Source organism: Bradyrhizobium sp. NBAIM18 (assembly GCF_020193825.1).
In the GTDB taxonomy this organism is placed as follows: domain Bacteria; phylum Pseudomonadota; class Alphaproteobacteria; order Rhizobiales; family Xanthobacteraceae; genus Bradyrhizobium; species Bradyrhizobium yuanmingense.
In genome coordinates this window covers 55,939-112,776 of sequence record NZ_JADYVO010000015.1, presented here as the reverse complement: position 1 = coordinate 112,776, position 56,838 = coordinate 55,939, and the positions used below count along the sequence as shown (strand labels likewise).

At 65.1% G+C, this 56,838-nt stretch carries 49 protein-coding genes, 1 tRNA gene and 1 riboswitch (2 of these 51 cut by a window edge); of the genes, 18 read left to right on the top strand and 32 right to left on the bottom strand.

Annotation, left to right across the window (positions count from 1 at the left end; all coding sequences use genetic code 11):
- Positions 1-825: the 3' portion of a ParA family protein gene (locus I6F17_RS27115; protein WP_036044952.1), read on the top strand. 42 nt of this gene lie to the left of the window's left edge; the window shows 825 of its 867 coding nt (coding positions 43-867); the start codon falls outside the window, past its left edge; its stop codon occupies positions 823-825.
- 148 nt (positions 826-973) lie between these two features.
- Positions 974-1,861 (top strand): ParB/RepB/Spo0J family partition protein, encoded by an 888-nt coding sequence (locus I6F17_RS27110; RefSeq protein WP_225127378.1) that lies wholly within the window; start codon positions 974-976, stop codon positions 1,859-1,861.
- Between the two features lie 131 nt (positions 1,862-1,992).
- Here I6F17_RS27110 and holA read toward each other — a convergent pair whose 3' ends face one another.
- The 3 genes from holA to leuS form a co-directional block, all read right to left on the bottom strand.
- Positions 1,993-3,021, bottom strand: coding sequence for a DNA polymerase III subunit delta (holA, locus tag I6F17_RS27105; protein WP_225127380.1), 1,029 nt, complete (start codon positions 3,019-3,021; stop codon positions 1,993-1,995).
- Between the two features lie 65 nt (positions 3,022-3,086).
- Entirely contained in the window at positions 3,087-3,638 is a 552-nt protein-coding gene (lptE, locus tag I6F17_RS27100; RefSeq protein ID WP_036003091.1) for an LPS assembly lipoprotein LptE, read from the bottom strand.
- Positions 3,625-6,276 (bottom strand): leucine--tRNA ligase, encoded by a 2,652-nt coding sequence (leuS, locus tag I6F17_RS27095; protein WP_225127382.1) that lies wholly within the window; start codon positions 6,274-6,276, stop codon positions 3,625-3,627. Before leuS ends, lptE begins: the two co-directional genes overlap by 14 nt.
- 259 nt (positions 6,277-6,535) lie before the next feature.
- On the opposite strand from leuS, the gene I6F17_RS27090 reads away from it, so the two are divergent.
- Entirely contained in the window at positions 6,536-7,513 is a 978-nt protein-coding gene (locus I6F17_RS27090) for a GGDEF domain-containing protein (RefSeq protein WP_225127525.1), read from the top strand.
- Between the two features lie 157 nt (positions 7,514-7,670).
- Here I6F17_RS27090 and I6F17_RS27085 read toward each other — a convergent pair whose 3' ends face one another.
- On the bottom strand, positions 7,671-9,374 hold the full coding sequence (locus tag I6F17_RS27085) for a diguanylate cyclase (RefSeq protein WP_036044945.1): 1,704 nt from the start codon (positions 9,372-9,374) through the stop codon (positions 7,671-7,673).
- 109 nt (positions 9,375-9,483) lie between these two features.
- Between I6F17_RS27085 and I6F17_RS27080 the strand changes: the two genes are divergently transcribed.
- On the top strand, positions 9,484-10,173 hold the full coding sequence (locus I6F17_RS27080) for a YggS family pyridoxal phosphate-dependent enzyme (protein WP_225127395.1): 690 nt from the start codon (positions 9,484-9,486) through the stop codon (positions 10,171-10,173).
- Between the two features lie 75 nt (positions 10,174-10,248).
- Here the strand turns inward: I6F17_RS27080 and I6F17_RS27075 are convergent, their stop codons facing one another.
- Positions 10,249-10,818, bottom strand: a complete 570-nt coding sequence (locus I6F17_RS27075; RefSeq protein ID WP_225127397.1) for a L,D-transpeptidase family protein — start codon at positions 10,816-10,818, stop codon at positions 10,249-10,251.
- Between the two features lie 203 nt (positions 10,819-11,021).
- On the opposite strand from I6F17_RS27075, the gene I6F17_RS27070 reads away from it, so the two are divergent.
- Together I6F17_RS27070 and I6F17_RS27065 are read left to right on the top strand one after the other, a co-directional pair.
- A complete protein-coding gene (locus tag I6F17_RS27070) occupies positions 11,022-11,708 on the top strand; it encodes a response regulator (RefSeq protein ID WP_008142830.1) in 687 nt (228 codons plus the stop codon).
- Between the two features lie 58 nt (positions 11,709-11,766).
- On the top strand, positions 11,767-12,210 hold the full coding sequence (locus I6F17_RS27065) for a cyclic nucleotide-binding domain-containing protein (protein WP_025033074.1): 444 nt from the start codon (positions 11,767-11,769) through the stop codon (positions 12,208-12,210).
- A gap of 121 nt (positions 12,211-12,331) precedes the next feature.
- On the opposite strand, the gene xth is transcribed toward I6F17_RS27065, so the two are convergent.
- From xth to I6F17_RS27025, 8 genes are all read right to left on the bottom strand, one after another.
- Positions 12,332-13,147 (bottom strand): exodeoxyribonuclease III, encoded by an 816-nt coding sequence (gene xth / locus I6F17_RS27060; RefSeq protein WP_225127400.1) that lies wholly within the window; start codon positions 13,145-13,147, stop codon positions 12,332-12,334.
- A 154-nt stretch (positions 13,148-13,301) separates the two neighbouring features.
- Positions 13,302-14,060 carry an outer membrane lipoprotein carrier protein LolA gene (locus I6F17_RS27055; protein WP_225127402.1) on the bottom strand — a complete coding sequence of 253 codons (759 nt, stop codon included), beginning with the start codon at positions 14,058-14,060 and terminating at the stop codon, positions 13,302-13,304.
- A 152-nt stretch (positions 14,061-14,212) separates the two neighbouring features.
- Entirely contained in the window at positions 14,213-16,693 is a 2,481-nt protein-coding gene (locus I6F17_RS27050) for a DNA translocase FtsK (RefSeq protein ID WP_225127404.1), read from the bottom strand.
- A gap of 9 nt (positions 16,694-16,702) precedes the next feature.
- Positions 16,703-17,917 carry an aminotransferase class I/II-fold pyridoxal phosphate-dependent enzyme gene (locus I6F17_RS27045; protein WP_225127415.1) on the bottom strand — a complete coding sequence of 405 codons (1,215 nt, stop codon included), beginning with the start codon at positions 17,915-17,917 and terminating at the stop codon, positions 16,703-16,705.
- A gap of 325 nt (positions 17,918-18,242) precedes the next feature.
- A complete protein-coding gene (locus tag I6F17_RS27040; RefSeq protein ID WP_225127417.1) occupies positions 18,243-19,691 on the bottom strand; it encodes an ammonium transporter in 1,449 nt (482 codons plus the stop codon).
- Between the two features lie 37 nt (positions 19,692-19,728).
- Positions 19,729-20,067 carry a P-II family nitrogen regulator gene (locus tag I6F17_RS27035; RefSeq protein WP_008142813.1) on the bottom strand — a complete coding sequence of 113 codons (339 nt, stop codon included), beginning with the start codon at positions 20,065-20,067 and terminating at the stop codon, positions 19,729-19,731.
- 309 nt (positions 20,068-20,376) lie between these two features.
- Positions 20,377-21,678: an ammonium transporter gene (locus I6F17_RS27030; RefSeq protein WP_036038880.1), complete on the bottom strand. Its 1,302-nt coding sequence runs from the start codon at positions 21,676-21,678 to the stop codon at positions 20,377-20,379.
- 134 nt (positions 21,679-21,812) lie between these two features.
- Positions 21,813-22,151, bottom strand: a complete 339-nt coding sequence (locus I6F17_RS27025) for a P-II family nitrogen regulator (protein WP_008142802.1) — start codon at positions 22,149-22,151, stop codon at positions 21,813-21,815.
- 261 nt (positions 22,152-22,412) lie between these two features.
- Between I6F17_RS27025 and I6F17_RS27020 the strand changes: the two genes are divergently transcribed.
- On the top strand, positions 22,413-23,291 hold the full coding sequence (locus I6F17_RS27020; RefSeq protein WP_225127419.1) for a DUF4339 domain-containing protein: 879 nt from the start codon (positions 22,413-22,415) through the stop codon (positions 23,289-23,291).
- Between the two features lie 30 nt (positions 23,292-23,321).
- On the opposite strand, the gene tesB is transcribed toward I6F17_RS27020, so the two are convergent.
- A complete protein-coding gene (gene tesB, locus I6F17_RS27015) occupies positions 23,322-24,185 on the bottom strand; it encodes an acyl-CoA thioesterase II (RefSeq protein WP_225127422.1) in 864 nt (287 codons plus the stop codon).
- A gap of 205 nt (positions 24,186-24,390) precedes the next feature.
- On the opposite strand from tesB, the gene I6F17_RS27010 reads away from it, so the two are divergent.
- Positions 24,391-25,611: a ubiquinone biosynthesis hydroxylase gene (locus I6F17_RS27010; RefSeq protein ID WP_109141978.1), complete on the top strand. Its 1,221-nt coding sequence runs from the start codon at positions 24,391-24,393 to the stop codon at positions 25,609-25,611.
- Between the two features lie 61 nt (positions 25,612-25,672).
- On the opposite strand, the gene I6F17_RS27005 is transcribed toward I6F17_RS27010, so the two are convergent.
- Together I6F17_RS27005 and I6F17_RS27000 are read right to left on the bottom strand one after the other, a co-directional pair.
- Complete coding sequence (locus I6F17_RS27005; protein WP_036003042.1) at positions 25,673-25,870, bottom strand: Trm112 family protein; 198 nt, start codon at positions 25,868-25,870, stop codon at positions 25,673-25,675.
- A gap of 57 nt (positions 25,871-25,927) precedes the next feature.
- The gene (locus I6F17_RS27000; protein ID WP_225127424.1) at positions 25,928-26,458 is read right to left on the bottom strand and encodes a TetR/AcrR family transcriptional regulator; all 531 of its coding nucleotides are present in this window, start codon (positions 26,456-26,458) and stop codon (positions 25,928-25,930) included.
- Positions 26,459-26,548: 90 nt separating this feature from the next.
- On the opposite strand from I6F17_RS27000, the gene I6F17_RS26995 reads away from it, so the two are divergent.
- Together I6F17_RS26995 and I6F17_RS26990 are read left to right on the top strand one after the other, a co-directional pair.
- Positions 26,549-26,899, top strand: coding sequence for a hypothetical protein (locus I6F17_RS26995; RefSeq protein WP_036003036.1), 351 nt, complete (start codon positions 26,549-26,551; stop codon positions 26,897-26,899).
- Between the two features lie 353 nt (positions 26,900-27,252).
- Positions 27,253-29,754 (top strand): EAL domain-containing protein, encoded by a 2,502-nt coding sequence (locus I6F17_RS26990; protein ID WP_225127426.1) that lies wholly within the window; start codon positions 27,253-27,255, stop codon positions 29,752-29,754.
- Positions 29,755-29,890: 136 nt separating this feature from the next.
- Here I6F17_RS26990 and I6F17_RS26985 read toward each other — a convergent pair whose 3' ends face one another.
- On the bottom strand, positions 29,891-30,568 hold the full coding sequence (locus tag I6F17_RS26985; protein WP_036003016.1) for an LON peptidase substrate-binding domain-containing protein: 678 nt from the start codon (positions 30,566-30,568) through the stop codon (positions 29,891-29,893).
- Positions 30,569-30,673: 105 nt separating this feature from the next.
- The gene (gene trxA, locus I6F17_RS26980; RefSeq protein WP_025033093.1) at positions 30,674-31,597 is read right to left on the bottom strand and encodes a thioredoxin; all 924 of its coding nucleotides are present in this window, start codon (positions 31,595-31,597) and stop codon (positions 30,674-30,676) included.
- 272 nt (positions 31,598-31,869) lie between these two features.
- On the opposite strand from trxA, the gene I6F17_RS26975 reads away from it, so the two are divergent.
- The 4 genes from I6F17_RS26975 (at position 31,870) to I6F17_RS26960 (ending at position 35,445) form a co-directional block, all read left to right on the top strand.
- Positions 31,870-31,944, top strand: a tRNA-Gly gene (locus tag I6F17_RS26975).
- Positions 31,945-32,020: 76 nt separating this feature from the next.
- Entirely contained in the window at positions 32,021-33,007 is a 987-nt protein-coding gene (locus I6F17_RS26970; RefSeq protein WP_225127428.1) for an NAD(P)-dependent oxidoreductase, read from the top strand.
- A 378-nt stretch (positions 33,008-33,385) separates the two neighbouring features.
- Complete coding sequence (locus I6F17_RS26965) at positions 33,386-34,660, top strand: PQQ-dependent sugar dehydrogenase (RefSeq protein ID WP_225127431.1); 1,275 nt, start codon at positions 33,386-33,388, stop codon at positions 34,658-34,660.
- Between the two features lie 191 nt (positions 34,661-34,851).
- On the top strand, positions 34,852-35,445 hold the full coding sequence (locus tag I6F17_RS26960; RefSeq protein ID WP_225127434.1) for a c-type cytochrome: 594 nt from the start codon (positions 34,852-34,854) through the stop codon (positions 35,443-35,445).
- A 195-nt stretch (positions 35,446-35,640) separates the two neighbouring features.
- Here I6F17_RS26960 and panE read toward each other — a convergent pair whose 3' ends face one another.
- The 4 genes from panE to I6F17_RS26940 form a co-directional block, all read right to left on the bottom strand.
- Positions 35,641-36,564, bottom strand: coding sequence for a 2-dehydropantoate 2-reductase (gene panE / locus I6F17_RS26955; protein WP_225127435.1), 924 nt, complete (start codon positions 36,562-36,564; stop codon positions 35,641-35,643).
- A gap of 99 nt (positions 36,565-36,663) precedes the next feature.
- On the bottom strand, positions 36,664-37,272 hold the full coding sequence (locus I6F17_RS26950) for a 2-hydroxychromene-2-carboxylate isomerase (protein WP_225127437.1): 609 nt from the start codon (positions 37,270-37,272) through the stop codon (positions 36,664-36,666).
- Between the two features lie 101 nt (positions 37,273-37,373).
- Entirely contained in the window at positions 37,374-38,723 is a 1,350-nt protein-coding gene (locus I6F17_RS26945) for an MATE family efflux transporter (RefSeq protein WP_225127439.1), read from the bottom strand.
- An 88-nt stretch (positions 38,724-38,811) separates the two neighbouring features.
- Positions 38,812-39,408 carry a DUF2239 family protein gene (locus I6F17_RS26940; protein ID WP_085974529.1) on the bottom strand — a complete coding sequence of 199 codons (597 nt, stop codon included), beginning with the start codon at positions 39,406-39,408 and terminating at the stop codon, positions 38,812-38,814.
- Positions 39,409-39,559: 151 nt separating this feature from the next.
- Between I6F17_RS26940 and I6F17_RS26935 the strand changes: the two genes are divergently transcribed.
- The gene (locus I6F17_RS26935) at positions 39,560-40,225 is read left to right on the top strand and encodes a glutathione S-transferase (protein ID WP_057025807.1); all 666 of its coding nucleotides are present in this window, start codon (positions 39,560-39,562) and stop codon (positions 40,223-40,225) included.
- A 30-nt stretch (positions 40,226-40,255) separates the two neighbouring features.
- Here the strand turns inward: I6F17_RS26935 and ggt are convergent, their stop codons facing one another.
- Entirely contained in the window at positions 40,256-42,007 is a 1,752-nt protein-coding gene (gene ggt, locus I6F17_RS26930) for a gamma-glutamyltransferase (protein ID WP_225127441.1), read from the bottom strand.
- A gap of 100 nt (positions 42,008-42,107) precedes the next feature.
- Between ggt and I6F17_RS26925 the strand changes: the two genes are divergently transcribed.
- Complete coding sequence (locus I6F17_RS26925; RefSeq protein ID WP_225127443.1) at positions 42,108-43,493, top strand: MFS transporter; 1,386 nt, start codon at positions 42,108-42,110, stop codon at positions 43,491-43,493.
- Positions 43,494-43,614: 121 nt separating this feature from the next.
- On the opposite strand, the gene purH is transcribed toward I6F17_RS26925, so the two are convergent.
- From purH to I6F17_RS26910, 3 genes are all read right to left on the bottom strand, one after another.
- On the bottom strand, positions 43,615-45,207 hold the full coding sequence (purH, locus tag I6F17_RS26920) for a bifunctional phosphoribosylaminoimidazolecarboxamide formyltransferase/IMP cyclohydrolase (protein ID WP_225127445.1): 1,593 nt from the start codon (positions 45,205-45,207) through the stop codon (positions 43,615-43,617).
- A gap of 24 nt (positions 45,208-45,231) precedes the next feature.
- A riboswitch (ZMP/ZTP riboswitch) is annotated at positions 45,232-45,313 on the bottom strand.
- Positions 45,314-45,372: 59 nt separating this feature from the next.
- Positions 45,373-47,091, bottom strand: coding sequence for a heparinase II/III family protein (locus tag I6F17_RS26915; RefSeq protein WP_036038852.1), 1,719 nt, complete (start codon positions 47,089-47,091; stop codon positions 45,373-45,375).
- 156 nt (positions 47,092-47,247) lie between these two features.
- Positions 47,248-48,594 carry a transcription antitermination factor NusB gene (locus I6F17_RS26910; protein WP_109141989.1) on the bottom strand — a complete coding sequence of 449 codons (1,347 nt, stop codon included), beginning with the start codon at positions 48,592-48,594 and terminating at the stop codon, positions 47,248-47,250.
- Positions 48,595-48,782: 188 nt separating this feature from the next.
- Between I6F17_RS26910 and I6F17_RS26905 the strand changes: the two genes are divergently transcribed.
- Complete coding sequence (locus I6F17_RS26905) at positions 48,783-48,992, top strand: DUF1674 domain-containing protein (RefSeq protein ID WP_225127447.1); 210 nt, start codon at positions 48,783-48,785, stop codon at positions 48,990-48,992.
- Positions 48,993-49,041: 49 nt separating this feature from the next.
- Here I6F17_RS26905 and cysN read toward each other — a convergent pair whose 3' ends face one another.
- From cysN to I6F17_RS26885, 4 genes are all read right to left on the bottom strand, one after another.
- Entirely contained in the window at positions 49,042-50,937 is a 1,896-nt protein-coding gene (gene cysN, locus I6F17_RS26900; RefSeq protein ID WP_225127449.1) for a sulfate adenylyltransferase subunit CysN, read from the bottom strand.
- The gene (gene cysD / locus I6F17_RS26895) at positions 50,937-51,899 is read right to left on the bottom strand and encodes a sulfate adenylyltransferase subunit CysD (protein WP_225127452.1); all 963 of its coding nucleotides are present in this window, start codon (positions 51,897-51,899) and stop codon (positions 50,937-50,939) included. Before cysD ends, cysN begins: the two co-directional genes overlap by 1 nt.
- Positions 51,900-51,904: 5 nt before the next feature.
- Positions 51,905-52,924 carry a sulfotransferase family protein gene (locus I6F17_RS26890; protein WP_225127454.1) on the bottom strand — a complete coding sequence of 340 codons (1,020 nt, stop codon included), beginning with the start codon at positions 52,922-52,924 and terminating at the stop codon, positions 51,905-51,907.
- 155 nt (positions 52,925-53,079) lie between these two features.
- Positions 53,080-54,798: a methyl-accepting chemotaxis protein gene (locus I6F17_RS26885; RefSeq protein ID WP_225127455.1), complete on the bottom strand. Its 1,719-nt coding sequence runs from the start codon at positions 54,796-54,798 to the stop codon at positions 53,080-53,082.
- Positions 54,799-54,998: 200 nt separating this feature from the next.
- Here I6F17_RS26885 and I6F17_RS26880 point away from each other — a divergent pair, with 200 nt between their 5' ends.
- The gene (locus I6F17_RS26880) at positions 54,999-55,583 is read left to right on the top strand and encodes a thermonuclease family protein (protein ID WP_225127456.1); all 585 of its coding nucleotides are present in this window, start codon (positions 54,999-55,001) and stop codon (positions 55,581-55,583) included.
- A gap of 57 nt (positions 55,584-55,640) precedes the next feature.
- On the opposite strand, the gene I6F17_RS26875 is transcribed toward I6F17_RS26880, so the two are convergent.
- Positions 55,641-56,156, bottom strand: a complete 516-nt coding sequence (locus I6F17_RS26875) for a L,D-transpeptidase (protein ID WP_036024233.1) — start codon at positions 56,154-56,156, stop codon at positions 55,641-55,643.
- 438 nt (positions 56,157-56,594) lie between these two features.
- Positions 56,595-56,838, bottom strand: the 3' end of a protein-coding gene (acs, locus tag I6F17_RS26870) for an acetate--CoA ligase (protein ID WP_225127458.1). The gene runs 1,703 nt beyond the window's last position; 244 of the gene's 1,947 nt are visible here — the last part of the coding sequence; its start codon lies off the right edge, out of view; its stop codon occupies positions 56,595-56,597.

Genomic DNA, 56,838 nt, shown 5'->3' with positions numbered 1-56,838 from the left:
AAGACCGACGAGGTCCCCCATGGCCATCCGCGCATCCTCGCGCTTGCGAATCAAAAGGGTGGCGTTGGGAAAACAACCACAGCGATCAATCTGGGCACGGCGCTCGCCGCGATCGGCGAGCGGGTCCTGATCGTCGATCTCGATCCCCAGGGCAACGCCTCGACCGGCCTCGGCATCGATCGCCGCAACCGCTCCTGCTCGACCTATGACGTGCTCGTCGGCGAAGCCGCCTTGCGCGAGGCGGTGGTCTCGACTGCGGTGCCGCGGCTCCACATCGCGCCGTCGACCATGGATCTCTCTGGCCTCGAGCTCGAGCTCGGCACCACGCCCGGCCGCGCCTTCAAGTTGCGCGACGCGATCGGCGCGCTCAACAACAACGTCTCCCCGGACGCCGACTACACCTACGTGTTGATCGACTGCCCGCCCTCGCTCAACCTGCTTACGGTCAATGCGATGGCGGCCTCGGATGCGATCCTAGTGCCGCTGCAATGCGAGTTCTTCGCGCTCGAAGGTCTGTCGCAATTGTTGCAGACGGTGGAGCAGGTGCGCTCGACGCTCAATCCGAACCTGTCGATCCATGGGATCGTGCTGACCATGTTCGACTCGCGCAACAACCTGTCGAACCAGGTCGTCGCCGACGTCCGCCAGTTCATGGGCGAGAAGGTCTACAAGACCATGATCCCGCGCAACGTGCGCATCTCGGAAGCGCCGTCCTACGGCAAGCCGGTGCTGGTCTACGACCTCAAATGCGTCGGCAGCGAAGCTTACTTGCGCCTCGCCACCGAAGTGATCCAGCGCGAGCGCGAGTTGCGCACCACGCATTGACAATGCCGTAGGGTGGGTTAGCCGAAGGCGTAACCCACCACGGTCTATCTTAATGGAAACAGAGGAGGTGGGTTACGCTTCGCTAACCCACCCTACGATTCGAAATTCAGTTCTGGAGTGCTGCACCGTGAATCCAAGGGAGCTGGCGATGGCCGACGAAGCGCGTTCGCGACTGGGCCGGGGTCTTGCAAGTCTGATCGGTGACGTCGGCGGCGAGGCTCAGCATGTCGATCGTCCGCGCGCGCAGCGCAAGGTGCCGATCGAATTCATCAAGGCCAATCCGCGCAACCCGCGCCGCACCTTTTCGGACACCGAGCTGAAGGAGCTCTCGGAGTCCATCAAGCAGCATGGCGTGATCCAGCCGATCGTGGTGCGTCCGGTGAAAGGCGCGCAGGACCGCTTCGAGATCATTGCCGGCGAACGACGCTGGCGCGCCTCGCAGATGGCCGGGCTGCACGAGGTGCCGATCGTCCCGGTCGACATCAGCGACAGCGATGCGCTGGAATTCGCGATCGTCGAGAACGTGCAGCGCGAGGACCTCAATCCGATGGAAGAGGCGCAGGGCTATCATGCGCTCGCCAACGAGTTCAAACGCAGCCAGGAGGACATCGCCAAGGTCGTCGGCAAGAGCCGCAGCCACGTCGCCAACATGATGCGGCTGACCAAGCTGCCGGCGGAAGTGCAGGCCTTCATCGCGACCGGCGAGCTGACGGCCGGCCACGCCCGCGCGCTGATCGGCGTGCCCGATCCACTCGCCGCCGCCAAGCGCATCGTCGAGGAGGGTCTCAACGTCCGCCAGGCCGAGGCGCTTGCGCATGAAGAGGGCGTGCCGGAGCGCAAGCCGCAGAAGGCGCGCGCCAGCGGGGGCAGGGAGAAGGACCCCGACACGATCGATCTGGAGAAGCGCGTCAGCGACGCGCTCGGCCTCAAGGTCACCGTCAATCACCGCGATCCCGGCGGCTCCGTGCAGATCAACTATCGCAACCTCGATCAGCTCGACGAGGTGATGAAGCGGCTGGCCAAGGGCGCGCTGTAGACATCGCGGCGACGCGCAACTCTTTCCACTCGTCAAGCGAGCGTAGCGAAGCAATCCAGAATCTTTCCGCGCAGAGATTCTGGATTGCTTCGTCGCAAGGGCTCCTCGCAATGACGAGGAGAGAGCGGGGCCTAGCCCCGCCGCTTTGCGTTCGCGGCGATCGCCATCAACGCGCGCTGGGCGATGGCGGGGGCTAGGGTGGAGTGCTTGCGCGTGTCGAGCGCGGCGGTGGCCAGCTGCTCGATGATGGCGGCGAGCCGCGCTGGGCTGAAATTGCGTAGCGCGGTTTCGACCGCGGGCTTCCGCGAGAAATGCAGGCGCGGAAAGCCGCCGTCGAGCACGGCGGAGGCAGGCGTGCCGTCGGCAATCGCCAGCGCGGATTTGTGCAGCCACGCGGCCTGGCGCTGCGCAGCCGAGATGATTACGCCGGGATAGGTCCCGGCGATCATCGCCTTCGCAAACTCGGTCTCGACGATGTCGGGCCGCCCGGCGAAGGCACCGTCGACGATCGGATCGAGCTTCAGCTCCGAGGCATCGGCGACCACGGCCATGACGTCATCCAGCGTGACCTCGCCCTTGCCATGGGCGTAGAGCGTCAGCTTGCGCAGCTCGTTGCGCGAGGCCTGGCGGTCGCCGCCGAGGAACGACATCAGCGCTGCGCGGGCGTCCTGCGCGATCCGCAAATTCGCGATACGCAGCTCGTCGTCCATCAGCTTGGCAAGATCGCGCTCGGTATCGGGATAACAGCCGATCGCCACGGCGGTCTTGGCTTTCTCGCAGGTCTTGCGCAGCGGCGATTCCGGGCGGAGCTCGCCGGCCTCGATCACGATGCGGCAATCCTTCACGTTCATCTCGGCCAAGGTCTCGATGCCGGAGGCAAAGCTGCGCGAGCCGGCGCGAACGCGGATGGCGCGGCGGCCGCCGAACAGCGGCACGGTCATGGCTTCGTCGACGAGGCGCGACGGCTCGGCGGAGAGCTCGTCGCCGTCGAGCTTGACCAGCGAGAATGGATCATTGGGATCGTCGACGCCGGAGGCGATCAGCGCGTCGGCGCGCTCGCGCACGAGGCCGGCATCGGGACCGTAGAGCAGGATGATCGGACGGCCCGCATCCGGGCGGGCAAGGAAGGCGTCGATCTCTTTTCCGCGCAGTGCGACCATATCGTCCGATACTCGTCATTCCGGAATGCCTCGTCAGAAGGCGAACCCGGAATGACGGAAGCGTATTACGTTCCCGCGGTGAAGAACGAGGCGAGCCGGGTGGTGATGTTCTCCGCGATCTCGTTCGCGGCCCGGTCTTCGGCATCGCGCACGGCGCGGGTGCGCGAGAAGCGCTGATAGGACCCCGGCATGTCATAGGACACGCGCGAGAAGGTCGAGCCAGTCATCACAGACTTGCCGGTTACGACTTCGACCAGATTGTACTGGGCGTCGATGCCGAGATTTTCGCTGGTCGGCAATCCCGTTGCGGAGCTGACGATCAGGGAGGAGCGGCTGGTGGTGAAGCGGATGTCGAGCCGGTGGGTCGGCGGCATGCCCGTCGCCGTGCCGTAAAGCTTGAAGGCCAGCGCGTTGCGGATCTCGACGCCGACGCGGGCCTCGCGGGACGCATTGGGTTTGTTGATCGGGGGCAGCTCGACCCCCATCAGCTTCTCGCGCAGGCCCGGGGTGCCGTCGCTGCGCTCGGCATACATCGGCTGGAAGCAGCCGGCCGTCAGCGCCGCCAATGCGGCAACTGCCAGCAAACGGGCTGCGATACGGGTCCTAGCCGACAACATTCACGATCCTCTTGGGGACGATGATCACCTTGCGGACGGGCTTGCCGTCCAGGGCCAGCTTTACCGCATCAAGGGCCAAAACGGCAGCCTCGATTTCCGGATTTTGGGCCGCTGTTGCAACTGTGACCTCACCTCGCTTCTTGCCGTTGACCTGCACCACCAGGGTCACGCTGTCTTCAACCAGCAAATCGCGTTCGATTTGCGGCCAATCGGCCTCCGAAACCAGCCCCTTTCGGCCCAGACCATTCTCAAAAAGCACCTGCCAGCACTCCTCGGCGAGGTGCGGCATCATCGGCGAGAACAGCTGGACCAGGATTTGGCTGGCCTCCTGGATCGCCCAAGCCAAATCTGGAGCGAGATCCGGGGCGGGCTGGCCGGGGCGCTGGAGCACCTCGGAGAATGCATTGGTGAATTCGCGGATATGGGCGAGGCAAACGTTGAAGTGCAGCCGCTCGATGCCGGCGGTGACCTTGTCCAGCGCGTCGTGGGCGGCCTTGCGCAAGGCGGTGGCGTCCGGGCCGAAGCTGGCCGGCCGGGCTGCCGGCGCAGCCTTGCCGAGGGTGGCGGCATCGTTCACCAGCCGCCACAGCCGCTGCACGAAGCGCGAGGCACCCTGGACGCGCTCGTCGCTCCAGATCACGTCGCGGTCGGGCGGGGAGTCCGACAGCATGAACCAGCGGGCGACGTCGGCGCCATAAGTCTCGATGATGTCGTCGGGGTCGACCGTGTTCTTCTTCGACTTGGACATCTTCTCGATCGGGCCGATCGCGACGTCTTCGCCCGTCGTCAGCAGCGTGGCGCGGCGTCCGTTGCCGCCGACCTCGACCTTCACCTCGGCCGGCTGCACATAGCTGCCGTCGGCCTTCTGGTAGGTCTCGTGCACCACCATGCCTTGCGTGAACATGCCGGCGAACGGCTCGTCCAGCGCGATATGCCCGGTTGCCTTCATCGCGCGGGTGAAGAAGCGGCTGTAGAGCAGATGCAGGATCGCGTGCTCGACGCCGCCGATATATTGGTCGACCGGCAGCATCCGGTTGGCGACCGCAGGCGTGGTCGGCGAAGCCTCGTTCCAGGGATCGGTGAAGCGCGCAAAATACCAGGACGAGTCCACGAAGGTGTCCATCGTGTCGGTTTCGCGTTGAGCCTTGCCGCCGCATTGCGGGCAGGTGACGTGCTTCCAGGTCGGATGATGATCGAGTGCGTTGCCCGGCTTGTCGAAGGTCGCATCGTCCGGCAGCTTCACGGGCAGGTCGGCATCCGGCACCGGCACCACGTCGCATTTCGGACAGTGAATGACGGGAATCGGGCAGCCCCAATAGCGCTGGCGAGAAATGCCCCAGTCGCGCAGGCGGAAATTCACCTGGCGCTCGCCGACCGGCGCATTGCCGCGCAGCTCCGTCTCGAGCCGCTTCGCCACCTCTTCCTTCGCCTGCTCGATGGTCATGCCGTCGAGGAAGCGCGAATTGATCATGAGGCCGTCGCCGTCATAGGCGGTGTCGGTGATGACGAAGCTCTTCGGGTCCTGGCCTTCCGGGCACACGACGGGCGTGTTGCCGAGAGCGTACTTGTTGACGAAGTCGAGGTCGCGCTGATCGTGCGCCGGGCAGCCGAAGATGGCGCCGGTGCCGTATTCCATCAGCACGAAATTGGCGACATAGACCGGCAGCTTCCAGGACGGATCGAACGGGTGCACCGCGCGGATGCCGGTGTCGAAACCCTGCTTCTCCGCGGTGTCGATGATCTCCTGCGCGGTGCCGATCTTCTTGATCTCTGCGATGAACGCCGCAAGCTCAGGGTTCTTTGCGGCGGCGGCCTGCGCCAGCGGATGATCCGCCGAGATCGCCATGAACTTCGCGCCGAACAGCGTATCCGGCCGCGTCGTGAAGATCTTCAGCTCGCTCTCGCCGGCCGGCGTCGTCGCCGCATCCAGCGCGAAGCGGATCAACAGGCCCTCGGAGCGGCCGATCCAGTTGCGCTGCATCAGGCGCACCTTGTCGGGCCAGCGGTCCAGCCCGTCGAGCGCCGACAGCAGCTCCTGCGAGTACTTCGTGATCTTGAAGACCCACTGGTTCATCTCGCGCTGCTCGACCACGGCGCCCGAGCGCCAGCCGCGGCCGTCGATCACCTGCTCGTTGGCGAGCACGGTCATGTCGACGGGGTCCCAGTTCACCTTGCGCTTCTCGCGCTCGGCAAGCCCTGCGCGCAGGAAATCCAGGAACATCTTCTGCTGGTGCTTGTAGTAGGAGGGGTCGCAGGTCGCGATCTCCCTGGACCAGTCCAGCGACAGCCCGATCGAGCGGAGCTGCTTCTTCATCGCGGCGATGTTGTCGTAGGTCCAGGCCTTCGGCGCCACCTTGCGCTCGATTGCGGCGTTCTCGGCCGGCAGGCCGAAGGCGTCCCAGCCCATCGGATGCAGCACGTTGAACCCCTTGGCGCGCATGAAGCGGGCCAGCACGTCGCCGAGCGTGTAATTCCGGACATGGCCGATATGGATGCGCCCGGACGGGTAGGGGAACATCTCGAGCACGTAATATTTCGGCCGCGGATCGTCGTTCTTGGAGACGAAGATCGCCTGCTCGTCCCAGAGGCGTTGCCAGCGCGGTTCGGCGTCGCGGGCGTTATAGCGTTCGGAGGTCATGGAATCGTTGGGTTTTCGTGGTTCGGCCGTCTCAAGACGGCGGACTAGGCCATAGAAGACCTTAAGGGGTCAATGGGTTGCCGCGTTTTGGAACTTTGACGACCCCTCCGCATAACTACGAGGGTCCGCGTTGGGGTGTGATTAAGGCGTCGATGCCAAGTTGCGGTCCGACAAGGTCGCCTTACCGCACATGGATTCCAGCTTCGACGATCCCGATTACGACTATGCCGCGTCCGTCGCCGGGCGGGCGATGCGGAGCATGGCCGAACAGCGGATTGCACCGACCCCCGCCAACTTTGCCGTCTGGTTCCAGTATTTCGCGGGCAGCCATGACGATCTGCGCAATGCGATCGATCTTCTGATCGACCACAATCGTCCCTTCGACGCCCAAACCAATCAGGATCTGTTCGAGACCTACGTCGCGCCCCAGGTGAGTGCCGTCGTGGTCGACACCTCCGAGCGGCTGCAGGCGCTGATGGGGACGGCGAAGGAGTTTCTGGCGACGGCGATCGCCGACAATCATTCGCAGATGCAGGTCATCAGCCAGGTGGCCGACCAGGGCAAGGCCGGCGTCGATCCAAAGCTGCTGGTTGCCCAGCTCATGAACGAACTGGCGCGGGCGGCCACGCGGGCGACGCAGCTGGAGGCGGGCTTTGCCGAAAAGACCCGCGAGCTCGACGTGATCCGCGATTCGCTGTCGCGGTCCGAGCAGCGCGCCCGGACCGACACGCTGACCGGGCTGGCGAATCGGCGGGCCCTCGACGAATTCCTGCGCAAGGCGCAGACGACCGCGGAATGGGGCGAGCCGCTCAGCGTGCTGATGCTCGACATCGACCACTTCAAGTCGTTCAACGACAATTTCGGCCACGGTGTCGGCGACCAGGTGCTGCGCCTGATGGCCAAGGTCCTGCGCGAGAAGGTTCGCGCGCAAGATCTGCCGGCCCGCTATGGCGGCGAGGAGCTGATCGCGGTGCTCCCGGACGCCGATCTCGCCACTTGCGCCGAGATCGCCGAACGCATCAGGCGTGCGATCGCAGATTGCACGATCACGCGTCGCTCGACCGGCGAGACCCTGCCCGGCATCAGCGTGTCGATCGGCGTTGCGCAATACCGGGTCGGCGAGGCGATCACGGATCTGATCGAACGCTGCGACCGCGCGCTCTATCTCGCCAAGGGCGGCGGCCGCAATCGTGTGGTGACGGAGATCGAGCTCGAGCGGGCCGGGGCTGCGGGCTAGCTCGGGCGAGACGATAGGCCCTCATGCCCGGGCTTGTCCCGGGCATCCACGTTCTTTGTGCTGTGGGCAAGGCGTGGATGGCCGGGACAAGCCCGGCCCGTGTCCGGCAGTGCACAGTTCAGACGTCGCAAGCGGGGCGAGGTGAAACCATAGCTGACTATGCGCTCGCCACCATCATCATCTCGGCCGTGCCGGTCGCGATCGCCTGCACGCCGTGCTCGACGACATTGTTGCGGCCACGATGCTTGGCGGCGTAGAGCGCGGCGTCGGCGGCTTCGATCAGGTCGCCTGGGCGCAGGGCCTCGTTCGGCTTGGTCGCGGCGACGCCGATCGAGACCGTGACGATCATGTGGTTCGAGGTGATGTGAGGCAGGCAGAGCCTCAGCACCGCCGAACGCACCTGCTCGCCGATCGCGACGGCGCGCGTCACGTCGGTGTTCGGCAGCAGCAGGCAGAACTCCTCGCCGCCGTAGCGGGCCGCGAAGCCCATCGTGTCGGCGGCGATGCCGGACAGTGATTCGCCGAGCCGCGTCAGGCAGGAATCGCCTTCGAGATGGCCGTAGGTGTCGTTGAACAGCTTGAAATGGTCGACGTCGATCATCAGAAGCGCCAGCTCGCTGCCATATTGCTGCGCGCGCATCCATTCGAAATCCAGCCGGCTCTGGAAGCCGCGGCGGTTGGCGAGACCGGACAGCATGTCGATCGAAGCCATCACCGTCAGGCGGTCGTTGCTTGCGATCAGCTCGCGCTCGCGCTGGCTCAGCTGCGCGGCCATCGCGTTGAACGCGCGGGCCAGCGGCACGAACTCGGCGGGCAGGCGATTGCGCGCGGCGCGCGCCGACAGGTCGCCCTCGCCGAGCCGCTTGGCCATGTCGGCGAGCATCTCGATCGGCTTGATCACGAGCTTTTCGGCGGCGATCAGCGCGCCGAGCAGGACGAACATGAGCACGAAGGCGAGCTGCAGATAGGCGGTGCGGATGTCGCGGTTGACCGCTGCGGACACCTTGTCTTCGTCGATGCTGGCGATCAGGCGGGCATTGGTGCCGGCGATGCGGATATAGCTGACCGCGCGGCGGGAGCCGTCGGCGGCGAGGAAGGACAGCGAACCCTCATCCTGATCGGAGCGCAGCGCCTTGTCGGCGATCGCGGACATCAGCGGCATGTTGTCGAGCGGACGGCCGACCGCGCTGTGCTGATCGGCCGGGGCCGCCAGCACGGTGCCCGCGCTGTCGACCAGCACCGCAGTGATGCCGGCGCGACCGCCCAGATTGTTCATGACCTTCGACATCCAGTCGAGATTGACGGTGGCGAGCACGACGGCATCGGCCACGCCGCTGAAGGCGGAGACCGGATAGACCGCCATCACCGTTGGCGACGGTACCGGTCGCGACATGATGAAGTCGCTCAGCACGAAGCGGCCGGTTTCCTGGGCCTGCTGGAAGTACGGTCGGTCGCTGAGATCGAGGCCGACATACATGTTGTTGGTGGCGCATTGGATGCGGCCGTCCTGGCCGGCGATCAGAAGCGTGCGGATCCAGGGCAGGCTCGACGGCAGGCTCGCGCGCAGCACGTCGCAGCTCTTGCTGATGCCGCCGGCGGAGGCGCGGATGAAGGCCTCCGATTTCAGAATGGTCTCGACCGACGAGATCACCTGGCGCTGCGCATCGGCGCTGTGCCTCGCCACCGTGGTGAATTCAGCCGCGGCCTGCGCGACTTGCCGCGCGCGCGTGTCTTCGAGGGAACGGATGCGCTCGATCATCAAGGGCGTCACGAGAATCACCGCGAGCAACGCAAGCCGCGCCCGGATACCGAGAACCTGCTTGAGTTTCGCGCGCTTGCGGTTGAGACTGACGCTTGCCATTTTCGCTACCCACCCCGCGGGCTAAGGTAAAGCGAAGGGTTCAAAAACTGTTTCTTGAACTCGGTAAAATTGGACCTAACTCGGGCTCAGGTCACAACCAAGAGACGTCATGACGGAAGCCAACGTCGCGCCGGTAACCGGCGATTCACCAACCGCGCTCGCCGCGGTCGAAGCCGAAATTGCACGCGCCTGCAGGGACGCGCAGCGTGATCGCGCCTCGGTCACGCTGATCGCCGTGTCCAAGACCTTCGCGGCGGATGCAATTATCCCGGTTATCGCCGCAGGACAGCGCGTATTTGGCGAGAATCGGGTGCAGGAGGCCAAAGCCAAGTGGCCGGCGTTAACGTCTGCTTACCCCGGTATCGCGCTGCATCTGATCGGGCCGCTGCAATCCAACAAGGCGAAAGAGGCGGTTGCGCTGTTCGACGCCATCCATTCGGTCGACCGTCCGAGCATTTGCCAAGCGTTAGCCAAGGAAATCGAATCCCAGAACAGGCACCCGCAGCTGTTCGTCCAGATCAACACCGGCGAGGAGCCGCAGAAGGCCGGGATTGCCCCGGGCGAGGCCGATGCCTTCATTGCAAGCTGCCGCGACACCTACGGGCTGACGATCTCCGGATTGATGTGCATCCCGCCGGTCGACGAGCCGCCCGCCGCGCACTTTGCGCTCACCGCCAAGATCGCCGCGCGCAATGGCTTGACGAATCTCTCGATGGGCATGAGCGCCGATTTCGCGACCGCCATCATGCTGGGTGCCACCCATGTGCGCGTCGGCAGCGCGATCTTCGGGCATAGGTAGTTGCCGTTGGCGAGGGCCGATGCCGCCTACCGCTGTCAATTTCGTCGCAAGGGCTCCTCGCAATGACGGCGCCCCTCACCCGATGATGATCTTTGTGCGCGGGCCCAGGCGCCGCAGCAATTGCAGCATCGCGGATTTCGTCATGGAGACGCAGCCGGCGGTCGGGCCGAAATTGTCGCGGGCAAGGTGCAGGAACACCGCGCTGCCGCGGCCGGCGATGCGGGGCCGCGTGTTGTGGTCGATCTCGATGATGAAGTCGTAGAGATGGTCGGCGCGCTGGAGCCGGTCGCCGCCCTGCCCCTCGCCGAGCCGGATGCTCTGGTTGTAACGGCGGTCCCGCGGATCCTCGCACCAGGCGTCCACGCCGGTGATCATCCGGGCCGGCAGGAACGTCCGGGGACGGCTGTGCCGGTCGCCCCGCCACCACAATTGCCTGGGCCGGAAGCTGCCCCTGGGGGTGCCGCCGTCCCCCTCGCGCTTGTTGGCGAGAATGCCGACTCGCCCCAGCGCAACCGGGATGGTCAGCGCTCCCGCCGTCAGCCAGCCCCGGCGCGGATTGCCGGCAGCAGGCCTAATGCGGATCGCCGAGAGCGGCCCGGCGCCTCGTTTTCGGAAGTAACCGACTGAAGCTGCTTTGTTTTTCATGTGAACGTGCAATGTCGAATTCATTACAGGACATTCATCAAAACGCCCTGCTATTCTGAGTTAGAGTGCTTCTGGCTTGTGAATCGGTAACAGCCCACTACTTCAACACGAACAACAATAATCACGGCGACCTTAAACTTCCCCTCGCGGCTGGGTGCGGCATGGATGTGCCGCCGAGCCGGACCCCAAAAGGATGACCCCCCATGGCCAATGCCCGCAAGATCCTGATCGTGGATGACGATACCGATCTGCGCGACACGTTGGTGGAGCAATTATCGCTACACGAAGAATTCGAAGCCTCTGCGGTCGATACCGGCGCCAAGGGCGCCAGCGCCGCGAAGGCCAATTCCCCCGATCTGGTTCTGATGGATGTCGGCCTGCCCGACACCGACGGCCGCGAGGTTGTCCGCTCGCTGCGGAAGGGCGGCTTCAAGGCCCCGATCATCATGCTGACCGGGCACGACACCGATTCCGACACGATCCTGGGCCTGGAATCCGGCGCCAACGACTATGTGGCAAAGCCCTTCCGTTTCGCCGTGCTGCTGGCGCGCATCCGCGCCCAGCTCCGCCAGCACGAAGCCAGCGAGGACGCGGTGTTCTCGGTCGGACCCTACTCCTTCCGCCCCGGCTCGAAGATGCTGACCGCGGCCAATGCCCGGAAGGTCCGCCTCACCGAGAAGGAAACCGCGATTCTCCGCTTCCTCTACCGGGCCGGCCAGATGCCGGTGTCGCGCGAGACCCTGCTCCAGGAGGTCTGGGGCTATAATTCCGGCGTCACCACGCACACGCTGGAAACCCACATCTACCGCCTCCGCCAGAAGATCGAGAAGGACGCCGCCAACCCGGAGATCCTGGTGACGGAAGCCGGTGGCTACAAGCTGGTGCCGTGATACGCTTCGATGGCGTGCGAATCGTTTTAGATCGCACGCCTTCGAGCCTCGGACCTGAATGTCAATCGACGATGATGTAGCGCTTCTCGAGCGTGTCCCGACACTGCGCCTGTTGGGAGACGCCTCGTTGCGTATGCTGGCCATCGGCTCCGAGCAGCGTGACTTCGTCCGCGGCGACGTCCTGTTCAATCTCGGTGACGACGCCGACGCCGGCTTCGTGGTCCAGCGCGGCGCCTTCCGGGTCGAGGACGGCGCGGGCGCCGAAATGATCGCCGGTCCCGGCGCGTTGATCGGCGAGCTCGCGCTGGTGGTGCCGATGAAGCGGCCGTCGAGCGCGGTCGCGCTGGAGCATTCCTCCGTCATCCGCGTCGCCCGCAGCCTGTTCCAGCGCGTGCTCGAAAGCGATCCCGCTGCGGCGGTGCGCCTGCGCGACGAGTTCGCGGTGCGCTCCAGCCAGATCGCCAGCGATATCCTGATGGCGGGTGCGAAGCTGACGAGCTGAGCCCTCGTCATTCCGCGGCGCGACGAAGTCGCGAACCCGGAATCCATTGAGCGGCAGAGTCAGTTGATGAATGGATTCCGGGCTCGCGCCAAGTGGCGCGCCCCGGAATGACGAGGGCGGCTCACACTTCCAGCGTCACCGTCACAGGCACATGATCCGATGGCCGCTCCCAGCTGCGCGCATCGCGCAGAATCCTGAAATCGCTGACTGCATCCTTCAGCGCGCGCGAGACCCAGATGTGGTCGAGCCTGCGGCCGCGATCGCCGATGGTCCAGTCGGCGGAGCGGTAGCTCCACCACGTATAGACCTTCTCCGACGTCGGGATGCGCTCGCGCGCGACGTCGACCCATTCGCCGGCCGCGAGCGCCGCCTTCAGCTTCTCCGTTTCGACAGGCGTGTGCGAGACCACTTTCAGCAGCTGCTTATGCGACCACACGTCGTTCTCGTGCGGGGCGACGTTGAGATCGCCGACCAGGATGTGGCGGTCCTCACCGCGCGGATGCAGCGGCTCGCACGCTTTCATCTCGTCGAGGAAGCGGAGCTTGTGGTCGAATTTCTCGTTCAGCGCGGGATCGGGAATGTCGCCGCCCGCGGGCACGTAGAAATTATGCAGCACCAGCGGTCTTTCGATGCCCGCCTTTTCACCGAACGACACCGAGATGTGGCGCGAATCCACCTTGTCGCAGAAGGTGCGGATGTCCTTCGATTCGAACGGGATCTTCGAGACGATGGCGACGCCGTGATAGCCCTTCTGACCGTTCAGCGCGACGTGCTCGTAGCCGAGCCGCTTGAAGCGCTTCAGCGGAAAAGCATCGTCGATGCACTTGGTCTCCTGCAGGCACAGCACTTCTGGCCGCGCGCTCTTGAGAAACTTCGCGACCAGGTCGATGCGTAGCCGCACCGAATTGATGTTCCAGGTTGTCAGGGAAAGACGCATAGGAAATGCGTCTTAGCATGGATTGGCGTGGGGAAAATACTTGTCCACAGGCGTGGAATCGGAGGGTGGGTTAGCGCAGCGTAACCCACCTCTTTGGTTTCCGCAGTGGCAGAACTGGTGGGTTACGCCTTCGGCTAACCCACCCTACGCACCATCAACCCCGCGACGGCGTGTTGTAATTGGTGAAATCGATCTTGAACATGTTGGGGTCGAGCTTCTTGCTCGAGTCCAGATTGTACACCGCAATCGTCGTATCGTAGCCCTGCGGATCGGTGACGGTCCACTGCTTGAGCTGGCCGTCCTTGGCGCCGAACATCAGCAGCAACCGGCTGGTGCCGACCAGGGCCTGCTTCTCCTCGATGGTGACGCTGACGAAGACGTCGTCGGCCGAGACGCCAACGACATTGGTGTCCCTCATCAGGTCGATGCGGTCGGACAATAGAAAGCGCAGCGGCGTCTGCGACAGCGGGTAGACGTCCTGGGTCGCGAGCTTGCGGTCGCGCACCACGAGCGAGGATCCGTCGGCGACGATGTCGATCGGGCTCGGCGCATCATATTCGAAGCGTACCTTGCCGGGTTTCTGGATGTAGAAGTCGCCCTGCGTCTTGCTGCCGTCGGGACCGACCTGGACGAAATTCCCGACCAGCGTCTGCAGCGACGATAGATAGGCGCTGACCTTGGCCGCCTGCGCTTTCTGGTTGGCGTCGAAGGTCTGGAAGATGCTGCTCGGAACGTTGCGCCGCGGATCCGGGATCACCGGATTGGGCGGCGCCTGCGTCGCGCCGGTGACGGCCGGCCCGCCGGCGGACGCGCCGCCGTCCCGCCCCTTCGGCGCGGGCTTCGGCACCGGCACGGTCTGCGCGAAAGACGCAGCGGTCACCATCGCGGCGGTGACGAGAAGCACGCCGGCCATGCGCGCGCTTCGCGCGGCGATCGTGGCAGCGAATCGAATGTCCGGATGTCTAATCAACGCGTCGTCCTGTGTGGCTGGGCGCCCTTTTACCGTGATTTCGGGCAAAAGCAGATATCGAATTTGCGTGAAATGTTGCTTAGAGGCTCCTCGCCTCACATATGGCTGTCTTCTTCCTCGACCAGAATCTCGCGCTTGCCGGCATGGTTGGCGGGACCGACGATGCCCTCCAGTTCCATGCGCTCCATCAGCGATGCGGCGCGGTTGTAGCCGATTTGCAGGCGGCGCTGGATGTAGCTGGTCGAGGCCTTGCGATCGCGTTTGACGATCGCAACCGCCTGCTGGAAGAGATCGCCGCCGCCATCGCCGCCCATGCCGGTGGCGTCGAACACGGCACCGTCCTCGTCCTCGGTCGGCTCTTCGGCGGTGACGGCTTCGAGATATTCCGGCTGTCCCTGCGTCTTGAGGTGACGCACCACCTTCTCGACTTCCTCGTCGGAGGCGAACGGTCCGTGCACGCGGCTGATGCGGCCGCCGCCCGCCATGTAGAGCATGTCGCCCTGGCCGAGCAGCTGCTCGGCGCCCATCTCGCCGAGAATGGTGCGGCTGTCGATCTTGGAGGTGACCTGGAAGGCGATACGGGTCGGGAAGTTCGCCTTGATGGTGCCGGTGATGACGTCGACCGACGGACGCTGCGTCGCCAGGATCACGTGCAGGCCTGCGGCCCGCGCCATCTGCGCCAGACGCTGCACCGCGCCTTCGATGTCCTTGCCGGCGACCATCATCAGGTCGGCCATTTCGTCGACGATGATGACGATGTAGGGCAGCGGATCGAGCGAGAGCTTCTCTTCCTCGTAGATCGCCTTGCCGGTCTCCTTGTCGAAGCCGGTATGCACCGTGCGCGTCGGCTCCTCGCCCTTGGCCTTCAATTCGAGCAGGCGCGTGTTGTAGCCGTCGATGTTGCGCACACCGAGCTTGGCCATGTTCTTGTAGCGCTCTTCCATCTCGCGCACGGCCCATTTCAGCGCGACCACCGCCTTCTTCGGGTCGGTCACGACAGGCGTGAGCAGATGGGGAATGCCGTCATAGACGGAGAGCTCGAGCATCTTCGGATCGACCATGATCAGGCGGCACTGGTCGGGCCGCAGCCGGTACACCAGGCTGAGGATCATGGTGTTGATCGCGACCGACTTGCCCGAGCCGGTGGTGCCGGCGATCAGCATGTGCGGCGTGCGCGCGAGGTCGATGATGACGGGGTCGCCGCCGATGGTCTTGCCGAGGCAGAGCGGCAGCTTCGCCACCGTATCGGTCGCCTCCTTCGCCACCAGCAATTCGCGCAAATAGACCTTCTCGCGATGCGCGTTCGGCAGCTCGATGCCGATCGCGTTGCGGCCGGGCACGACGGCGACGCGCGCCGACAGCGCGCTCATCGAGCGGGCGATATCGTCGGCAAGGCCGATCACGCGCGAGGACTTGATGCCGGGCGCCGGCTCCAGCTCGTAGAGCGTCACGACGGGACCGGGATTGGCCTTCACGATCTCGCCGCGCACGCCGAAATCCTGCAGCACGCCTTCGAGCGAACGGGAATTGTTCTCCAGCTCGGCCTTGCTGAGCGGCTGGCGATCGCCGGCCTTTGGTGCGGCCAGCATGGAGACGGACGGGAGGTCGAACTTGTCGGAGGATTTCTTGGAAGCGGGCTTCGGCGCGGCTTTCTTCTTCGGGGCGCGCGCGGCGGGCTCCTCCTCTTCCTCCTCCTCGTCCTCCAATTCGTCTTCGTGCTCGTCCTCGTAGTCCTCGTCTTGAGACTGCGGCGAGATCGACGGCGCCGAGCGGCCGCCGCCGAGATTCGGCTCCTGCCGGCTGAACTGGGCGGCCTTGGTCTTCGGTCCGCTCGAGACCAGCGAGCGGTAGGCGGCACCACACAGCCAGATCAGCCGCGCCTTGGTGCTCATCAATGCATGGAACAGCCAGCCCAGCGAGACCGAACCCTGATCGCTCTCCTCGTCTTCGTCGAGCGGCTTGTCGTCATCGGCGACCTCAGCGATCTCGTCGTCCTGCTCACGCGCGCCGAGGCCGCAGGCGATCAGGAAGGTCGCGGTCATCGCGGCGAACAGGATCGTGCCCAGCACGATGCGATAGATCGTACCGGCCGGCCCGAAGATCACCGCGGGCGCGCGCACCAGCGCATCGCCGACCACGCCGCCGAGGCCGGTCGGCAGCGGCCAGGCCCCGCCATGCTGAAAGCAACTGACGAAGCCTGCCGCGATCACCGTGCAGAGAATCCAGGAGCCGAGCCGGAGCGCCTCGCGGTCGAATGGCCGATGCGTCATCATGCGCCAGCCCCAGACCGCAACGATCAGGACCAGCATGATCGCGCCGAGCCCCAGGATCTGCATGGCGAGATCGGCGCCGATCGCGCCGGCATAGCCGAGGATGTTGCGGATCGGCCGCGAGGTCGCGTGGCTGAGGCTGGGATCCTGCACCGACCACGTCATCAGCGCCGCCGCGGCGACGCCCGCCAGCGCGATCAGGCCGAGGCCGGCGAGCTCGCGCATGCGCCGCGCCAGCCCTTCGCGGATCGAGGGCGGCAGATGGCCGACCAGAGGAATGACGCGTTCGATTGCCGACATGCTCACGGGCCCCGCCTAACCCAGAGTCTCGACCAGCCGGTGCAGCGCCTGCGCCGTGGTCTCGCCGTCCTGCACCAGCGCGAGGCGGATATAGCCTGCGCCGGGATTGAATCCGTCAGGCTGCCGTCGCGCCAGGAAGCTGCCGGGCACCACGCGCACCCCGGCTTCCTTGAACAGCTTGAGCGTCACCGACACGTCGTCGCCGATCTCGGAGGTGTTGAGCCAGACGCAGAAGCCTGCATCGGGCCGGCGATAGCCGTAACGATTGCCGATGATCTGGTCGGCGAGATCGAACTTAATCCGATACAGCCGGCGATTCTCCTCGACATGCGCCTCGTCGCCATAGGCGACCGTCGCGACATGCTGCAGCGGCATGGGCACCTGGGGCGCTGCGATGTTGCGCAGCTCGAGGAACATACCGATGAACCTCCTGTCGCCGGCGGCGAAGCCGACGCGCAAGCCCGGCAGGTTGGAGCGCTTCGACAGCGACTGGAACGCGACCACCCGCGTGAAGTCGGGGCCGGCGCATTCCAGCGCGCTGCCGGGCGCCTCGCGGGTGTAGATCTCGGAATAGCACTCGTCGCTGAGAATCACGAAGCCATGGCGATCGGCGAGCTGCTTCAAGCGCTTGAAATAGTCGGGCCTCGCGACCGAGCCCTGCGGATTGGCAGGCGAAGCCAGGTAGAACGCCACCGTGCGCGCCAGCGTCGCTTCGTCTATGGCGTCGAGATCGGGCAGGAAGCCGTTCTCGGCCGTGGTCGGCAGATGGACCGGCTCGCAAGCGGCCGCAAGCGCGCCGGCGCCGTAGACCGGATAGAACGGGTTCGGCATCAGGATCGCGGGCTTGCCCGGACGCGGGCCGACATAGCGCGCGGCCGCGATCGCGGCGAGGAACAGCCCCTCGCGGCTGCCATTGAGGACGAGAATCTCGCTCTCGGGATCGAGCGGCCGCGGCAGCTTGAACCGCGTCGACAGCCAGGCCCCGGCGGCGTTGCGGAACGGGTCGGTGCCCTTGTTCGCGGGGTAACGGCCGAAATCGGCGATATGCTTGGCCAGCACCGGGCCGACGAAGTCGGGCACGGGATGCTGGGGCTCGCCGACCGCAAGCGAAATCAAGGGCTTGCCCGGCTGATGCGGGGCCAGCAGCTCGTTCAGCCGGACGAAGGGCGAGCGTTCGGAATCGGAGCCATTACCGCCCTGCGGCGCACGGGATGAAGCGGTCAGAGCCATTCGTTGGGCGCCAGTACTCTTGGAACGGCCGGTCGCTACCATAGGCGCCGGCGGGAAGCGGTTCAGTTCACCATAGATAGGGCGAGGTTAAGACGCGATTAACCATCGGCCGCCGCCCGCGTCCAGAGCGGGAATAATGGGGCCGGAGATAGCGGCGTGCATGGACGGTCCACCCTCCCCTGGAGGTGCCTGCAGGCGGAGCTATCAAAAGAAAGGGGCTCCAGCTTGCGCTGGAGCCCCTCAACGGTCAGGGCATTGCCGGGTATGTGCCCGAACCGTAGTGGTGGACGCGGTCCCCTAGGAGACCGCGCCCGGGAGGAGAGGGTTACATGTTGTAGGCGCGCTCGGTGTGCTCGGTGATGTCGAGGCCTTCACGCTCGCTCTCGACATTGGCGCGGAGGCCAACGATCACATCGACGACCTTGAAGATGATCGCCGAACCGACGCCCGACCACACCAGCGTGGTGAGGACGGCCTTGATCTGGGCGAGCATCTGCGTGGCGAAGTCGTAATCGGCGACCTTCGGCGGGATCGCCGCGTAGTCGATGATGCCGGCGCCGCCGAGCGCGGGGTTGACGAGAATGCCGGTGCCGATGGCGCCGACGATGCCGCCGACGCAGTGCACGCCGAACACGTCGAGCGAGTCGTCGTAGCCGAGCGCGTTCTTCACGACGGTGCAGAAGAACAGGCAGACCACGCCGACCACGAGGCCGAGGACGATCGCGCCCATGACGCCGGCGAAGCCGGCCGCAGGCGTCACCGCCACGAGGCCCGCGATCGCGCCGGAGATGACGCCGAGCACGGAGGGATGGCCCTTGATGATCCACTCCGCGAACATCCACGACAGCGCAGCGGCTGCGGTGGCGACGAAGGAGTTGGTCATGGCGAGCGCAGCGCCGCCGCTGGCCTCGAGGTTGGAGCCGGCGTTGAAGCCGAACCAGCCGACCCAGAGCAGCGAGGCGCCGATCATCGACATCGTCAGCGAGTGCGGAGCCATCAGCTCTTTGCCGTAGCCGACGCGCTTGCCGATCAGGAGAGCGCCGATGAGGCCTGCGATGCCGGCGTTGATGTGCACCACGGTGCCGCCCGCGAAGTCGATGGCGCCCATCTTGAAGATCCAGCCGGCGTCGGCATTGAGCTCGTCGAGCTTGGCCTGCGCCGCGGTCTTCGCCGCCGCGTCACCCGCCGCCGCGAGAGCCTTGGCCGCATCCTGGATCAGGTCCGGACCCTGCCAGTACCAGACCATGTGCGCGATCGGAAAGTAGACCAGCGTGACCCAGAGCGGAATGAAGAGCGCGATGGCCGAGAACTTCATGCGCTCGGCGAAGGCGCCGACGATGAGGGCCGGCGTGATCGCCGCGAAGGTCATCTGGAAGCACATGTAGATGAGCTCCGAGATATTGGCGTCGACCGAGAAGGTCGCGGCCTTCGTCTCGGTGGTGACGCCCATCATGAAGGCCTTGGAGAAGCCGCCGATGAAGTCGGAGCCGCCGGTGAAGGCGAGGCTGTAGCCGTACACGGCCCAGATCACGGTGACGACGCAGACGCTGTAGAACACCTGCATCAGGACCGAGAGCATGTTCTTGGAACGGACCAGACCGCCGTAGAACAGCGCGAGGCCGGGGATCGTCATCAACAGCACCAGCACTGTCGACGTCATCATCCAGGCGTTGTCTCCCTTGTTGACCGTTGGCTCGGCGTAGGCTGCGGTCGCAGCGAACAGGCCGACTGCGAGAGCCGCCAGTCCCGCGCCATAGGGACGCTTGAACGTCATATTGTTTACTCCTGCTTGGATAAGGTTGAGCGCGAAATCAGAGGGCCGCGGCATCGGCCTCGCCGGTGCGGATGCGCACCGCGTGGTCGAGGTTGATGACGAAGATCTTGCCGTCGCCGATCTGTCCGGTTTTCGCTGCGGACGTGATGGCGTCGATGGTCTTGTCGACCTGGTCGGAGGCGACAGCGACCTCGATCTTGATCTTGGGCAGGAAGCTCACGGCATATTCGGCGCCGCGATAGATTTCCGTATGGCCCTTCTGGCGGCCATACCCCTTGACTTCCGTCACCGTGAGACCGTGAACGCCGATGGCGGTCAGGGCGTCACGGACTTCTTCAAGCTTGAATGGCTTGATGATCGCCATAACAATTTTCATGGGTCCTATCCCCGCTTGGGCCCGGTCCGGACGTGGCCGGGCGTTCTCGACTGGTTCGCCACGAGGGAGAAGTTTCACTACGCGGGCACAGCCGGACCCCTAGAATCAAATGCCGTGCCAGATCAGGCGGATTGCCTAACGGACTATGAAGACGGGGGTTTTCGCCTTTGGCGGGTGTTGCAATGCAGTGCGCTATTACGTCGCGCTCAAAACGTGGTCACGCCTGCTGAAAATAAGGGCAAGACAGGCTCCCGACACAATGTTGCTCACGCGTCGGGCAGCGAGGCGGTATTTACGTAGCGTCGGGGCCTATTGCAGGGCTTCACCGTGCTGCGAAATATCCAGACCCTCGAGCTCGTGCTCACGGGATACGCGCAAGGGTACGAACAGGCCGACCAGCTTGAGCAGGATGAAGCTGACGCCCGCCGACCAGACGAAGGTCACGGCGACCCCATAGAACTGGATCAGGAGCTGCTGCGGATGGCCCTCCAGCAGGCCGGCGGTGCCGCCGATGGCGCTGGTGGCGAACACGCCGCCGAGCAGGGTGCCGGTCAGGCCGCCGATGCCGTGGACGCCGAAGACGTCGAGCGAATCGTCGTAGTCGAAGCGGTGCTTCAGCCAGGTACAGGCCCAGTAGCAGAGCGCACCGGCAATGATGCCGATGACGATGCCGTGCCATGGCGCGACGAAGCCCGAGGCCGGCGTGATGGTGCCGAGACCTGCGACCGCGCCGGAGATCATGCCGAGCACCGAGGGCTTGCGCCGCGTCGCCCATTCGATCGCGCCCCAGGTCAGCGCGCCCGCGCAGGCGGCCAGATGGGTCGCGATGATCGCCATCACCGCGCGTGAGTTCGCTCCGAGCGCCGAGCCGCCGTTGAAGCCGAACCAGCCGACCCACAACAGGCCGGTGCCCATCACTGCGAGCGACAGATCGAACGGCGAGAGATTCTCGGTGCCGTAGCCGTGACGGCGTCCCATCACCTTGGCTGCAACGAGGCCGCCGGTGCCGGCCGATAGATGCACGACGAGACCGCCGGCGAAATCGAGCACGCCCATGCTGGCGAGGAAGCCGCCGCCCCACACCCAATGCGCCAGCGGAATGTAGACGAAGATGAACCAGGCGACCGAGAACAGCAGATAGGCCGAGAACCGCATGCGGTCGGCGACCGAGCCCGCGACCAGCGCCACCGTGATGATGGCAAACGTCATCTGGTACAGCATGAACAGCGATTCCGGGATCGTCTTCGCCGCAGGGTTGACGCTGTCCATGGTCATGCCGGCGAGAAACCAGCGATCGAGCGTGCCGATCCAGGGGCCGTCGCCGACGAAGCACAGCGAGTAGCCGAACGCCACCCAGAGGATTGAGATCAGCATCACCGCGGCCAGGCTCTGCGCCATGGTGGCGAGCACGTTCTTCTTGCGCACCATGCCGGAATAGAACAGCGCAAGCCCCGGGATCGTCATCATCAGCACCAGCGCTGTCGCGACAATCATCCAAGCGGTGTCGGCGGTGTTGATCTCGTTGGCCGCCGCGTGCGCCGGCGAAGCTATGGCGGACACAAACCCGATTGGCGCAGCCATGGCAGCTGCGCGGCGCAACAATCCCGCCATATCGTTCCCCCCGGCATCAATTGGCGTCGCACATCGTGGCGTATTTGCCCGGTGCGATCGAAGCAGTCGTGTCAAAGCGTTTTCAAGCGAGGTGGATACCGGTTCGCGTGAAGAAAACGCGTCAAAACAAAAAGTCAGAGCGCGTCGCTGTCGGTCTCGCCGGTGCGGATGCGCAGCGCGTGGTCGATCGGCGTGACGAAGATCTTGCCGTCGCCGATCTGGCCGGTGCGCGCCGTCGCGGTGATCACGGCGACCGCCTTGTCGGCGACGTCGGAAGCGACCGCGATCTCGATGCGCAGCTTCGGCAGGAAGTTCACGACATATTCGGCGCCGCGATAGATCTCTGTGTGGCCCTTCTGCCGGCCATAGCCTTTCACCTCGGTCACGGTCATGCCGTGCACGCCGATCGCCGTCAGGGCCTGGCGGACCTCATCGAGCTTGAAGGGTTTGATGATCGCGACGACGAGTTTCATGGTCAGGCCTATTCCCCGGGATGCGCCGCGCCGTATGTCCCCGGCGCTGCGTCAATCTGGCATCTTTCCGGGCAAATGGCACAAAAAAGTTGCAGATTGAAGCGGAAAAACGTTTGGCCAAGGGCGATCATGAGAACGGCCGCCTCTGTACAGGGCAGCTGTTCATCATTCACAATGCATTTTTGGCATGGATGCGGTGAACCCAGGCGTGAACCGAAGCGTCCCGGCCGGTACATACCTAAGTTCGAGGGGGGACGTTCCATGGCGAGTTGGTTCTACGCATCCGAGGGTAAGCAGCAGGGGCCCTTTCCGGAAGGGCAATTCCGCGACCTCGTTGCCCAGGGCGTCGTGCGTCCGGACACCTTGGTCTGGACCGAGGGCATGGCCGGCTGGCAGAAGGCCGCCGAAATTCCCGGCCTGATCGGCGGCGGTGCGCCGCCGATGGTCCCGATGGGCGGAAGTGGCTATGGCGGCGCTGCCGGCTATGCAAGCGGTGGATCGCTCTCGGTCGATTTCAGCATCCTTGAATTCACCTGGCGCAGCATCGTCCTGCTGATCGGAATGATCTTCGTCATCCCGGCGCCCTGGGCCTTCGTCTGGTACACCAGATGGATCGTCTCCTGCGTGAAGGTCCCTGGGCGGCCGAACCTCAGCTTCACCGGCAATGCGATGACATTGGTGCCGTGGTATTTCGGCTTCATCGTTCTCGCCATCGCGCTCGGCTTCGTCGGCAGCGAGATATTGAGCAATCTGCTGTTCATCGTGCAGATCGTGCTCTACTGGCTCCTGATCAAATGGATGGTCGCGAACCTCGCCTCCAACGAGCAGCCGCTGGGCCTCAGCTTCACCGGTTCGGTCTGGGCCTATATCGGCTGGAATCTGCTGTTTGCGATTTCCATCATCACCATCATCGGCTGGGCCTGGGTGGCCGCGGCCCAGATGCGCTGGTTCTGCCGCAACGTCGAGGGCACCCGGCGCGAGATCGTCTTCAAGGGCAGCGGCCTCGATATCCTCTGGCGCGGCATCGTGGCCGCCATCCTGATGTGCTTCATCATCCCGATCCCGTGGGTGTACCGCTGGATCATGAACTGGTTCGCCTCGCAGACCGAGCTCGCGCCGCGCGGCTCGCTCGGGGCATGATCTGAACGCTTCAGGCGCTGCTTGAAGCGATCAGGCCTTCCGTTCGCGCACCGAGCCTTCCTGCGCGACGGAGGCGACCAGCGTGCCGTCCGGCTTGAAGATCGAGCCGCGGGTCAGCCCCCGGCCCGATTGCGCGCTCGGCGAATCCTGCGCGTAGAGCAGCCATTCGTCGGCGCGGAACGGGCGATGGAACCACATCGCGTGGTCGAGACTCGCCGGCATCATGCGTTTGTCGAACAGCGTGCGGCCATAGCGCGCCATGATCGCGTCGAGCAGTGAGAAGTCCGAGGCGTAAGCGAGCGCGCACATGTGCAGCGCCGGATCGTCGGGCAGCTTGGCCGCGGTCTTGATCCAGACGTGGATGCGGCCGTCGTCGATCTTCTGGCCGAAATAACGGCCGAGCTCGACCGGGCGCAGCTCGATCGGCCGATCGGATTCGTAGTAGCGGCGGATGAAGTCCGGCATCTCCTTGAACATCGGCTGCTTCGCCACCTCCTCCGCCGTGAGCTTTTCCGGCGGCGGCACGTCCGGCATCTTGTCCTGGTGGTCGAACGCAGTCTCCTCCTCGGCGTGGAACGAGACCATGACCGAGAAGATCGCGTTGCCGTGCTGGATCGCGGTGACGCGGCGGGTCGAGTAGCTTTTGCCGTCGCGCAGGCGCTCGACCTGATAGATGATCGGGATCTGCGGATCGCCCGGCAGGATGAAATAGCAATGCAGCGAATGCGGCAGCCGGCCCTCCACGGTGCGGCAGGCCGCGACCATCGCCTGCCCGATCACCTGGCCGCCGAACACCCGCTGCCAGCTCGTCTTCGGGCTGTTGCCGCGGAACAGGTTCACCTCGAGCTGCTCGAGGTCGAGGATCCCGATGAGGTCGATCAGTCCTTTGGACATGATGGTGCTTTCCAGTGATGCCTCATTCCGGGGCGCACGCGGTGCGAACCCGAAAATCTTGAGCTGATAAACCTCCGGATTCCGGGTACGCGTGTTGCGCGCCCAGGAATGACGGAACGAAGGGCTAGCGGTCCTCGTTTCACCGCACTGTTTCGCCCAGCTCAAGTCTGCTAGCAAGACCGAGAATTGTCCGGGAAGCTTTGGTATGTCGGTACAGGGTAGCATTGTCATCGGTGGCGGCGCGTTTGCCGGCCTTGCGCTGGCCTTGGCGCTACGCCAGGGGCTCGGGCCCGAGATCCCGATCGTCGTTGCCGATCCTGCGCTCGGCACGCGGCCGAGCCGCGACCCCCGCGCCACCGCGATCGTCGCCGCCTGCCGCCGCCTGTTCGAGACGATCGGCGCCTGGGACGACGTCCGGGGCGAGGCCCAGCCGATCCTCGACATGGTCGTCACCGATTCCAAGCTCGAGGACGCCACCCGCCCGGTGTTCCTGAACTTCGCCGGCGACGTCGCGCCGGGCGAGCCCTTCGCGCATATGATCGAGAACCGCCGCCTGATCGACGCGCTGGTGGTGCGCGCCGAGGCCGACGGCATCGATCTTCGCGCCACCCCGGTCGCCTCCTACGATGCGCGCACCGACGGCATCGAGGTGACGCTCGGCGACGGCAGCGTGATCGCGGCGGGCCTCTTGGTCGCCGCCGATGGCGCGCGGTCGAAGCTGCGCGAGCGCGCCGGCATCGTCACTCATGGCTGGGAGTACGATCAGTCCGGCATCGTCGTCACCGTCGGCCACGAGCGCGATCACGAGGGCCGCGCCGAGGAACACTTCCTGCCGGCCGGCCCGTTCGCGATCCTGCCGCTCACCGGCAAACGCTCCTCGCTGGTGTGGACCGAGCGCCGCACTGAGGCCGCGCGCATCATCGCCCTCAGCGACGAGGAATTCCACGCCGAGCTCGAGCAGCGCTTCGGCCTGCATCTCGGCGAGGTCAGTGTGCTCGACAAGCCGCGGGCGTTTCCGCTGTCTTATTTCGTCGCGCGGTCCTTCATCGCCGAGCGCCTCGCGCTGGTCGGCGACGCTGCCCATGTCATCCACCCCATCGCGGGCCAGGGCCTCAACATGGGCCTGAAGGACGTCGCTGCGCTGGCGGAAGTGGTGGTCGATGCCGCGCGGCTCGGCCTGGATATCGGCGGGGCGGACGTGCTCGAACGCTACCAGCGCTGGCGCCGGTTCGACACGATGGCGATGGGCGTCGCCACCAACTCGCTGAACTTCCTGTTCTCCAACCAGTCGACGCTGTTGCGCACGGTGCGCGACATCGGCCTCGGCCTCGTCGACCGCGCCCCGCCGCTGAAGAACCTCTTCATCCGCCAGGCCGCAGGCCTCACCGGCGAGGTGCCGCGGCTGTTGAAGGGCGAGGCGTTGTAAGGGGCGAATGGTGAGTGGCGAATAGCGAGTAGGTCCATTCGCCATTCGCCACTCCCTATTATCAATCGATCTTGCGCGCCTCTTCCGGCAGCATGATCGGGATGCCGTCGCGAATGGGATAAGCGAGCTTGGCGCTGCGCGAGATCAGCTCCTGCCGCTCAGCATCGAATTCCAGCGGGCCCTTGGTCAGCGGGCAGACCAGGATCTCCAGCAATTTTGGATCGACGCTGGCTTCGGGACGTTCGGTGGGCGCGTTCATGGAAGTCTCCGGCACTTGCTTGCCTTTAGCATAGAAATTCGCGCCCGCCATCGCGCTTTAGGCGGAGACCATCGCCAGGAGCTCGTCGAGCATGGTCCGCAGCCGCGCGGCCGGGATTGACGGGCCTGACAGGGCGAAACCGAGAAATGTCCAGTACAGGATCTGCGCGCGGGCCTGCGCCGGTGCCGGGGCGAGTCCCCGCTTCTGCAGCAGCTCCTCGATATAATCGAGCCTGCGGCGATCGATGGCACGCACCGCCCCTTGCGCGCTCGCATCGAACGCCGCCCAATTGCGCACCGCGCGTTCGAGGTCGAGCCGCGCGCCGAAGGATCTCCGCAGCAGCATCTTGACCGGCTCGTCGCCGGCGGCTTCGACGTCGGCGATGATCCGCTCGGCCGCGATCTCGCGCCAGCGCTTCAGCACCGCGGCGTGAAACGCGGCGAGATCGGCGAAATGCCAATAGAAGCTGCCGCGCGATACGCCCATGGCCTTGGCGAGCGGCTCGGCCTTCAAGGCCGTGAAGCCGCTCTTGGCCAGGGCCTTGAGGCCCTGGCCAGTCCAATCGTCAGCGGAGAGCTGTTGGTTCATGTCGTTTCCCGGAAGCGCACCATACACTAGTGTATTGACAAGCGCTTGGCCAGACGCTATCGAAACATACATGAGTGTATGGAGGCGTCGATGCGGGATCTGCTGCTCCAGTGTGCGGGCGTCGTGACCATCGCCGTTGCGCTCGTTCACGGCTACCTCGGCGAAGCCAAGGTCTTCGCCCGCGCTCGCATCGAGCCGGAGCGCCTCCGCACCTTGATCCGGCTGGTGTGGCAGGCCTCGACCGTGGCCTGGATCGGCGGTGGCGTGCTGCTGATCGCGGCGCCGTGGATGCAATCGGAGCCGGCTCGTCACTGGATCGTCGCGACCATGGCCTGCGTGTTCGGCTGCTCCGCCCTCGCCAACGCATGGGCGACGCGGGGCCGGCATTTCGGCTGGATGGCGCTCAGTGCGGTCGTCGTGATGTCGGTTGCCGGGTACTAGAACTCATCTAAAGCGGACCAGATCCGTTACCGATCGACCAGGCATTCTTCGGATGCCGTCATCGTCCTGGTCGTGCTCCACGTTGCTGGTGTGGCGCTGATAGGACTCCTGCAGCGCGATGATCACCGGACGCAAGCGCATCCGCGTCCATCTCCAGTCATCCGCAAACGCGCGCAGCGGGCTTCCGGCGCGACCGGCGCGCGGAACGTGTTAGCCCCACAGATCAAATTTTACGGACGGTGTTGGCAAGCCGCTAAGCATGCGATCAGGCGCGGCACAAAATTAACGCGAAGGGCGATTAGCCGGTCCAGCATCGACAAACATCAACAATATCGACGATGGGGCGAAACTGAATGTTCCGCGTTTTCTCCTGCCTTACGGCCGAACACGATTGGCGGCTCGTCGTGCTCGCTGCTCTGGTCTGCTTCGTTGCCAGCATCGTCGCGGTCAGCATCTTCCACCGCGCGATCGCAACGCGCGGGAGAACCCGGTGGATCTGGATCGCCATTGCCGGCGCGGCCATCGGATACGGCATTTGGGCTACGCATTTCGTCGCGATGCTCGCCTACGAGCCCGGGGTCACGACGGGCTACGGCATCGTGTTAACGGCGTCCTCTCTCGCGGCGGCAATGCTGCTGACCTCGGTCGGCTTCGGCGTCGCGGTCGTCACGTCCGGCCGCTGGCGCGCGGCGGCTGGCGGCGTCATCATCGGTGGCGGCATTGCCAGCATGCACTATCTCGGAATGTGGGCGCTCGAAGTGCCGGGCCGAGTCTCCTGGTCCGTGGACCTCGTGCTCCTCTCCATCGTTCTGGGCATGTGTTTTGGCTACGCTGCGCTGGCGGCAGCGCTCACCCGTCAGGGTTATAGCGGCACGCTGGCAGCCGCCACCCTGCTGACGCTCGCCATCGTGTCGCATCACTTCACGGCCATGGGCGCCGTGCAGATCACACCGGATCCGGCGCTCGCGACCGATACGCTTTCGCTGTCTCCGGCCTTCCTCGCGCTCGCCATCGCCGGCGTCGCATTGTCCGTGCTGGGCATGAGCCTGATCGGAGTGCTGGCCGATCGTCGTCTGGCGACCAGAACCGCCAGGTTCGAGGAGATCATCAGCCAGCTCTCCATCGCCCGGCAGCAGCTCGAAGGGTCGCAGAACGAGCTCAAGGAACAGAAGCTGAGGCTGGACACGGCCATCAACCATATGGTCGAGGGCCTTTGCATGTTCGACGCCGGGAAGCGGCTCGTCATCTGCAACGAGCGTTACGCCCGTTTGTACCGGCTGCCGCCGGAATTGCTGCGTGCGGGAACTCCGCACCGCGACATCATCCGTCATCGCGTCACCAGCGGCATACTCGAAGGCGAGGCCAGCGATTTCGCCGCCGAACGGCAGATCGCCAGGCTCGAAGCACTGCCGATCCATGCCGTCTCGAGCCGCATCGATGCGTTCGCCGATGGGCGGCTGATCTGCGTGACGCGGCAGCCGATGGCCGGCGGCGGCTGGGTGGCTACGCATCTGGATGTCACCGAGCAACGCCGGTCCGAAGCGAAGATCACCTACATGGCGGAACACGATGCGCTCACCGAGTTGCCGAACCGCGTGCTGCTCAAGGCGCGTCTGGAGCCTGCACTCGCCGATACGCGTGGCGGAAATCTCCATCTGGCGGTTCTCCTGCTCGACCTCGACCGCTTCAAGGAGGTCAACGACACGCTCGGACATCCGGCGGGCGACCTGCTGCTGCGCTCAGTCGCGGCGCGCTTGCTGGATTGCATCAGGGAGACGACGTTCGTCGCCCGACTGGGCGGCGACGAATTCGCAATCGTCGACTACGTGACCAATCCGGCTGCGGACGCGGCCTCTCTCGCCGAGGCGATCCATGGCGCGCTCAGCGAGCCGTTCGATCTCGGCGATCATCAGGTCATTGTCGGCACCAGCATCGGGATCGCCCTTGCGCCCCGAGACGGCGCCGATTCCGATACGATCCTCAGGAGCGCAGATCTTGCCCTCTACTCGGCCAAGAGCGGCGGACGTGGTGCATTCCGCTTCTTCGAGCCGGAGCTGGACCGGCTCCTGCATGCGCGCCGCAACCTGGAGCGGGATCTGCGGAAGGCGCTTGCGAGGAGCGAATTCGAGCTCCACTACCAGCCGTTCGTCAATTTGAAGAGCGGCGAGACCTGTGGCTTCGAGGCGTTGCTGCGTTGGCATCACCCCGAGCGGGGTCTGGTCTCGCCCGGCGAATTCATTCCCGTCGCGGAGGAAACTGGCTTGATCCTGCCGCTGGGGGAATGGGTGTTGAGAACCGCCTGTGCCGAAGCGGCAAAATGGCGTTCCGACCTGAAGATCGCGATCAACCTGTCTCCAGCGCAATTCAGGAGCAAGGAGCTCGTGTCGACGATCGTGAGCGCACTGGCGGCGTCGGGGATTGCTGCAGACCGGCTCGAGCTCGAGGTCACCGAAACCGTCATCATGCATGACAGCGGGACCGTATTCGCAGCACTCAGCCAGCTGCGCGAGCTCGGGGTGCGGATTGCCCTCGACGATTTCGGCACCGGCTATTCGTCGCTCAGCTTTCTGCAGAAGTTTCCCTTCGACAAGATCAAGATCGATCGCAGCTTCGTCAGCGAGCTGTCCAGTCCGATGGAGGAGCCCCATCGGATCGCGCGGGCCGTGGTCCAGTTCGCCACGAGTCTCGGCAAGACGTCCACCGCCGAAGGCGTCGAAACCGCCGAGCAGCTGGACATCCTGCGCCAGGAGGGCTGCGTCGAGGCCCAGGGCTTCCACCTCAGCCCGCCGATACGGGCCTCGACGATCGCGCGGCTTGCGGATCGAAAGGCCGAGGCCGGCGAGTTTGCCGCATAAAGCATGATCCGGACCCGAAGGGCCGCGTCAGCGCAAAGTGTGTAGCGGTTTTCCGAAAAGATCATGCTCAAACCAAAAAACCCAAAGCGCGATGAGGATTCATCCTAATCGCATCGCGCTTTGGGTCGCTTGACGATCACTGCAGCGGCGGGTCGCCGCTGGTGCGCTTCTTGGCGAGGTCCATCTCGGTGACGGCGATCAGTATCTCGGCGCGGGTCTTCAGGTCGGGCGCCTCCAGCATGGCCTGCTTCTCGGCGGGGCCGTAAGGCGACATCATCGCGAGCGCATTGACGAGGGCTTCATTGGGCGCGCTCTCGACGCCCTCCCAGTCGACCTTGAGGTTGTTGGCCTTCAGGAAGTCCGCCAGCACCGCCAGCAGCGCCTCGCGGTCGACCTCCTCCTCGCCGCGGCGCGCGGTGAAATCGTCGACGTAGGCGAAGAAGTCCACCTTGCACTGCCGATAGGGGGTGAGCACCTCGAGCTCCTCGACCACCTTGAAGCGCGAAACGCCGGTGAGCTCGAGGATGTAGCGGCCGTCGCCGGACTCGGCGAGCTGGGTGATGCGGCCGACGCAGCCGACGCGGAACAGCGCCGGCTTGTCGGAATCCTTCCGCGAATGCGCGATGTCGGGCTGGATCATGCCGATCAGGCGATGGCCGTCGCGGAAGGAATCGTCGACCATCGAAAGGTAGCGCGGCTCGAAGATGTTGAGCGGCATCTGGCCGCGCGGCAGCAGCAGCGCGCCCGGCAGCGGGAAGACCGGAATGATCTCCGGGAGGTCGGCGGGCCCGCGATATTCGATGTTGATCGGCATCTGCCCGGTCCCCTGGCGTTGCTAGCGCATGATCCGGATCCGAAGGACCGCGTTAGCGCAAAGTGTGGAGCGGTTTTCCGAACAGATCATGCTCAAAAAAGGCCGTTACGAAAACAGGATCGTCGACAAACGTTTGCGGCCTTCGACGGTTGCATCATCCGTGCCGCCCCAGGCCTCGAAGAACTGCACCAGCTGCTTGCGGGCGCCGTCGTCGTTCCATTTGCGGTCGCGCTTGATGATCTCGAGCAGCTGCTCGGTCGCCGCCGCGCGGTTGCCTTGGGCGTTGAGCGCGGTGGCGAGGTCGAATCGGGCCTGATGATCGAGCGGGTTTGCGGCGACTTTCTGTTCCAGCTCGGCGACCGGTCCGAGCGATTTCGCCTGCTCGGCGAGATCGATCGCGGTTTGCACCGCCTTCACGGCCGGGTCGTTGCGCTTGGATTCCGGCACCATGGCCAGCGTCTGCTTGGCCTGCTCCATCGCGCCGGAAACGGCGTAGCACTTCGCAAGGCCCGCCAGCGCCGCGATGTTGGTGGAATCATGCTGCAGCGCCTCGGCATAGATCTGCGCCGCCGCCGCCGCGTCGCCCTCGGCGAGCACCGCGTCGGCCTCCTGCACGATCTCGGCGACGTTGACCTCGCCCGGCGCGGTGACGCCCTTGGTCAGCCGCTCGATGAAGGCGTTGACCTGGCTCTCCGGCACCGCGCCCATGAAGCCGTCGGCCGGCTGGCCGTTGACGAAGGCGATCACGGCTGGGATCGACTGGATGCCCATCTGGCCCGGGATCGCCGGATGATGGTCGATGTTCATCTTGACCAGCTTGACCTTGCCCTTGGCCGCCTTCACCGCCTTCTCCAGGACGGGGGTGAGCTGCTTGCAGGGGCCGCACCATTCCGCCCAGAAATCGATCAGCACGGGCTGGCGCTTCGATTCCTCGATGACGTCCTTCACGAAGGTCTGGGTGGTGGTGTCCTTGATCAGGTCGGCCGCAGCCGGACCCGCCGCTCCGTTACCCTGGTCGATGATCGTCACGGGATTCCCTCGTCATGTCTGGAATGGCGGCTCTTTAGCACGCCGCCGCGTCATATGCTTGTGGTCGGCTCCTAAATTGGGCCGAATGGGCCGAATTTCAATCCAGGTCCCGCGATTCGCCGGTTCCGGGGCGTTTCCGGTCGATTTGCCCCAGCTTCGGGCTCCATATGGCGCCTCAAATGCGAAATGATGCCGCCCGTAGCTGTTGCATTCCCCTCCCGCTTTTGGCATACGACAGCCGTTGTCGGCGCGTCACGCGACCGACACAGGATGCGGGTGTAGCTCAGTGGTAGAGCACGACCTTGCCAAGGTCGGGGTCGAGGGTTCGAGCCCCTTCGCCCGCTCCAATTTTCTCCAAAGCATCCAGCCAAACCGGATCGGGCCGTGGTTTTCCGCGCCGCTGGCGGCTGTTTCGGGTCTCACATGACAATTCTGGTCACAGGCAGCGCAGGTCACCTCGGTGAAGCCATTCTCCGGACCCTGCGTGGGCGTGGTGCCCCCGCGCGCGGAATCGATCTCAAGCCCTCCCCCTTCACCGATGCGGTCGGCTCCATCGTCGATCCCGGCTTCGTGCGGCGCCAGATGGACGGCGCCACTGCCGTGGTCCACACCGCGACGCTGCACAAGCCGCATGTGGCGACCCATTCCAAGCAGGATTTTGTCGACACCAACGTGTCAGGAACGCTGAACCTGCTCGAGGCGGCAGTCGCGGCCGGCGTGAAGAGCTTTGTCTTCACCAGCACCACCAGCGCATTCGGCTCGCAGCTGCGGCCCGAGGCGGGACAGGCGGCGGTGTGGGTCACCGAGGAGCTGCCATCGGTGCCGAAGAACATCTACGGCACGACCAAGCTGATGGCCGAGAACCTCTGCGAGCTGTTCTTTCGCGAGCGCGCGCTACCGATCGTGGTTCTGCGGACCTCGCGCTTCTTTCCGGAGGACGACGACGATCCGGCGATGCGATCGGCCTACACGCTGGACAACGCGCAGGCCAACGAGCTGCTCTACCGCCGGCTGGATATCGCGGACGCAGTGAGCGCGCATCTGCTCGCCGTCGAGCGTGCGCCCGGCATCGGCTTCGCCCGCTACATCGTCTCGGCGACGAGCCCGTTCGAGCAACGTCATCTCGGAGCGCTGGCGCGCGATGCCGCCGGCGTCGTGCGCGAGCTCTATCCGGAGTGCGCGCAGCTCTATGCGGCGCGCGGCTGGCGGCTCTTCCCCGCGATTGACCGGGTCTATGTCAACGAGCGCGCGCGGCGGGAGCTCGGCTGGCGACCCGAATTCGACTTCGCGCATGTGCTGCGCAGCCTGCGCGATGGCCGCGACTTCCGCAGCACGCTGGCGCGTGAGGTCGGATCGAAAGGCTACCACGACACACTGTTCGACGACGGACCCTACCCCGTCGCCCCGTGAGCGCCGCGATTATTTTACTCGACGCTTCAAATGATTGTCCGGCGTCACCGCGCGCGGATCAACTTGCGCAGTTCTATGCATGGGGTTGTTTTCGCACTTTTGTATGCCCAGCCCGGCGGAGCGCCTGACGACGTTGCGCGCGCGCTGTTGATTCCGCGTTGCAGCGCGAGGCGCGGTCGTCGCAGCGTTCATCCGTTCATTGACATTCCGTCTCAATTTTTGCTGCGCGCAGCCGCGCTGCATCCGGCGCGCTTCTCCCGATGGGCAGATGTGCTAACCTTTTTGCGCCTGTCGTCCCGACGGGCTCAAGACTTCGCCTCTCGACTAGCAAAAGAAAATAATGCGCAGCCCTGACGGCTGCCTTAGGGGAGTGATGCGATGACATCGATGTTCCATCGATCCGTGTTGGCGCTTGCGGCCGTGGCCCTTCTCGCGGGGACCGGCGCCGGCATGGCGCAGCAGCAGGACAAGAGCAAGCCGCTGAAGAAATACGACTCCAGCACCAAGGAGTTCTGGACCCATCCGCCGGATGACTGGTTCCTCGGTGACGAGACCGAGGCGCAGAAGGGCCTCGCGCCGCCGTCGGGCCCGCCGACCGGCGCCTCCGACGCCGAGCTCGCCAACATCGTCAAGAAGATCAAGCTGCCGCCGGGCTTCAAGATCGAGGTCTACGCCTCGGGCGTGCTGGCCGCGCGGCAGATGGCCTGGGGCGACAAGGGCACGTTGTTCGTCGGCTCGTTCGGCCTCGGCAACGTCTATGCCATCAAGGACAACAACGGAAAGAAGGAGGTCAAGACCGTCCTCAAGGGCCTCAACATGCCCACCGGTCTAGCCTTCCGGGACGGTGCGCTCTACGTCATCGCCGTCGACAAGCTGATCCGCTACGACAACGCCGAGGCCAATCTCGACAATCTCGGCCAGGGCAAGGTCGTCTATGACGACATGCCGTCCTATGCCGCGCATGGCTGGAAGTACATCGCGGTCGACAAGGAAGGCTGGTTCTTCCTGCCGTTCGGCCCGCCCTTTAACATCGGCATTCCGCCGACCAGTGTGTCGCAGATCCGGCGCGTCGATCCCAAGACCGGCAACGCCGAAATCTGGGCGCTCGGCGTCCGCAACTCGGTCGGCGGCGACGTCGATCCGCGCACCGGCAAGCTCTGGTTCACGGAGAATGCCCGCGACTGGATCAGCGATGATCTGCCCTCGGACAAGCTGAACATGATCAACCGGATCGGCGAGCATTTCGGCTATCCCTATTGCCATCAGGGCAATCTGCCTGACGACAAGTTCGCGATGGGCCACAAATGCTCCGAGTTCACGCCGCCCGTACTGAACCTCGGTGCCCATGTCGCGCCGCTCGGCATGAAGTTCTACACCGGCGATCAATTCCCCGCCGATTACAAGAACAACATCCTGATCGCGGAGCACGGCTCCTGGAATCGCCACAAGTACCAGGGCGCGCGCATCGTGCGCGTGATCGTCGGACCCGACGGCAAGAACCCGAAGCGAGAGGTTTTCGCCTCCGGCTGGCTCGAGGGCGACCAGGGCTATCTTGGCCGCCCGAACGACATCATCATCGCGAAGGACGGATCGATTCTCGTCGCCGACGACTGGGCCGGCGCGATCTATCGCATCAGCTATAGCAAGAAGTAGCGCGATCGGACGCAGAGGCTGCGGCGGCCGGGAGGTGCCGCAGCCTCCTTAATTTTAAAATCTCATGCTGTCGTTCCGGATTGCGCGGTAGCGCAAGTCCGGAACCCATAACCCCGGCTCGCGGTTATGGATTCCGGGCTCGTGCTCCGCACGTCCGGAATGACGAGCTCGATAGATCGGAATCCTTCCCCATGCGCCGGCAGTTCATTTCCCACGCAATCAGCGTGTTTGCGCTCCTGACGCTCGGCGCCTTCCCAGCCGAGGCCGCCGACAATGCCGCGATCAAGGAGAAGGCCACCGCCTGCTCCGGCTGCCACGGCGAGAACGGCATTTCGCAGACCGAGAACATCCCCTCGCTCGCCGGCCAGCCCGATCAATTCCTGCAATGGCAGCTCGTGTTCTTCCGCGCCGGCGCGCGCAAGAACGAACAGATGCAGCCGATCGTCGAAGGCATCACCAACGAGGACATCCGCAATTTCGGCGCTTACTTCGCCTCGCTGACGCCGCCGAAGGGACCCGAGGACGGGGATCCCGACCTGTCGAAGAAGGGCGCGCAGGTTGCCGCCGGCCGCCGCTGCGCCTCATGCCATACCGACAGCTATGCCGGCACCAAGGCGGTGGCGCGGCTCGCGGGCCAGCGTGAGGAATATCTCGTCAAGGCGCTGCACGATTACAAGGCCGGCCACCGTGTCGGCGGTGGTGTCGCCGCGATGGCCGACGTCGCCTATCACATGAGCGACGAGGAAATTACCGCCGTGTCGCACTATCTCGCGCATTTGAAATAGCGCTGAGCTGTTTCGGCAATCGCAGCTCGTCATCCCGGGGCGCGACACAGTCGCGAGCCCGGGATCCATAACCACAAGGAAGCGTTTTGCGAAGACTCGGAGTCACCACTTCGCTCCATAACCACTCCCTGTGGTTATGGGTCCCGGGCTCGCGCGGCGCGCGCCCCGGGACGACACCGAATGTGTGGTTACGCCCTACCCCGCCCGCTGCCTCTCATACGCCTTCAGATGCGTATACGCGATGCGCAGCTTCGGCACCGGCACCTTGGCGGCGTCGGCGCGCGCGATGAGATCGCCGATGACGTGATCGGCCTCGACAGGCAGGCCGGCCTTGATGTCGCGGAACATCGATGCCGTCAGCGGCGAGCCCTCGGTGGTGAGATTGCCTTTGACGCGATCGAAGAACGGGCCGCCCGGCGGATAGCCGGACGCCGTGGCAATCGCGCTGGTCTCATCCAGCATGCCGAGCAGGAAATCGCGGCCGCCGGGCGCGGCGAGGATATTGCCGACGGACGTCCGCATCAGGCTGGTGCTTGCAGCGAGCGAGGACAGGAACACCCACTTCTCCCACATGTCCTGCATGATGTTCTGGCTGGCGCTGGCGCCATGGATGCCGCTCTTGAAGGCCTCGTCGATCGCCTTCACCCGGTCCGACATCCCGCCGTCGCGCTCGCCGTAGCTGAGCGACTGCATCGGCTGGAGCTGCACCACCTCGCGCTTCTCGTTCAGCGTGGCCGCAATGGCGCAGAGGCCGCCGAGTACGCGCTCCTTGCCGAACTTCGTGTCCAGCGTGTCGAGATGCTTCATGCCGTTGAGCATCGGGATGATTGCGGTGTTCGGCCCCACCGCGGGGGCGAACGACTTGATGGCATCGTCGAGGTCGAACGCCTTGCAGCTGAGCAGAACGACGTCGAATTTGTCCTTGATCGCGTCGGCTTGAACCGTCGGCGGGTTCTTCAAGGTCACATCGCCGTTCGGGCTCTTGATGACGAGGCCAGCGCTCGCGAGCTCGCCGGCGCGGCGCGGCCTAACCAGGAAGGTGACGTCGCGGCCGGCCTGCAACAGCCTGCCACCGAAATAGCCGCCGATGGCGCCGGCGCCGACCACGAGGATGCGCATGGGAGAACTCCGCTTTTATTACTGGCGAATGGCGAATAGGGAGTAGCGAATAGTGGGCGCGATTTCCACTCGCTATTCGCTACGTGCCATTCGCGCGCTTCACTTTCCCGACACCATTTCCTCGACCTCGCGCAACTGCTCCTTGCCGAAGAACATTTCCTTGCCGACGAAGAAGGTCGGCGAGCCGAAGGCGCCGCGGGCGACCGCTTCCTCGGTGTTCTTGATCAGCTTGGCCTTCACCTCGGGTTCCCCGGCGCGGGCGAACAGCTTTTGCGCATCGAGACCAGACGACGCCAGCGCCTTCGCCGCGATCTCGGGATCGTCCATCTTCTTCGGCTCGCGCCACATGTGGTGGAAGGCGGCCTCGACATATGTCTCGAACACGCCCTCGAGCTGCGCTGCGATCGCTGCGCGCATCAGGTTCAGCGTGTTGACGGGAAAGTGCGGATTCCAGACATAGGGCTGGACATGAAAGCGTTTGATGAAGCGCTCGGTCTCGATCTGCTGGAACTCCCGCTTGTTCTTGATGCCGGCGAGCGTCTCGGCCGGCGACTTGTTGTTGGTCGACTTGAAGATGCCGCCGAGCAGGATCGGCACATATTCGAACTTGACGCCGATCCGCTGTTCGATGGCCGGAATCGCCAGATGGCTGAGATAGGCGTTGGGGCTACCAAAATCGAACAGGAATTGCGGGGCGGTGCGGGTCAAAATCATTCTCCCTGGCCTGGTTTTCTGAGTGGCTTTTTCTCATTGTGGCGCAGGCCGCGCCGCAGGTCCATCGTTTAATGACGGTCATAATACTTTGACCGTCAGATCAGGCGCTGCATCGCCCGCTTGCGCCACACCAGATGGTAATAGCCCATCTGCAGAATCAACATGGCGCAGAACACGATGGGATAGGCGGCCCACACGCCGGTCAGACCGACCGTGTGGCTGAGGATGATTGCAGCCGGCAGCTCGATTGCGGCGATCGCGAAGATCGACAGCAGCATCGGCGTCAACGCGACGCCGGCGCCGCGCATTGCGCCCGAGAACACCGTGGCGAGCCCGAACGGCACCGAGCTCCACAAGGCGATGTTGAGCAATCCCTTCGCCAGATCCAGCACGGCGCCGTCGGTGATGAAGATGCCGAGCACCACGCGTGGCGCGAGGTAGATCAGCGCCACCAACCCGCCGGTCAGGACGATATTGAACGCAAGGCCCATCCGCACGATGCCGTCGAGCCGGGCCCGGTCGCCGCCGCCGACGGCCTGGGCGCCGAGAATCGAGACCGCGATCGAGATCGACATCGCCGTGAACTGGGTGTAGCCCATCACCTGGTTGACGGCGCCATAGGCCGCGGTGGCATTCGAGCCGAAGCCGTTGACGAGGCCCAGCAGCACAAGCTCGGCGATCGCCATCAACACCATGCCGATCGCGCTCGGCAGGCCGATGCCGAGGACTTTGCCGAGCACGGCGCCGTTTAGCCGGAGGTGACGCAGCAGCGTCGCATCCGGCGCGAGCGCGTGCTTTCTCCGCAGCAGATAGGCAGCCAGCACGATCAGCGTCAGCGTGTTCGAGATCGCAGCCGCCCAGGCAGGACTGGTGATGCCGGCCACCGGCAATCCGAACGTGCCGCGGATCAGCATCGGCGTCAGGATCAGGCCGATCGCCGTCGACAAGGCCAGCGCCAGCAGCGGCGTCAGTCCATCGCCGACGCCGCGGATCATCGCCGTCATCAGCAGGAAGATGAAGCCGAGCGGCATCGTCAACAGCATGATGCGCGCATAGGCGCTGGCTTCATCGAGAATGTCCGCGGGCGTGGCGAGCATGGCCATCAGGGGTCGGCTGAAGATCCCGCCAACGAGTGCAATCGCTATCGAGAGCAGCAGGCCGACGGCGAGTGTCGTGCCGACGATGATCTTGATCCGGCCATGCTCGCCGGCGCCGAAGGCCTGGCCGATCAGCACGGTGGCGCCGGTGCTGAGGCCCATGACGAAGGCGAACAGGAAGAACATCACGGGGAAGAACGCCGAGACCGCAGCGAGCGCGTCGACGCCGATCATCTGGCCGAGATAGACGTTGCTGACGGTGCCGAACAGCGATTGCAGCGCGTTGCTCAGCATCAGGGGTGCGAGAAAGCGGAGGAATGTGGTCCAGAGCGGCTTTGCGGCAGACATGGCATTGGCCTTTCATCAGGGCGTGCGAAGCCGTTACCGCGCAATGCGCGGCTCGGCCGTCGATGGGGCGTGAGAAGCGGCGCGCGGTCTAGGCGCGGTCGCTGTAGGCGAGCTTGACGATGTGGTCGCGGATGTCGGTCGGCCAGTCGGCGATCAGGCCGGTGAAGCGTCGCCGGTCATCCGCGAACAGGGCGCGCGAGGCTTCCTCGAACTGCGGCAGATCGCCGGCCATGGTCGACATGAAGTGGTAGGCCGCATCGCGCGCCTGCCGCTCGCGGTCCTTGTCGCCGCTGGCGCGCCTGGCTTCGTCGACGAGCTTGCGCAGCGCGACCGAAGCGCCGCCGGCCTGTGCGTTGAGCCACTCCCAGTGCCGCGGCAGCAAGGTCACCTCGCGCGCGACCACGCCGAGCTTCGGCCGGCCGCGACCGCGCGGCTCTGCGGGTGCTTCGGTCGCCTCAGCCGACGGCGGGACAAGCTTCGTCAAGCGCGCCAACACCTCGCGATCTCCACCACGCAGATCGAAGTCGATCGATCGGCCCGTGGCGTCCTCGAAGATGATGATTGGCTCGTCCGGCTGTGACGCCACCCGCTTGACGACCAGCGCGACCTCTCCGGCCGGCCCGGACACCAGGCGGCGTTGTCCCTGGAAAGCGGTGAAAAATTTCTGCATTGGAATCATTGCCATTTTGACGATGCTGGGTTTCTTAATACCCGGGTAAATTACTCGCGTCAATATACCCGGATAAAAATATCCGCAGCGACGGCTCGACAATGTGTTCCCGGGCTGGCACCAACGGCGCGGCCGATGACCACGACCAAGCCTTGAGGACCCCGCGATGCTGACCGTTCACCACCTCAACAATTCCCGCTCGCAGCGCGTGCTGTGGCTGCTCGAGGAGCTGGGCGTTCCCTACGAGATCGTGCGCTATCAGCGTCAGCCGGACATGCGCGCGCCGAAGGAGCTGCGCGCCATCCATCCGCTCGGCAAATCGCCCGTCATCACCGACAACGGCAACACCATCGCCGAGTCAGGCGCGATCATCGAGTATCTCATCGCCACCTATGGCAACGGACAGCTGATCCCCGCGCCGGGCACGCCGGAGCGGCTGCGCTACACCTATTGGCTGCACTATGCGGAAGGATCCGCGATGCAGCCGCTGCTGCTCAAGCTGCTGTTCACGCTGATGCCGAAGCGTGCGCCGGCCCTGCTGCGCCCGCTGGTGCGCAAGGTCTGCAACCAGGCGCTGACCGCGCTGGTCAATCCGCAGCTGAAGCAGCACATGGACTATTGGGAAGGCGAGCTCGGCAAGAGCGAATGGTTCGCCGGCAGCGAGTTCACCGCGGCTGACATCCAGATGAGCTTTCCGCTCGAAGCCGCCCAAGCTCGCGGCGGCCTCGAGCAGGGCCATCCCAAGGCGATGGCGTTCCTGGAGCGCATCCACGCCCGGCCTGCATATGCGCGCGCGCTGGAGAAGGGCGGGCCGTATCAGGTCGGGCGGTAAGCTCCCTTACCCCGTCATTCCGGGAGCAGGTTACTGCCCCGCCGCCTCCGCGCCGCGCGTGCGCGGATCGGCTGCGCCCAGCGTTCCGTTCGGCGTCACCAGAATCGAGTTGGCAGATGTCTGGCCCATCGGCTCGACGACGAGGTGCCCTATCGCCTTCAGCTCGAGCAGCACGCCCTCGGGAAAGCCGCGCTCGACGCGCACTTCATCCGGCAGCCATTGGTGGTGCAGCCGCGGCGCTGCGACGGCGGCCGCAACATCCATCTTGTAATCGAGCACGTTCACGATCACCTGCAGCACGGTCGAGATGATGCGGCTGCCGCCGGGCGAGCCCGTCACCAGCACCGGCTTGCCGTCCCTCAGCACGATGGTCGGTGACATCGACGACAGCGGCCGCTTACCGGGACCGGGAAGATTCGCTTCGAAGCCGACCAGGCCATAGGCGTTGGAGGCGCCGATTGCCGCGGTGAAATCGTCGAGTTCGTTGTTGAGCAGCACGCCGGTGCCGTCGGCGACGAGGCCGACGCCGTAGCTGAAGTTCAGCGTGTAGGTGTTGCTGACGGCATTGCCGCGGGTGTCGACGACGGAAAAATGCGTGGTGTTGCTGCCCTCACGTGGCGCGGCAGGAGAGGTCACGAGCTCTTTTGACGGCGTGGCGCGTTCGAGGGAAATGTTTGCGCGCAGCTTCGCGGCATAGTCCTTCGCAATGAGGGTCTCGATCGGCGCGTTGACGAAGGCGGGATCACCGAGATAGCGGGCGCGATCGGCATAAGCGCGCTTCATGGCTTCGATCAAGTGATGCAGCGACGCCGCCGATCCCTGCTTCAGATCGGCCAGAGGGAAGCCTTCGAGGATGTTGAGCGTCTCCATCAGCACGACGCCGCCGGATGAGGGTAGCGGCATCGACACGATGTCATAGCCGCGGTAGCTGCCACGCACCGGCGTGCGGATGACCGGCTGATAGGCCTTGAGGTCGGCCGGCGTCATGATGCCGCCGGCATCGGTCACGGCCTTGGCGAGCTTCTCGGCGACCGGCCCCTCGTAGAATCCCCGCGGCCCCTGTGCAGCGACGGCCGCCAGCGTTTCGGCGAGATCGCCCTGCACCAGCCGATCGCCTTCGCCCAGCGGCGTGCCATCCGGTCGCGAGAATATCCTGGCCGAAGAAGGCCAGCGTGCCAGCCGCCGGTGCCAGCCCGGCAACGTATCGGCCATGTCGTCGCTGACGATGAAGCCATCGCGTGCGAGCGCGATCGCAGGCGCCAGCAGTTGCGCCAGCGTGAACTGACCCGAGCCGTATTTCTCGAGCGCGAGCGCAAGGCCGGCGACGGTGCCGGGCACGCCGATGCCGAGCGCGGAATCCCGTGACTTCGTCGCGTCGGGCTTGCCGTCGGCGCCGAGGAAGATCTGCGGCGTGGTCGCGGCCGGCGCGGTTTCGCGATAGTCGATCGTGATGTCTTCATTGCGATCGGCGGAATGGATCACCATGAAGCCGCCGCCGCCGATATTGCCGGCACGCGGATAGGTCACGGCCATCGCGAAGCCGGTCGCGACCGCAGCGTCGATGGCATTGCCGCCGCGCCGCAGGATGTCGGCGCCGATCTGCGCGGAGATCTTCTCCTGCGCCACCACCATGCCGTGCTCGGCGGCGACGGCGCGCACTGCCTCGCGTGCGGGCGGAACATAGCCCTGCCGTGCATCCTGAGCGGTCGCAGGGGCGAGACCGAGCACCAGGACGGTAATGGCGGCTAACAATCTCCGCCGTGTCGAATATGACGACATCATCGAATTCCCGCCGTGGCGTTGCACCGGTTCACACCCGTCACTGTAATGCTATACCGTTTGCTCTAAGAGAGGCAAAACTGTTCGTGATGGGTGCTGCGTGATGACGACAATCGCTCCGGATGCGCGCATGGCCGGCGTGGCGCGGACCTATCCGCCGCGCGCCGCCGTCGTGAGTTGGATCTTCTTCGATTGGGCCGCGCAGCCATATTTCACGCTGATCACGACCTTCGTGTTCGCGCCCTATTTCGCGACGGCCATTGCGCCAAATCCCGCCGCCGGTCAATCCTTGTGGGGCTTTGCGATGGCGGCCGCGGGCCTTGCGATCGCGCTGTTGTCGCCGGTGCTCGGCGCCATCGCCGACGCTTCGGGCCGCAGGAAACCGTGGATCGCAGGTTTCGGTACGGTGCTTGTGTTGGCGTCCTGCACGCTCTGGATCGGCAAGCCCGGCGATCATGCCGTCATTCCGCTGGTGCTCACCACAGTTGCGCTCGCCAGCGTCGGTGCGGAATTTGCCACGCTCTTCAACAACGCGATGATGCCGACGCTGGTGCCGCCGGAGCGGATCGGTCGTCTCTCCGGCACCGGCTGGGCCACGGGCTACATTGGCGGCATCGTCAGCCTGATCATCGTGCTCGGCCTGCTCGCCGCCAATCCCGAGACCGGCCGCACGCTGCTCGGCGTCACGCCGCTCTTCGGCCTCGATCCCCTCACACGTCAGGGCGATCGTGCCGCGGGGCCGCTGACTGCGCTGTGGTTCATCATCTTCGTGACGCCGATGTTCCTGTTCACGCCGGATTATCCGGCGAAGCGCCCGCTGGGCGAGGCGTTGCGCGAAGGCCTGTCGGAGCTGAAGCAGTCGATCAAGAGTCTGCCGAGGCAGAAATCGCTCGCGGCATTCCTGCTCGCCAACATGATCTACACCGATGGTCTGGTGTCGCTGTTCGCCTTCGGCGGCATCTATGCCGCGGGCACCTTCGGCTGGCATACGATCCAGATCGGGACGTTCGGCATCATGCTCGCGATCGCCGGCGCGCTCGGCGCCTGGTTCGGCGGCAAGCTGGATGATCGTCTCGGGCCGAAGCGCGTCATCGCCGGCAGCCTGCTGGTCCTGCTGCTGTCGGTGGCCGCGATTCTCCTCGTCGACAAGGACAGCGTCCTGTTCGTCAAGACCGCGCCGCCGCAAGCGGGCGCTGCCCTGTTCTCGAGTACGGCCGAGCGCGCCTATCTCGTGCTGGGCTGCCTGATCGGTGCAGCCGGCGGCCCGCTCCAGGCTGCTTCCCGCACCCTGCTGATCCATCTCGCGCCGAAGGATCGCATCGCGCAATATTTCGGCCTGTTTGCGCTGACGGGAAAGGTGACGTCCTTCATCGGCCCGCTCCTGATCGGCCTGGTCACCGCGCTGACCGCCAGCCAAAAGGCCGGCATGGCCGTGCTGGTGGTGTTCTTCGTTGCGGGATTGGGCCTGTTGCTGCGGGTGCGGGATTAGCCCGCATCATGCAACTCTATCCTCGTCATTGCGAGGAGCACTTGCGACGAAGCAATCCAGACCTCCCTTGCGGAGACAGACTGGATTGCTTCGCTTCGCTCGCACTGACGAGTCGATGGACTCAATGCCTGAAGTGCCGCGTTCCCGTGAACACCATGGCGATGCCGTGCTCGTCGGCGGCCTTGATCACCTCGTCGTCGCGCATGGAGCCGCCGGGCTGCACCACGGCGGTGGCGTCGGCTTCGATGCAGGCGAGCATGCCGTCGGCGAACGGGAAGAACGCATCCGAGGCCACCACCGAACCCTTGGTGAGCGGTTCGGCGAGCTTCAGCTCGGCCGCCGCATCCTGCGCCTTGCGTGCGGCGATCCGCGCTGAATCCACCCGGCTCATCTGACCCGCGCCGATACCGACGGTGGCGAGATCCTTGGCGTAGATGATGGTGTTGGACTTGACGTGTTTTGCCACCCGGAACGCAAACTTCAGATCACGCATCTCCGCATCCGTCGGCGCGCGCTTGGTGACGACCTTGAACGTCATGTCGTCGACCACGGCGTTGTCGCGGCTTTGCACCAGCAGGCCGCCGGCCACCGTCTTGGCGGTCAGGCCCGGCGCACGCGGATCGGGCAGGCTGCCGGCGAGCAGCAGGCGCAGGTTCTTCTTGCCGCCGATGATGGCGACCGCCTCTTCGCTGGCATCTGGCGCGATGATGACCTCGGTGAATATCTTGGTAATCTCGCGCGCGGTATCGGCATCGAGCGGACGGTTCATCGCGATGATGCCGCCGAACGCGGACGTCGAATCGCAGGCCAGCGCCCTGCGATAGGCCTCGACGAGGTTCGGCCCTTCGGCGACGCCGCAGGGATTGGCATGCTTGACGATGACGCAGGCCGCGGTGCGCTTGGCGTCGAACTCGCCGATGCATTCGTAGGCGGCATCGGTGTCGTTGATGTTGTTGTAGGAGAGCTCCTTGCCCTGGAGCTGCCGCGCGGTGGAGACGCCGGGGCGCTTGTCCGGCGTCGCATAGAACGCGGCGGTCTGGTGCGGGTTCTCGCCGTAGCGCAGCGACTGGATCAGCCTGCCGCCGAAAGCGCGGAAGTCGGGCGCGTCGATCTCGAGCTGACGGTTGAACCAGTTCGAGATCGCGGCGTCATAGGCCGCAGTGCGGGCATAGGCCTTCGCGGCAAGCCGCCGGCGCAGCTTTAGCGTGGTCGCGCCCTTGTTGCCGGCGAGCTCGTCGAGCACGGCCTGATAGTCCTGCGCCTCGACCACGACGGCAACATCGTCGTGATTCTTGGCGGCGGCGCGGATCATCGCGGGGCCGCCGATGTCGATGTTCTCGATGCAATCCTCGAAGCCCGCGCCTTTGTCGACGGTCGCCTCGAACGGATAGAGATTGACGACGAGCAGGTCGATTGGCGCGATGCCGTGCGCCTGCATCGCCTCCGCATGGTCCTTGTTGTCGCGGATCGCGAGCAAGCCGCCATGCACCTTCGGATGCAGCGTCTTGACGCGGCCGTCCATCATCTCGGGGAAGCCGGTGAGGTCGGAAACGTCCTTGACCTTGAGGCCGGCCGCGGCGATCGCTTTCGCGGTGCCGCCGGTCGAGACAAGCTCGACATCGTGCGCGGCGAGCGCCTTGGCGAACTCGATCAGGCCGGTCTTGTCGGAGACGGAGAGAAGGGCGCGGGTGACGCGGCGGGGATGGTCAGTCATGAGCAAGATCCTCTGTTCAGGGAGTGTCTATGCCCAGGCGCGCGGCTTATATGTCCCGCGCTTCCCGATGGTGCTCCATCCAAGGTCGCCAGTCGCGCGAGCGAGCGCTCGATAGCAGCTTTTGGCGTTGCTCTCAACGGGTAGATAGGGCCGGATCGCGCCTGTTTACAACGGAAGTTCCGGCTCGCGCCGGGCGTTGCGGCGGGCATTGGTCACTGCGGGCGAGGCGGTGGAGCGGACAAAGCTCCAGCGGATCGAGGGGGCCTGGCGGGCGTTCTGACGGATCACGATCTGGGCGGTGCGGCGCGGGCCGTCATTGCCGGCCAGGAATACGCTGTCCTCGAGATCGACCTTGTCATCCAATGCCTCGAAGGTCCAGACGTCGCGGTTCGGCAGCACCAGCATGACGCCGCGCGCATCCGACAGCCGGCTCGCCTTCACCGCCGGATGCAGATGGAAGCGCAGCGCGAAATCGGCATCGGCGCCCTTGAAGCGTCCGCCCTGCGGCGGCGACAGCGCGTCCTCGCCGTCGATGCGCGCGCCGTCATTGGCGATCATCAGCACGCGGCGGTGGATCGCGCCGAACTTGGCGAGATAGCCGTCATGCGAGGTCGTGAGCAGCGTGCCGTTCTGCACGACCTCGCGATAGCTCTCGACCTCGACCGGGCCGCTGGTAACGGGCGCGCCGTGCAGGAGCCGCTTCATCGCCGACATCTCGACGAACTGGCATGACGACGTCTCGTGATAGGTCAGGGTCGAATGCGCCGCCGTGCTGCGCGCGAACGGCCGCCAATTGTCGCGGCCGGTGGTCGGCATGCCGCAATTGGTGACGATGCGGCTGATGCCGGACGACAATTCGAACGAGAGGCAGCCGGCATGGGCGTCGTGACTGACGCCGGCCGGCGGCGGCGGGCCGGTGTCGATGATCACAGTGGTCTGGCCGGCATCGAGGCGCTGAAAGCCGGTATGCGGCATGTTCGCCATCGGCGCGCCGTGGGTGTCGTCATAGGCAAGCAGCGTGGCGAGCAGGTCGGATGATGTCGCGCTCATGCCGTTGAACAGGGCGAAATTGCCGTCGCCGTGCCGGAAGAAGCGCAGCATCGGCATCATGCGGTCGATCGCATTGAGCAGGGCCGGCGGCGGCGCGATATTGCGCGCGGCAAAAGTCTGCCGCAGCGGCAAGAGGTCGATCAGGAGCTCGATCAGCGCCCCCGGATTGCGCGAGATGTGGCCGCCATCGGGCAGGATCTGCCGCTGCAATTCGTCGGACAGCTTCTTGGAGGCGCTGCGGATGTGACGCGTCTGGTTGGCGAGGCACAGGGACGCATAGCACAGCGCGATCAGCACCTGCAGCTTCGGCACCCCGTCCGGAATGTCGACCATGGTGTAGCGCAGGAAGCGGATCTCGCGCGCCAGCGCCCGCAAGTAACGGCGGTAGAACTTGTTGTCGGTCTCGCTCAGCACCAGCGGCGCCTGCGAGAGCAGCGAGATCACGCGCCTCGCCAGTACGTCGGCGCGCCGCGCGACGGGGCGGCGCTTGTTGGCGGGATTCGAGATCCAGTCCTCGATCAGCGCGCGCGCATTCGCCCGCGTCAGCGCCGTATCGGCGGCGCGCAAGTGCCGCAGCCAGCCGAAGCCGAGCAGCGCAACCTCCCAATCCTCCGACGGCGGCTCGAGGTCGAAGATCGAGCGGCCATGGCAATTGACGATCTTGCCGGCAAAGACGAAGCGACCGGCATAGATCTCGGCAGCGCGAGTCGCATCCGCGGTCCGCAGGTCATGCGGCGCGATGATCAGCCGGTCGGTGCGGCCGGGCCAGACTCGCGACAGCACAACGGAACCGCCGCTCGCGCGCGCGAGCATGTTCCGCGCGAAGCGGTTCATGACCAGCGTCGAGATACGTCTGCGTTGAGCGACCGACACGCCTTGCCTTGATGGGGAGAGGATCAGTGACGAATCCTTATTAATCCCAAAATCGAACGCCTGACACCACCTTGAACGGCGCGAATCAGGGTCGTGGTCGCAAAATCCAGTGCAAAATCAGGATTTAACGAGCCGGGCCGCGAAAAATCCGTCGAGCCCGCCGAGCCTGGGATCGGCGTTCGGCAGATGGCAGGGCAGGGTGCGCAGGTCGCCGTCCCCGTTGAGGATTTCGTCGAGGCCCGCAACCTCCGATGCCACGATCGGAGCGCGGCGAAGCGCGGGCTCGGCGGCGAGCAGTGCCGCCACCGCCTGCTCGCCCTCCTCGGGTTCCAGCGAACAGGTGCAATAGACCAGCGTCCCGCCCGGCTTGAGCAGCGACACCGACTTGCGCAGCAGCCGCTGCTGGAGCGCGGCCAGGGTAGCGATGTCGGAGTCCTGCCGCAGCCATGCGACGTCGGGATGCCGGCGGATCGTGCCGGTGGAGGTGCAGGGAGCATCGATCAGAATACCGTCGAACGCCTCCGCCGGGCCGGCCCATTCCACGGCGTCAGCGACGACGGTCTCGGCTTGCAGCGACAGCCGCGCCAGGTTTTCGCGCAAACGCGCCACCCGCGCCGGCGAGCGGTCGATCGCCGTGACCTGCGCGCCCGAGAGCACCAGCTGCGCGGTCTTGCCGCCAGGGGCGGCGCAGAGATCGGCAATGGACTTGCCTTTGACATCGCCGAACAGCCGGGCGGGCAACGCGGCGGCGGCGTCCTGTACCCACCATTGTCCTTCGGCGAAGCCGGGCAGCATGGTTACCGCACCATGCAGCAGCATCCGCACCGTTCCCGTCGGCAGCATCTCACCATGCAGGCGGCTTGCCCATTGGGCGGGATCCGATTTCACCGTGAGATCGAGCGAGGGCTCGTGGCCGAGCGCCGATGCCATGTCTCGTGCGGTCGCCTCGCCATAATGAGCGCTCCAGCGCGCGAGCAGCCATGGCGGCAGATCCAGCGATTGCGTCGCGACCTCCTCGACCAGCGCCTTGCCCTCGCGCGCACAGCGGCGCAGCACGGCGTTGACGAGCCCGGCATAGCGCGCGGCGCGGCGGTCGGATTGCACGAGGCGGACGGAGAGATCGACCGCGGCGTGATCCGGCACGTCCATCCAGAGGATCTGGGCGGCGCCGATCAAAAGTGCGCTCTGCGCGCGTGGCGCGTCGGAGGGAACGCCCTTGTCGAGCAGGCGGGACAGCACATGGCCGAGCGTGCCGAGCCGGCGCAGCACGGTGGCGACCAGGCGCCGCATCAGCGCGCGGTCGCGGTCGGCCAGCGTCTTCAGTCCGGGATGGGCACCGCCGCCGTCGAGCTGGTCGTCGAGCGTGCGGTGCTTGTGCAGCACGCCGTCGACGATGTCGGCGGCAATCCGTCGCGCCGCAAGGCCGGGCACTTCGGACGGAGGGACGAAACGTTGAGATGGCATGCGGAAGCAAGGTTCTGAACGAGCGGCAGTTCCGCCGCGATGGGCGCATGCCTTGAGAAGGCGATCTCTGACACGCGAATATGCCAAATGTAAGAATCGCTTGCGGGTTTTTCAGCGCTCCGAGCCGATTTCAGGAATGCGTTATTGGGCATCGCGTTGTGCGCGGTCCTGCGCTAGAAAGCGCGGCGATGAGTGACCCCGTTCCCGATCGCAAGCCGCTGTCGCCGGCCGCCCAGCGCGCGCTGGCCGAGGCTGAGGCGCGCCGGCAGGCTGCGGCCGCCAAGGCCAAGGATGAGGCCAAGAACGAGACCAAGGCGAAGGAGCTGCATGGGCCGCAGGGGCCTGAGCCCACCCGCTACGGCGATTGGGAGCGCAAGGGCATCGCTTCCGACTTCTGAGCTTGCAGTCGGAGCGGCTGGATAACGCTGGCAGATATCGTCCCGGTCGTCACAGGTAGTTGTGCGCTCGCAAGTAGCGGATGATGCGTTCGCAGGCCGCCTCGCTCGACAGCTCCGAGGTGTCGATGGTGATGTCGGGCGCCAGCGGCGCTTCGTAGGGGGCATCGATGCCGGTGAATGCCGGCAGCTGGCCCGACCTAGCCTTGCGATAGAGCCCCTTGGGATCGCGGCGCTCGCATTCGGCAAGCGGCGTCGCGACATGGACCTCGATGAACTCGCCCGCTTCGAGCCGCTGGCGCGCCAGCTCGCGCTCGCTGCGGAACGGCGAGATCAGCGCCACCAGCGCGATCAAGCCGGCCTCGACGAACAGCCCCGCGATCTCCGCGACGCGCCGGACGTTCTCCGTTCTCTCCGCGTTGGAAAAGCCGAGGTCGCGGTTGATGCCGTGACGAAGATTGTCGCCGTCGAGCAACGCGGCATGGCGCCCGAGCTCGGCGAGCCGGCTGTCGACGAGATTGGCGATGGTCGATTTGCCGGCGCCGCTCAGACCCGTGAACCAGAGCACGCAGGGCCGTTGCTGCTTCAGCTGGGCTCGCACGGATTTGTCGACCGCAAGCCGCTGCCAATGAACGTTGGTGGCGCGGCGGAGCGACATGTCGATCATTCCCGCCGCGGCAGTGCGATGGCTGATCGGGTCGATCAGGATGAAGCTGCCCATCTCGCGGTTGTCGCGATAGGCCTCGAACACCAGCGGGCGGTCGAGATCGAGATGGACATAGCCGATCTCATTGACGTCGAGCGTGGCGGCGCTTTCCCGCGCCATGGTGTCGATGGCGATCCGGTGCTTGAGTTCCGTGATCACCGCGCCGGTCGAGGCGGTACCGCACCGGAGCAAATAGCGCCGGCCGGCGACCATGGCCTCGCCATCGAACCAGACGAGATGGGCCGCGAGCTGATCCGACACCGGCGCTGCAGATCCGGCGGTCAGCACGTCGCCGCGGCTGACGTCGATCTCATCGGCGAGCGTTAGGGTGATGGACTCGCCCGACCTTGCGTGATTGCGCTCGCCGGCGGGCGTGAGAATGCGCGCGATGCGGGTCTGGTGTCCCGACGGTTGCGCGCGAACGGCATCGCCCACCGAGATCGTTCCGCTCGTGATCCGTCCGCAGAAGCCGCGAAAATCCGCATGCGGCCGGCTCACCCATTGCACCGGCAGCCGGAACGGCTGCTGCGAGGCGTCCCCGGCCACGTCCACGGATTCCAGATAGGCCGTAACGGTCGGTCCCTCGTACCAGGGCATGCGCGTGCTCGCGGTGACGATGTTGTCGCCGTCGGGCGCCACGACCGGGATGCACTGGACCTGGGAGATCCCGAGCTGACCGGCCAGAGTCAGGTATTCGGCGGTGATGGAAGCGAAGCGATCGCCGTCAAATCCGATCAGGTCCATCTTGTTCACGGCGAGCACGACGTGGCGGATGCCGAGCAGCGACAGGATGTGGCTGTGACGCCGCGTCTGCGTGATCACGCCCTTGCGCGCGTCGACCAGCACCACGGCGAGATCGGCATTCGAGGCACCGGTCGCCATGTTGCGCGTATATTGCGCATGTCCCGGCGTGTCGGCGACGATGAAGCGGCGCAGCTTCGTGGCGAAGAAGCGGTAGGCCACGTCGATGGTGATGCCCTGCTCGCGCTCGGCCTGCAACCCGTCGACCAGCAGCGCGAAGTCGAGGTCGCCGCCGGTGGTGCCGGCGGACTTGCTCTCCGAGGCGAGCGCGTCGAGCTGGTCGTCGAGCAGCGTCTTCGAATCGTAGAGCAGCCGGCCGACCAGCGTGCTCTTGCCGTCGTCGACGCTGCCGCAGGTGACGAAACGCAACGTCGGGCGATCGTCCTGCTCGAGCCGCGGCGCATCGGCGGCGGCGATCGCCGGTGCCTCGTGATAGGACATCAGAAATAACCTTCCGCCTTCTTGCGCTCCATCGATGCGGGGCTGTCCCGGTCGATCATGCGTCCCTGTCGTTCGGAGGTGCGCGACGCCATCATCTCCTGCACGATCTCGGGCAGGGTTGCCGCCATCGAGCTCGTTGCGCCGGTGAGGGGATAGCAGCCGAGGGTGCGAAACCTCACGGAGCGCCATTGCGGTTCTTCGCCGGGCTGCAGCGGCATCCGGTCGTCGTCCACCATGATCAATGCTCCGTCGCGCTCGACCACGGGGCGCGACGCTGCGAGATAGAGCGGAACGATCGGGATGTCCTCGAGCAGGATGTAGTCCCACACGTCGATCTCGGTCCAGTTCGACAGCGGAAACACCCGCATGCTCTCGCCGGGCGCGAGCCTCGTGTTGTAGAGGCCCCACAGCTCCGGCCGCTGGTTCTTCGGATCCCAGCGATGCGCAGCGCTGCGGTGCGAGAACACGCGCTCCTTGGCGCGCGACTTCTCCTCGTCGCGCCGCGCGCCTCCGATCGCGGCGTCGAAGCCGTGGAAGTCCAGCGCCTGTCGCAGCGCTTGCGTCTTCATGACGTCGGTGTAGCGGGCCGAGCCGTGGGTGAAAGGGTCGATGCCCTGGCTCAATCCGTCATTGTTGGTATGGACGATCAGGTCGAGGCCGAGCTCGCGCGCGCGTCGGTCCCGAAACGCGATCATCTCGCGAAACTTCCAGGTCGTATCGACATGCAGCAGCGGAAACGGCGGCTTGCCGGGATCGAAGGCCTTCATCGCCAGATGCAGCAGCACCGAGGAATCCTTCCCGATGGAATACAGCATGACCGGCTTGCGGAACTCGGCCGCCGTCTCTCGCAGGATGTGGATGCTTTCCGCCTCCAGACGGCGGAGGTGGCTGGCGACGTGACGCTGCTTGCCGCCAGCACCTTCACGGAGTGCGGAATCGGCTCCGTTGGGAATGTCCAGCATGACGATCACGCAGCCGCAGCAAACCAGTCGCCGAACAGACGTTGCGACAGTGCCGCATTCAGGCCGAGATCGCGAACGCAGGCGGCGACCGCGACGCGATAGGCATCATTGACCCCGCAGCGCTCCAAAGCCTCGCGTTGCGCTTCGCTCAGAGAGGCCGTCGCACGGCGCTGGTAGCGATAGGCACTGTCGGAGGTGTGCAAATTGGGCACCTTGTAGATCGTCGCTTCGCTCGGGAAGATGACGCGCGCATTGTTCGCGTGCGAGTCCCCCGGCTCACGCCAGGACGTCACGGCATTCTCGTTGAAGCTGCCCGAAAGGCCGATCCGTTCGAACAGGACACGAACCGAGGACACGGCCTCCTTGCTCACCTCGTAGACGTAGTGAGTGACGGCAACGCCCTGTCGCTGGGCGTAGCTTGCGACTTGAGCCGCGCTGAGCGCGGCGACGACATAGTGCCGCAGCAATACATCTTCAGGCGCGCGCGAGATCAGCTTGTCGAGCCACGATGCCAGTGAACTCGCCGGCTCACGGTCGAGCATGATGAGATGCAGCCGGTGCCGCGGATAGCCCGCCTCGATCAGCAGCTTGAGCGGATTGAACAGGCTCTCGGCGAGCACGTAGGGCCCGATCGTTTCCTTGCTGAAGATGTGCGGCTCGTCGTCTGCCGACGGCACGGCCCACGGCGCCGGCCTCTTGCCGACGAGCGCATCGCGCAGCATGGCCTTCAAAGGCTGATAGTAGGAAGGCATCCCGGTCATGCCGAACAGATTGCTCAGGGCCGTCGATCCGACGCGCGCCTTGCCGCATGCAAAATAGAGCATGGGAAAGTCTTGCGGCGAGCGATGCCGGAAGCCGTCCGCCAGGCACTCCGTCACCTCGCGCATCAGTGTTTCGAGCGCGACGGTCCTGGTTTGGAACCCCTCCACCGGCGGAAGCAGCGTGGTGTCGAGAGAACTATCTTGCTGACGAACGAGTTCGGCGATTCGCTCGAGCGAATCGGGGGACGACGCATCGATATTCATGGCGGGGGACTCGCTGAACAAGTTCCGCAAGCGAGTTGCTTACGGATCAATATTCAACCTAATGTTGATTACGACACCGGTCAAACCCGGGAAATCCCGGGGGCTTCATAAATGTCCGGCGAGCACGGCAATCGTGCTCGCCGCTCCGTTGCGCATTACGCGGCGCGCACGGTGCTGAGAAACTTCTCGACTTCGGTCTTCAGGAGGCTGCTTTCGCTCGACAGCGAACGCGCCGACGCCAACACCTGTCCCGACGCCGCGCCGGTCGCGCTCGCGCCATGGCTGACCTGGGCGATCTTGTCCGCGACTTCGACCGTTCCCTTGGCGGCTTCGCTGACGTTTCGCGCAATCTCGGCCGTCGCTGCGCCCTGCTGTTCGATCGTCGCGGCAATGGTCGTCGAAATATCGGAGATGCGGCCGATGGTCGTTCCGATTTCCTTGATCGCTCCGACGGAGTCCTGCGTTGCCGATTGCATGCCGGCGATCTGCGAGCTGATTTCCTCGGTCGCTCGCGCGGTTTGCGCCGCGAGCGCCTTGACCTCGCTCGCCACGACCGCAAAGCCGCGGCCGGACTCGCCGGCGCGCGCCGCCTCGATCGTTGCGTTTAGCGCCAGGAGGTTGGTCTGTTCGGCGATCGCCGTGATCAATCTGACGACGTCGCCGATGCGGCCCGCCGCCTTGAGCAGCTCGTTGATCCGGGCATCGGTGCGCTCGGCTTGCTTGACCGCATCGCCGGCGATACGGCTGGAATCGTGCACCTGACGGCCGATCTCGACGACCGACGTGCTCATTTCCTCGGCTGCGGAAGCCACCGCCCCGACATTGGTCGAGGCTTCCTCCGAGGCGGCGGCGACCATTCCGGAGAGCTGCTGGGTCTGTTCGGCCGTACCCGACAACGTGCCGGCCGCGGATTCGAGCTCCTGGGATGCGGCTGACACCGAGTTGATGATGCCCCCGACCGCAGTTTCGAACGCGTTGGCAAGCCGCGTCATCTCCTGCTTGCGCTGAGCGGCCGCAGCGGCTTGATGGTTCTTCTGCTCGGCTTCCATCTGCTCGATGCGGATCAGATTGTCCTTGAAGGTCTGTGCCGCGCGGGCGTTGTCGCCGACCTCGTCGCCACGGCGGGTGTAGGGAATTTCGATCGCCTTGTTGCCTCCGGCGAGCTGCAGGAGCACATCGCCGATGCGACGGATCGGACGGGCGACGTTCAGGACGGAAAAGACTGCGGAGCCGACCAACGTCAGGACGACGAATAGGCCGACGATCAAAGCGAAATTGGCGACGCGGTCCAGCTCGGCCAGCATCTCGCCCTTGCGGCGCGCGGCGAATTCGTTGGCGACGCCGACGAGATCGTCGATGCGCTTGCTGACTTCCTGCGCTGCCGGACGCATATGCTCTGCGAGAATACTTGCCCTGGCCGACTCTGCTGCAAGCTTGGCGCCACCCGAGGGGGCGGCGATGACCGCCTTTTGCGCCGCGGCGAGCTCGACGCCGCTGGCCAGATACGCATCGACGAATTTCTTGGTCTCGCGGTAAGCGTCCTGTGTGACCTTGCGGGTCGCCCGCTCTCTCGCGGCATCGATTTCAGTGCCGGCTTCGCCGGCCCGGGTACGGAGAAGCTCAAGGAGCCTGTCCACCTCTCCGGCTGACGGTGCCGAGCCGAGTTCGAGAGCGGCGAGCTGCGCGCGTGCCATCGCCGTCTGAGCCGCCTGCGCATTGCCCTTGTTGAGATAGTTGATCGTGACGAGGCGATTGGATTCGGCAATGGAGCGGTTGCCGAGCATCTGATTGGTCAGCATGCCGGCGACCAGCACGACGCTCACGCCCGTCACGATGCCGAGCTTTGTTCCAATGCGAAACCTGAATGACCTCACGGCAATCTCCCTCGGTTTGTCGTATAACAGCTATTCGCAACCAATGATTGAGAATTGGAAAATATTCGCGGATCCCCAGTAGAACTACGGCTGACCTCTTTGACAGAGGAACTTTAGTGCATGGCCTCCGGCGCATTCGGCGTCGTTTATGGACGCGCTCGTGCTTGTGAGTTCCCCCGACTCAGACATAGCGTGAGTTGATGCGTTTCCAGGATCGCCCCAATTCCTACCGGCCGCAGTTCAGCGGCTCGCCGTTCGGCCGCCGCTTCTCCGGCCTATTGCCCTGGATGTTCGTGGTGGGCATCGCGCTGGCCGTCGTGCTCACATTCCGTCATGGAACGCACTGGCTTGTTCGCGATACCGATCGCAATGGAGATGCCGAGATCGTTCTTCAGCAGACCGGCCACGCGGATGTGCGTCCGGTCGAATTCATCCGCGCCATCGATGGCGACACTTTTCTCGCCCGTGTTCGTCTGCACGAGGGACGCGTTCCCGTGGTCCGCATTCGGCTGCGCGGCATCGATGCGCCCGAACTGAAAGCATCCTGCCAGGAGGAGCTGGACAAGGCCGAAGCTGCGGCCCGTGCCTTGCGCGATCTGCTCGGCCAGGGCGGCGTGACCATCAGCAATCTCGCTCCCGACAAATACGGCCGAGTCCTCGCCGACGTCGCGACCCGGCGGACTGCGAACGTCTCGGCGGCACTGCTCGCCGGCGGCTTCGTGCGCAGCTACAATGGCGGCCATCGCGACGGCTGGTGCGCGCGCGGCTGGCGGTTCTGGCAATAAAAAGGCCGCGTCGAAGACGCGGCCGGCCTTTCATTTCATCTCGGCTGATTCAGGCGATCAGCGCGTCACGACCACCGTCGTGCCGACGGAGACGCGGCCGTAGAGATCGGTGATGTCGTCGTTGAGCATGCGGATGCAGCCATAGGAGACGAAGCCGCCGATCGAGCCCGGCACGTTGGTGCCGTGGATCGCATATTCGCCGCCGGCGAGCGTCATCGCCGCAACGCCCATCGGGTTGCGCGGCGAGCCGCCGGGAATGACGTCGGGGATACCAGGCTTGTCGCGCTTCACCTCGGCAGGCGGCGCCCAGGCCGGATTGAGATATTTGCCGTCGATCTTCGTGGTGCCGGCCCACTGCTTGCCGGCCTTGCCGACGCCGACCGGATAGCGCACGGCCTGGCCGTTCCCGAGGATGAGATAAAGCCGCCGCTCGCTGGTTTTGACCACGATGGTGCCCGGCGAATAGTCGGCCAGGTGCGCCCCCACCATTTCTGGCCGCGCCTGCGCCGCCGTCGACGTCAAGGCCCCAGCCGCGATGGTGGCGGCCAGCGCCACCGCAATCCTCATCGACATCGATGCTTCCCCTTGCCCAAAACGGATCGTCCAAAATGACGCAGAACCGGCAATCGTCGCCGCACCAAGCCCTCGTCGATGCTCATTCTTAACCGCGCCCGTTAACCCAATGGTTTCCACGCGCGGCTGCCGAGGGCAGGCCAGCAGGGGGAACAAAGGAAATGTTCGAAATAAAGTAAATGACCAGAAAACAACACTCGACGGGAAAGATGCAGGCGCGCTGCCGCGCCCGCTGACAACAGCGTGAGGGTGTGAATGGCCGTTGGTTGAGAGGGCGCGCTGACGCGAAAACTAATCGCGTGTCCCGGATGCGCTGCAGCGTGAAACGCTGCTGTGCAGAGCCGGGATCCAGGAAGCTACACGTTCTTACGTTCGGGCCCCGGCTCAGCAGCGCACCGCTGAAGGAGCGCTGCGCTGCGTTCGGGGCACGAACTCGCCTTACGCCGACTTCTTGTTCTGCCGGTTCTTGACGAGATCATCGACAACGGCGGGATCGGCGAGCGTCGAGGTGTCGCCGAGGCTGCCCGGCTCGTCCTCGGCGATCTTGCGCAGGATGCGGCGCATGATCTTGCCGGAGCGGGTCTTGGGCAGGCCCGGGGCGAACTGGATCTGGTCGGGCGAGGCGATCGGACCGATCTCCTTGCGCACCCAGGTCACGAGCTCCTTGCGCAGCTCGTCGCTC

Excerpts from the sequence above, each read along its gene's own strand:
- I6F17_RS27070 (WP_008142830.1), top strand. The coding sequence starts at position 11,022 with ATGGCCAATGCCCGCAAGATCCTGATCGTGGATGACGATACCGATCTG.
- I6F17_RS26925 (WP_225127443.1), top strand. The coding sequence starts at position 42,108 with ATGACGACAATCGCTCCGGATGCGCGCATGGCCGGCGTGGCGCGGACC.
- I6F17_RS26960 (WP_225127434.1), top strand. The coding sequence starts at position 34,852 with ATGCGCCGGCAGTTCATTTCCCACGCAATCAGCGTGTTTGCGCTCCTG.
- I6F17_RS26990 (WP_225127426.1), top strand. The coding sequence starts at position 27,253 with ATGTTCCGCGTTTTCTCCTGCCTTACGGCCGAACACGATTGGCGGCTC.
- I6F17_RS27085 (WP_036044945.1), bottom strand. The coding sequence starts at position 9,374 with ATGGCAAGCGTCAGTCTCAACCGCAAGCGCGCGAAACTCAAGCAGGTT.
- I6F17_RS26995 (WP_036003036.1), top strand. The coding sequence starts at position 26,549 with ATGCGGGATCTGCTGCTCCAGTGTGCGGGCGTCGTGACCATCGCCGTT.
- I6F17_RS27020 (WP_225127419.1), top strand. The coding sequence starts at position 22,413 with ATGGCGAGTTGGTTCTACGCATCCGAGGGTAAGCAGCAGGGGCCCTTT.
- panE (WP_225127435.1), bottom strand. The coding sequence starts at position 36,564 with ATGCGCATCCTCGTGGTCGGCGCCGGCGCCATCGGCGGCTATTTCGGT.
- holA (WP_225127380.1), bottom strand. The coding sequence starts at position 3,021 with ATGGTCGCACTGCGCGGAAAAGAGATCGACGCCTTCCTTGCCCGCCCG.
- I6F17_RS26965 (WP_225127431.1), top strand. The coding sequence starts at position 33,386 with ATGACATCGATGTTCCATCGATCCGTGTTGGCGCTTGCGGCCGTGGCC.
- leuS (WP_225127382.1), bottom strand. The coding sequence starts at position 6,276 with ATGACCTCCGAACGCTATAACGCCCGCGACGCCGAACCGCGCTGGCAA.
- I6F17_RS26880 (WP_225127456.1), top strand. The coding sequence starts at position 54,999 with ATGCGTTTCCAGGATCGCCCCAATTCCTACCGGCCGCAGTTCAGCGGC.
- cysD (WP_225127452.1), bottom strand. The coding sequence starts at position 51,899 with ATGCTGGACATTCCCAACGGAGCCGATTCCGCACTCCGTGAAGGTGCT.
- tesB (WP_225127422.1), bottom strand. The coding sequence starts at position 24,185 with ATGTCCAAAGGACTGATCGACCTCATCGGGATCCTCGACCTCGAGCAG.
- cysN (WP_225127449.1), bottom strand. The coding sequence starts at position 50,937 with ATGTCCTATCACGAGGCACCGGCGATCGCCGCCGCCGATGCGCCGCGG.
- I6F17_RS27035 (WP_008142813.1), bottom strand. The coding sequence starts at position 20,067 with ATGAAAATTGTTATGGCGATCATCAAGCCATTCAAGCTTGAAGAAGTC.
- I6F17_RS26890 (WP_225127454.1), bottom strand. The coding sequence starts at position 52,924 with ATGAATATCGATGCGTCGTCCCCCGATTCGCTCGAGCGAATCGCCGAA.
- I6F17_RS26905 (WP_225127447.1), top strand. The coding sequence starts at position 48,783 with ATGAGTGACCCCGTTCCCGATCGCAAGCCGCTGTCGCCGGCCGCCCAG.
- I6F17_RS27005 (WP_036003042.1), bottom strand. The coding sequence starts at position 25,870 with ATGAACGCGCCCACCGAACGTCCCGAAGCCAGCGTCGATCCAAAATTG.
- ggt (WP_225127441.1), bottom strand. The coding sequence starts at position 42,007 with ATGATGTCGTCATATTCGACACGGCGGAGATTGTTAGCCGCCATTACC.
- I6F17_RS26915 (WP_036038852.1), bottom strand. The coding sequence starts at position 47,091 with ATGAACCGCTTCGCGCGGAACATGCTCGCGCGCGCGAGCGGCGGTTCC.
- I6F17_RS27110 (WP_225127378.1), top strand. The coding sequence starts at position 974 with ATGGCCGACGAAGCGCGTTCGCGACTGGGCCGGGGTCTTGCAAGTCTG.
- I6F17_RS26970 (WP_225127428.1), top strand. The coding sequence starts at position 32,021 with ATGACAATTCTGGTCACAGGCAGCGCAGGTCACCTCGGTGAAGCCATT.
- I6F17_RS27030 (WP_036038880.1), bottom strand. The coding sequence starts at position 21,678 with ATGGCGGGATTGTTGCGCCGCGCAGCTGCCATGGCTGCGCCAATCGGG.
- I6F17_RS26875 (WP_036024233.1), bottom strand. The coding sequence starts at position 56,156 with ATGTCGATGAGGATTGCGGTGGCGCTGGCCGCCACCATCGCGGCTGGG.
- I6F17_RS26945 (WP_225127439.1), bottom strand. The coding sequence starts at position 38,723 with ATGTCTGCCGCAAAGCCGCTCTGGACCACATTCCTCCGCTTTCTCGCA.
- I6F17_RS27025 (WP_008142802.1), bottom strand. The coding sequence starts at position 22,151 with ATGAAACTCGTCGTCGCGATCATCAAACCCTTCAAGCTCGATGAGGTC.
- I6F17_RS26940 (WP_085974529.1), bottom strand. The coding sequence starts at position 39,408 with ATGGCAATGATTCCAATGCAGAAATTTTTCACCGCTTTCCAGGGACAA.
- I6F17_RS27000 (WP_225127424.1), bottom strand. The coding sequence starts at position 26,458 with ATGAACCAACAGCTCTCCGCTGACGATTGGACTGGCCAGGGCCTCAAG.
- I6F17_RS26985 (WP_036003016.1), bottom strand. The coding sequence starts at position 30,568 with ATGCCGATCAACATCGAATATCGCGGGCCCGCCGACCTCCCGGAGATC.
- I6F17_RS27010 (WP_109141978.1), top strand. The coding sequence starts at position 24,391 with ATGTCGGTACAGGGTAGCATTGTCATCGGTGGCGGCGCGTTTGCCGGC.
- I6F17_RS27075 (WP_225127397.1), bottom strand. The coding sequence starts at position 10,818 with ATGAAAAACAAAGCAGCTTCAGTCGGTTACTTCCGAAAACGAGGCGCC.
- I6F17_RS27045 (WP_225127415.1), bottom strand. The coding sequence starts at position 17,917 with ATGGCTCTGACCGCTTCATCCCGTGCGCCGCAGGGCGGTAATGGCTCC.
- lptE (WP_036003091.1), bottom strand. The coding sequence starts at position 3,638 with ATGTTGTCGGCTAGGACCCGTATCGCAGCCCGTTTGCTGGCAGTTGCC.
- I6F17_RS26910 (WP_109141989.1), bottom strand. The coding sequence starts at position 48,594 with ATGCCATCTCAACGTTTCGTCCCTCCGTCCGAAGTGCCCGGCCTTGCG.
- I6F17_RS27090 (WP_225127525.1), top strand. The coding sequence starts at position 6,536 with ATGGCCGAACAGCGGATTGCACCGACCCCCGCCAACTTTGCCGTCTGG.
- xth (WP_225127400.1), bottom strand. The coding sequence starts at position 13,147 with ATGCGTCTTTCCCTGACAACCTGGAACATCAATTCGGTGCGGCTACGC.
- I6F17_RS27080 (WP_225127395.1), top strand. The coding sequence starts at position 9,484 with ATGACGGAAGCCAACGTCGCGCCGGTAACCGGCGATTCACCAACCGCG.
- I6F17_RS26935 (WP_057025807.1), top strand. The coding sequence starts at position 39,560 with ATGCTGACCGTTCACCACCTCAACAATTCCCGCTCGCAGCGCGTGCTG.
- I6F17_RS27055 (WP_225127402.1), bottom strand. The coding sequence starts at position 14,060 with ATGGCCGGCGTGCTTCTCGTCACCGCCGCGATGGTGACCGCTGCGTCT.
- I6F17_RS27040 (WP_225127417.1), bottom strand. The coding sequence starts at position 19,691 with ATGACGTTCAAGCGTCCCTATGGCGCGGGACTGGCGGCTCTCGCAGTC.
- purH (WP_225127445.1), bottom strand. The coding sequence starts at position 45,207 with ATGACTGACCATCCCCGCCGCGTCACCCGCGCCCTTCTCTCCGTCTCC.
- I6F17_RS27065 (WP_025033074.1), top strand. The coding sequence starts at position 11,767 with ATGTCAATCGACGATGATGTAGCGCTTCTCGAGCGTGTCCCGACACTG.